Below are 56,982 nucleotides of genomic sequence, written 5' to 3'. Positions count from 1 at the left end.
GACGCAACGCCTCGTCGACGCTGCCACCGCGACCGACCTGCGCCTGCACCATGGCGGCGATGGCGCGCTCCATCTCCCGGTCGAAATCCTCAACCGGGTCCGGCTCCATTCCGATTTTCATGGCGGGCTCCTCTGAGCTCATCCTAGGCATATAAGCACGAACGCGTAAAGATCACCTTCGGCTCCGCTCGAAGGCGGCGGCCATAAGAGCGGTCATTCGAGCGATGCCGCGCACCGTATCGACCGTTTGCACTTGGCGGTTGCCCGGATCGCGACGGAACCGACCTTTCCGATCACTGGACGCAGCGACCACGCCCCAGATTTGCGGACCGGGACCTAGCCTGACGGGGATCGCAGCCATTGAGCGATAACGCCGGTCGTCATAGTCCCGCCGCCGCTCCGCGGGGATCGGGTAGTCCTCACGGACCCGAGGGTCGTCCCCGTCCTCGATGATCACGTCACGCCGACCTACCCAGGCTGCCCCGACGAAACCCTCGTTGCGCTTCCAGGATCGCGCGTCCAACCGCTCCGTCAGCCGATCCGCGCGCGCGGCTGCGATCCTGCGCAGGACCGCATCCTCGCCCTCCCCTTGCACTTGGAAAATAGAGATCGCCCATTCTTCGTCCTGGTCGAACCCGACCGATGCGACCAGGAATCGTAACGCGGCCTGCAGCATGGCATTGGCTGCCTGGTCCAGCGTCGCCTCGGGCACGAGCAGGACCTGCTCTAGGGCTTCCCGCATGGTCCGGTTCGCGTCGATCAGCGCCAGCCGTTTACGGTCGAGCGCCTCGGCATCCGTCCGAATGCCGTTTCGCTCGTGCTCAACGGCCCGACCACGAGCGATTGCCTCTTCCGCGATCGCCTCGGCCTCGGTCAGGTTGGCCCCGAGCTCGAGCTTGCGGTAGTCGATCGCCGCGACGAAGCCGCCACCCAGCGCCGCGGCGACGGCGCCCGTGATCGCCAACACGATACCCGACGTTCCCTCGAAAACGCGGCCAAGCGCCGCAACGAACGCTCCGACTACGCCTACCGCCACCAACCAGGGACGCAGACGTTCGAGCGCTGTGATGCGCTCGGAGAACTTCTTGATCACACCTCGGCGATTCGGCCGGAGCCGAACATCGAGGTCGTCGAATGCGCTCATCTCGTTCGAAACGATTTACAACCGGTCCTTGAGAGCCTTCGCCGGCGTAAACGTCAGCTTCTTCGACGCCGCTATCGTGATCGCCTCGCCGGTGGACGGGTTGCGCCCGGAGCGCTCGGGCATGTCCTTGAACTTGCCGAAGCCGGGAAGCGACACCTCCTCGCCCTTGGCGGCGGCTTCGGCGATGCCGTCGAGCAGGCTGCCCATCACCTCACGCGCTTGGCGTTCCGTCACGCCGTGCTTCTCGGCCACGCTCTTGGCGAGATCCTTCGTGTTCATCGACATGTATCCTTCCCCGGCCTGATTTGTGGCGGACCATAGCGGCCGGCCAGGACACAGCAAGCCAAGCGACGGAGAGTCGCAGCCGTGGAACTTTGCCGGGCTCCGGTGAAGTGCCACGGACGTCATAAGTACGCCGCCAACGGCCCAAGGGGGATTCACAAGAGTCGGCGTTTGTGGTCTGTCCCTGCTATGTTCCAGACCGACATGTTCTCGATGCTGGCGGACGCGGCCCCTCTCCCGCAACAGGAACACGCGGAGGCCCCGGACCCTCGCCAGCTGCTCGACGCGCCGGCCGTGATCGCGCGCATCGCCCGGGTCTCCAAACGGCCGCGCTACACGCTGCTCCTCCTCAACCTGATCGCCCGGGCGGCGGACGCCAAGGGCAGCGCCGGGCCGTATGTCTGGCAAGACGGACGGCGTATCGGCATCCGCGATTGGCTGGCCGATGCGATGCTGCCTCTCGCGCAACGCGACCACCGCCGCGTCGCGCTTGTCGAAAAGGTCCGGGCCGATCTGGCCAGGCGGGGCGCCCTCCCCTCCGACGAACGTCTGGCCGAGCAGGCGATCGACCGCGAAGTGCGGACCCGCGTGCTGCAGTCCGGGCGCTGCAGCGTCTCGCGCAGCGTGTCGGACCTGGTGCGCGCTGGCCTGGTCCGGCGCTGGTACCAGGGCTACCGGGTCGACCATCACAACCGCGGCGCGCAGCGCGAGGCCGTGTACACGATCCCGGCCGAGGTCAGGCGCGCACTCGGACATTCGGTATAGCGGACGATCCTCTCAGCTCCTCAACCTCCGACGCTGACTTATAGATCTAAAACCGTGGACGGGCGTAGCGAGTTTGAGCGCGGGTGTTCATGTGCGCGGGTGGACAGGTCTTTGGTGCCGTTAAGCTAATCCAGGTCCGTGTCGGACAGCGCTACTTGGATCGCATCACGTAGCGCCTCAATGAGAGAGCGCAGTCCGACAGCGTTCCGCCCGTTTTCGTAAGAACCGTCCCACCTCGGACCGGCAACTGCCGCAGCTAGCTACACGTAATCTCAACAACTTGGGTCCATGAACGCTCTATGCGGCCCAGATCCTTGCTCTCGCGCCTCGACGCGCTCCAGCACGAGGCGTTGGCCATCATCGACCGCGCAACTGCGTGTTTGGAGCAGTCGCCGGAAATCGCGCGAGCCGAACTTGCCCACCTCCGATGGAAACTTGCCCGAGCACTACGCGAGTACCAGGTCTTCAAGCACAGCCACATCTTCGATCCGGCGATCGCGTCCGGCTCACCTTCCCTTGCCGAGGCAGGTCGGCGCTTGAAGATCGACTGTATCGCCGGCGGTGAGACGTTTTTTCGTTACGTGCGCTTTTGGAGCAGCAAGGACGTGGTCGCGAATTGGGGCGAGTTCAGGGCCGCGACGCGCGACCTGGGCCGAAATTTACGGGATCATGTCTCGTCTGAAGGTACACAGATCAGGCTGCTGCTGGCCGAAGCGACTAAGCGCGGCTTGGTTTCGGCGCGTGAAGATCGCCTGCAGGCGTGAGTCGTCGAGGGCGCTTCGCTTCAGTCTTTACACCGGGCTGACGCTGGTTCAGCCAAGCACCACTCAGCTTACGGCTGGAACAAGGTCGGAACGATCCTCTCCGGCTCACTGAGGCAAGGGTGTCGAGCGCGCGATCGGTGCGGTCCCGAATAGGTGGCACTGTACCCTCCGACGGCACGAGCGGGAAAGCAGGCAAGCCAACGCGACCGGCAGGCCTACCAGCCATGGCGCAAGCCACACCAACGCGATAACGACGAGAATGGAAGGCACAGCATCCCCCCGGCACACGGTAGCGAACCGCCCGACGCACTCACGCTGCGCACCTGCGTGCAGCGGTGCGTACAATGCGTGGCACTCTCGGCCGTTCCCGCAGTTCTAGAAGTTTCGAGACTAAATCAAAACGATACGATTTCGTCCGCAATGGACTCGCGTGCTCGCCTGTGAGCTGTTGCTCGACATTTTCAAGCTGGCGGCAAGCGCCCCGGGCGTGGTAGCAGAAGACAACCGCGTCGACCTGCCCCCAGGCTGCGCCGCGGCCAGGGTCGGGGGTGCGAGGTGGACCCGCTTTAGCATTCCCCGGCCCGTTCTGCGCATATGGCGGATAAGGCCTACGACGGTCCGGGCTCAGGTCGATAAACGCGATGTCGCGCCCGTTGATCAACGGGTGCATGCCGGCCTGAGCCGTCTGCTGGCTGCCCATGAGGATGAAGTTGCGATAACCCCGGCCAGGTTTCTGGCACTGGTCGCGAGCACTGCTAGGCTATGCCGAACTTGGCAAACGGGCTGCGGCAACCGTCATCGCCGATGAAGGTGACTAGCTGAAGGCGCGACCAGCTCGCGCTTTGACGACAGCTGCATGGGTGCAGGGCCGGGCGACGCTTGTTCGCCCATCAACATCCATCGCGTCTTCGGCGGGAAATTGAGCTGCGCTCCGCTGCGCGGTCCTATGGACAACGGAGAACCTGCCGCGCAGCTGATGCGGTGTGCCGCTGCTCGCCGCGTTGATGACGCTGGGCGCAGCCAGCGGGGTCGAGCGGGCGATCCGCAATGTCGGCCCGCCCGGCATCCGACAACCCGCCTGGCTCGTCTAGGTGCTCGGCGACGTCGTCTCGTACACTGGCCTGGTCGAAATGTCCTTGTGGCAGCGACGAGATGCCGAAGCTCATAAGCGGCTGATGGTGCTCGACGTGGCAGTGATGATGGGACCTGCTGCCGGCCACGTGCTCGCGCCGAAGCTGGATGTGCGGCCGACGATGACCGAACCGCCGTCTCTCGCCCGCCAGTTCGCGCAGGCGTACCTGCAGGGCTGCATCATCCGGCTTGACCGAGCGGTAGCGCATACTCGTGCGATCTGCGCTCACGACGCGGCAAGCACGCCGCTCGCTGATGACGAACGCGACTTGAACATGCGCGACCGCCTCCCGCTGATGGGCCGCACCCACTACCTTTCTGACAAGAGATCCTTCAAACCCGCGTTGTCCAGTATGGCGTCGGTCGAATGCCACCTCGGCATGGCGTTCTCGCCTTCAAGCGCCCGGAGCCACTTCGCCTCCGACGCTTCAATACTGCCATACTTGGCCCTCTATGCGTGATACGTCGCCCTCGACATCCCGTAACGGCGGCACAGGTCCAGCGCTACCGCGCCCGTCTCAGCCTGCCGGTGATCTGCTCTTCGGAAAGCCGCTTCCGTGTCATTCAATCGTCTATTCTTGTGATGTCGGCCCCCACCTCACAATTAGCAAGAGAACGGGGCCACGTTGAAGCTCGCCTCATGCTCGGATGGAACGCCGGAGGATCGTCAGAAAGAACGTGCATGATCATTCTCCTTAGCCTAAGCTGAACGAGAATAAGAAAAGGGGCAGGCATGTGACTCGTACGGTGTCCGCAGTAATCCTGACATACAACCGTCGATCACTGCTCACCGAGTGCCTAGCGGCAGTTCACCGGCAAAGCCGCCCGGTCGACCACGTTCTAATTATTGATAATGGCGGAACCGACGGTACAGCGGAGTGGCTGGTGGAAAACTGGTCCGAGCGAGTAGAAGTGTACCGCTTACCATGCAACCGCGGCTCGGCGGGTGGCTTCCATGCCGCCATGCGCATCGGCTACGAGCGCGGGGATGACGCAATCTGGCTAATGGACGACGACGTGATCCCGGCCACAGACGCGCTCGAACGCTTGCTCAATGCTAGGGAGACGTTGAAGGCGCACGGCGTCGATGCTCCGTTTGTGCTGTCGACGGCACGAACGCCGGAGGGATTGCTGACCAACGTGCCCGAGGTTGACCAAACGCTGAACAGCATCTCCTACCTGCAGTGGCCAATGATGCTGAGCGAGGGAATGGTGCCAGTCCGCCGCGCCACTTTCGTCTCCATCCTGCTTAACCGGGAGGTGCTGCGCGAACATGGCTTGCCCTTGGCCGACCTATACATGTGGGTGGAAGACACGGAGTTCACGGACCGGGTTACCCGAACCGCGCCAGGCTTTATGGTTGGAAAAAGCAAAGTCGTCCACGCACGCTCCATCCCCGGCGCGCTAGACATCCGGACGGAGCGCGACCCAGTGCGGCTGCGCAACCACTATTTTCTGCGCAGGAACTGGATGTACCTCACGCGTCGCCGGAGCAAATGGCAGATAACGGGGCGTCGCCTGTTTCAGGAGGTTCGCTACGCAACAAAGCTGCTAGTCACCGGAGATCGGCACAGAGCATGGACTGTGTTGTCAGGTGCATGGGCCGGCCTGTTCTTCAAGCCTGCACTCATAGGCGTCGAGAGCCCGTGCGACCTCGACAATCTTCGCGTAGTCGGGCCGGCTGCATCCTGTGTCGCTACTCAGGCTCCCGCGGCGACAGCCTGATGCCCAGGGCTCGCGGCATATCTCAACCTTTGGTTCGATAAAAGAAGGTCGGGGCGGCCCACCCACCGATCAACGGCCAGCTCGCGTCCTTGTTGGAGACGACCGTCACAGGCAACGGCCAGTCGATTCCGAGCATCGGGTCGTCATAACGCACCCCGCCCTCCGCCTCCGGCGCGTATGCGGCCGATACCAAGTAGGTGATCTCCACGTCGTCCGTTAGCGACTGGAAGCCGTGGGCGAAGCCGGGCGGGACGTAGAGCTGCCGGCCGTTGCCAGCGGACAGCTCGAAGCCCTCGTGGCGAAGATAGGTGGGTGAGCCGCCGCGCAGGTCGACAATGACGTCCAGGATGGCGCCGCGCACGCATCGGACGAGCTTCGCCTCTGTGTGCGGCGCGCGCTGGAAGTGCAGTCCGCGCACCGTTCCCTTGCGTCTCGACGCTGACACATTTGCCTGGAGATAGTCGCCGACGAGACCCCGCTCGCCGAACTCGTCGCGCGAGAAGCTCCGGGCGAACGAGCCGCGCTCGTCGCCCCGCGGCTCCAGCTCGACGATCCAGGCGTCGGTCAGCTCGGTGGGCAGGAACTTCACGCGAGCTCCATTTAACCCGCCGGGATCGGCCGGCCGAAGCGCGCGCGCTGCTCGGCGTAGAGCCGGTCGATGATTCGCCCTTCGGGGATGCGGACGTCCGCGAAGACCAGCGCCTGGTCGCGCCTGACCGGGCGCGTCACGGTGGAGCCCAGCGCGAGGCCCAGCGGCAGCAGGTCGTCCGCGTCGATGCGGTCACTGTTTTCCGCCACGCCATAGGCTTCGAACCCGCCGAGCTGGTCGATTACCGTTCCCGGCGCCAAGTCCGTCTTGGCGACGGCGATCACGCCCACTTGCGGCCCGGCGAGCGGCGTCAGCACGGCGTCCCCGAACAGCGCGGCGCGCGCGATCGACGTGGGTACCTCCAAGTGGCAGAGATGGTAAGGGGTATAGAAGCAGTAGTAGGGGCCGTCGCCCATCTTGTAGTACCGCAGGAAGTGCTGCTGCCGGGGATCGTCGTGCGTCCCCAGCACGAAAACTCCGCCCCCGGGCCGCGCGCCCACCACGTAATCGACGAGGCCGTGCTCCGACGCGTCCAGCGTGTCGGCGAACGCCGACACCGTCTCCTCTAGCGGGACCAGCGGTGCATAGGGATCCCCGCCCGAGAAGTCGGGACCCAGCATCCCGCGCCGTGCGACCCGGAAGCCCGTCCCGTTGGCGACAATCGCCTGCTCGAAGGAAATTTTTGTCCCGTCGGCGAAGGAGGCCGCCATGGCCGGGTTCTGGTCCCACTTGGCCGCGAACGCCTGCTGCGTGGCCGGAGTGCGGTACGGGTCGTGTAAACCTTTCATGTTGCCGCACAGCACGGGCTTGACGCCGAGCCCGACGACGAAGCGGTAGAGGTTCATTTCCACGCCGGGCTGGTCACCGTCCGAGAAGCTGTAGATCACGCCGGCGGCGTCCGCCTTGGCCTTCAGGATCGGCCCGACCGTGCCGTCGAGCTCCGCGTTCATGTGGACCACGTGCTTGCCCGCCTCGATCGCCGCCAAGACGACCCGAGCGGCGTGGTCGAACGAGCCCGTCACCTCGACAACCACGTCGACGCCGTCGGCCTGTGCCAGGCCGATCGCGTCCTCCGTGGCGACAGCCAAGCCAGCACCGAGCGCCTCCTCGATCCTCGTGCGACCCGCCCGCAAGACCGGCTCGATCCCGACGTCCGCGAAAGCGCGGACGGCGCGCTCGATGTGCCGGTTCGCGATCCCCGCGATCCGCATCCCCCGGGTCGCGGTGACGACCTGCCGCACAATGGCCGCACCCTGCGTCCCGGGGCCGACTAGGCCCACGCGGATCGGGCGGCCTTCCACCTCGCGGTGCCTCAGCGCCGTGTCCACCAGAATCATCGCGAGCTCACTCCCAAACCTTCCAGGGTGCCCCTCTGGCCCATTGCTCCTCGAGCACGTGGCGGTCGCGCAAGGAGTCCATGCTCTGCCAATAGCCGTGGTGCGGGAAGCCGGCGAGCTTGCCGCGCTCGATCAGCCGCGCCATCGGCTGGTCCTCCAGAACCGTGTCGTCCCCGTCGATGAGGTCCAGCAGCTCGGGCTCGCAGACGAAGAAGCCCCCGTTGATCAGGCCCCCGTCGGCCGCCGCCTTCTCGCGGAAGCCGCGCACGTGCAGGCCGTCTTCGCTCAGGTGCAGCGCGCCGTAGCGGCCAGGCTGGACGACGGCGGTGAGAGTGCACCAGGCATTCGAGCCGCGGTGGGCGGCCAGCAGCTTGTCCAGGTCTACGTCGCTCAGGCCGTCGCCATAAGTCAGGCAGAACGTCCCCTCGTCCAGCAGGTGGCGGGCGCGGCGCAGCCGCCCCCCGGTCATCGTTTCGCCGCCCGTGTCAATCACCGTCACGCGCCAGTCCTCCGCGACCGCCTGCGCCCACTCGACGCCGCCCGACTTGAGGTCAATGGTGAAGTCGCACTCGTTGGCGCGGTAATTAAGAAAATAGTCGCGGATATACTCGACCTTGTAGCCGCCGAGCACGACGAAGTCGCGCAGCCCATAATGGGCGTAATACTTCATGATGTGCCACATAATTGGCCGGCCGCCGATCTCTACCATAGGTTTCGGCTTGACGGCCGTCTCCTCGCTTAGTCGCGTGCCGTATCCTCCGGCTAGCAGCGCTACCTTCATGCGTTCCCCCCGCTTCCGTTCCCGCGCGCCCCCCGCGCTCGCTCCCGGTCGACGCCGTAGCCCCGCGCGGGGCGGCGTATCAATGACCTATGCAAACCTCCCGCGGTTCCGATACGAGGCGATCTGCTCCAGCGTGACATCCCGCGCGTCCGCGCCGGACCCGACGCGCTTGTGCCAGTCCACGATCCAGTCCAGCGCCTCCGCCAGCCGGAGCCTCGGGCGCCACCCCAGCACCGCGCGCGCCTTGGAGCAGTCGAGCCGCAGCAGGTGCGCCTCGTGCGGCGACCCGGCGACCTGCTCGAAGATCGCCATAGGCGCATCGCCCCAGCGCTCGCGCATCCGTTCCACGATCCACGACACGGCCCGCGCGTCCTCGTCCAACGGCCCGAAGTTCCAGGCGTTCGACACCTCCGCGTCGCCTGCCATCAGCCGCTCCGCGATCAGGAGGTAGCCGCCCAACGCTTCCAAGACGTGCTGCCAGGGCCGGACTGCGCCGGGGTTGCGGATGACGGGGGCCTCCCCGCGCTCGAACGCGCGGACGAGGTCGGGGAGTAGGCGGTCCACCGCCCAGTCGCCCCCGCCCACGACGTTGCCCGCTCGGACGGACGCCAGGCCGGTGCCGCCGCCCGCCATTGCGTCTGGGGGGAAGAAGGAACGCCGATACGCGGCCACCGCAAGCTCGGCCGCGCCCTTGCTGCTGCTGTACGGGTCGAAGCCGCCCATGGAATCGCTCTCACGATAGGGCCAGACCCATTCGCGGTTCTCGTAGCACTTGTCGGTCGTCACGCACACGAACGCGCGCACGCCGCCTAGCCGCCGCGCCGCGTCTAAGAGGTGGACGGTCCCCATGACGTTGGTGGCGTAGGTTTCGACCGGCTGCAGGTAGGAGGTCCGCACGATCGGCTGGGCTGCAAGGTGAAACACGACCTCCGGCCGGGCGCGCGCCACCGCGGCGTCGACCACGGCGGGGTCTCGGATGTCGCCCTCCACATGGTCGACCAGCTCCGCCAACCGCGACCGGTCGAACAGGCTGGGCTCGGTCGGGGGCGGGAGCGACAGGCCCGTCACCTCCGCGCCGAGCCGATGCAGCCAGAGTGCTAGCCAAGCCCCCTTGAAGCCGGAGTGGCCGGTGACGAGCACCCGCCGCCCGCGCCACGCGTCCCCCTCATTCGTCTTGTTGGGCAAACGGAGTGCTCCTTTCTGAGCGCGCCGACGGCGCGGGGCGATGCATCGATCGCACAGACGGCGTTCACCGTCGAGGAGCGGGTCAGCGACGGCCGAGGTGCTGGCACGCGGGAAGAACGCGCTGATCCGCGCCGGGCACGGCGGCAAGCTTTTAGAGAGCACCGTCTTAGCCGGCTATGTCGTGTGAAGGATCCGGCGTTCCTGCATCATATGACTTGACCCCCGTTTTCTCCTCCAACTGGAGCTAGAGTCCGAGTGTTCGAGCATGGCGGCCGGGATCACCTCGCCGCGGCGGAGGTACCGGCCGGGATAGCGAAGGCAGCATAGCTGGAGCGCAAAGCCGAGCCGGGTTCCGGGCGTCCGTGCGGTCACGACGCCGGCGAGTTCGCCCGTATCGAGCGTGTGGACGCGGACCACCGTTCCCTCATCCGTCGGGAGCGCAAGCAGTGCCGCCCGCTCCCGCTCGGTCATCGGCACGCGTGCGGGCATGGTCGCGCTCCTCAGAAACCTCTTGCCATATGCTAGGCCGGTGAAAGAGGATTGTGAGAGGGTCGCTTGCTCGCGCGCGCCTGCGTCGCCTGATCGCTTCCAGAGCCGCTCGTTCGTGAAAGGGGGATCATGTCAGCCGAAGAGCTTGGACGGTTGCGGGACATGGTCGCGAGCGCCGAGCCGACTCTGGGGCCGGGCTTCCGGAACGAGGGCGACTCCGTCGGCCGGCCCTTGCCGCCGCTGGTCCGCGAAGATGCCGACCCGGAGCTCTGCAAGCTGGCGCTCGAACGGGTCGCCCGCCATGTCCAGACCGCGCTGCGCGAGCTCGTCAGCGAGGATCGCGAGAAATGGGGCGAGGTCTTCGACTTTCAGGCACTCAAGGTCGAGTGACCCCGGCGCTATACCTCGCCGGCTACGCCCGCGTGTCCAGGGGCGACGAGCAGTCGAATGCAGTGCGGACGGCGGCGCTGACCAGGGCGGGCTGCAGGCGCCTGTTCGAGGAGGCGGCTGGCGGGGGCCGCTGGGACCGGCCGGTGCTCTACAACATGCTGAGCCTCCTTCGGGAAGGCGACGTCGTGGCGGTCTGGAAGCTCGGTCGGCTCAGCCGGTCGCTAAAAGACCTGTTGCACATCATGGAGCGGATCGGGGCGGCGGGCGCGGGTTTCCGGTCGCTGACCGAGGGCATCGACACGACCACGCCGGCGGGTCGCACGATGATGCGGATGATCAGCGCCTTCGCGGAGATCGAGCGTGAGATGATCCGCGAGCGCACCAGCGCCGGACTCGCTCAGGCGAGGGCCGAGAGCCGCGTGGGTGGGCGAAAACGCAAGCTGACGGAGCGGCAGCGGGCCGAGATCGCCGACCGTGTCACCTCCGGTCGAAAAGCCGCGACGGAGATGGCGCGCATCTTCGGGGTGAGCCAACTCATCGAGTCGCGGATCGTGGCCGAAGCGAGAGCCAAGGCCGAGTAGATGGCGATCACCTGGACGGAGAGAGACGAGGCAGTGAGCGCAGGCACTCAACGAACTCCGACGCATGCACGACACCGGCGGCCATTCGATTATAAGTTCGGCCGAGCTGTTCAGCGCTTCGGGGCCGACGGTGCGTCGAACGCTCGCGCGCGGTGCGCGCGGGGAGGGCAGCGCCAAGGTCCGCCAAAGGGACTTGCCCGGCCTGGTCAGGGTCCTAGACAAGAGTCGAACAGGGCGGGGGCAAGATAAATGCGCAAGCTGTTGATGGCGTCCATGCTGGCGAGCGTGTCGGGCGCGGCGATCGCCGGGGACAAGCCGCTCATCCAGCCCGCCCCCGCCTGGGTCGAGCCGGCGCCTCCGATCGAGACCGCCAAGCTGACCGGGGACTCGCCCGTCCTCGTCACCCTCGACCACCAGGACAAGATCGAGGGCGACGCCGCCTGGTCCTACGCCGACGTCGCGACGCGCCTCGCCACTCCCGACCTCGTTACCCGGTCGGGAACGCTGAACCTCCCCTGGAACCCGGCCAAGGGCGACCTGATCGTGCACCGGGTGGAGATCCACCGCGGCGCGCAGGTGATTGACGTGCTCGGCACCGGCAAGCAGTTCGAGGTGCTGCGGCGCGAGCAGGGAATGGAGCAGCTCCAGCTTGACGGGCAGCTCACCGCCAGCATGACGATCGACGGCCTGCAGGTCGGCGACGTGCTGCGGGTCGCGGCGTCGGTGACGCGCAAGGAGCAGGCGTTCGCGGGCAAGACGCAGACCGCCGTCCTCCTGCCCCAGGCGCCGTTGCGCGCCGGCTTCGCACGCGCGCGTGTCCTCTGGCCGAGAGCCGAGGAAGTCCGCTGGAAGGCGTACCTCGACGGCGCCAAGCCGGTCGAGGCGGAGGCCGGCGGCTATCGGGAGCTGACGATCGCCGGCCTCTCACCCAAGGCGGCCGACCTTCCGGCCGACGCTCCCGCGCGGTTCCACCGGCCGCCTCTTCTCGAAGCGTCGAGCTTTCCCGATTGGGCGGCCGTTTCGAGGACCATGGCTCCGCTCTACGCCACCAAGGGCGCGATCTCGCCGGGAAGCCCGCTCGCCGCCGAGGTGGCCCGGATCGCGACCGCGACGACCGATCCGACCAGGCGCGCCGCCGCCGCCCTCGAACTCGTGCAGGAGAAGGTGCGCTACTGGCTGAACGGGCTCGGCAACGGCAACTACGTCCCGCAGTCGCCCGAGCGCACCTGGGCGTCGCGTTACGGCGACTGCAAGGCGAAGACGCTCCTCCTCCTCGCCGTGCTGCGCGAGCTCGGGATCGAAGCTGAACCGGTCCTCGCGAGCATGCAGCTGGGCGACCTGCTGCCCAACCGCTTGGCGGGGCCCGGCGCGTTCGACCACGTGCTGGTACGTGCGACGATCGGCGCCGACACCTACTGGCTGGACGGGACGGGCGCGGGCGCCCGCTACGCCGACCTCGGCGACACGCCCCCGCTACGCTGGGTGCTGCCGCTGAGAAGCTCGGGCGCGGAGCTCCTGGCGGTACCCGCACGCGCACCCGCGTACCCCAAGATCGCGGTCAAGCTCGACCTCGACCAGAGCGCCGGCATCGCGCTGCCCACCGTCGTAAGCGCCGCAATCACGCTGCGCGGCCCCGCCGCGGAGGCGATCGGGCTGGCTAAGAGCCAGGGGAGCGAGGAGCAGAAGCGGGACGCGGTCGGCTCGATCGTCGCCAGTCTGCTCGGCCGGGAGGTGGCCGTGTCGACATACGATCTCGCCCATGATCCGATCGAGGCCGTCGCGACCGTCAAGGCCACGGGCCTGGCGACCTCGCCTTGGCGGTTCAAGGACGGCCGCTACCGGACGACGCTCGACCGCACCGTGTCCGAGCTCTCGTTCGAGCCGGACCGCACGCGCCCCGCCTGGCGCTCAATCCCGGTCGCCACCGGCGCACCCGACGCGATGGAGTTCGTGACGCGCGTCCGCCTTCCCGCCGAGCTGAATGGGTTCGGGCTGGAAGGTGACGCCGAACTCGCCGACACGCTCGGCGGCACCAGGGTGGAGCGCAAGGCCGCGCTCGCCGGCGACACGATTGCGATCGAGGAGCGCGTCACGAGCACGGGCGCGGAGGTGGCGCCCGCGAACGTGCCGGCCGCCCGCGCGCGGGTGGCGCTCGCGAAAGCGCGGCTGCTTCGTGCGGTCGCGCCCGCGGAACTGCCGAAGCGCTGGACGTGGGCGGAGCAGGGCCGCCGCACGGGCCGGTTCAAGCCCATCCTCGCCGCGTATGCGCAGGCGATCGCCGGAAACCCGGACGAGGTCTCGAACTACGTCAACCGCGCCAACTTCCTGATGGGCGTGTTCGACTGGAAAGGTGCGCTGCCCGACCTGGACAAGGCGGTGGCGCTCGATCCGACCGCGGCCAACCACCTCCAGCGCGCCCGTGTCCACCGTGTTCTCGGCCGGACCGTCGAGATGGTCGCCGACGCGCGAGCGGCGCTGGCGGTGGAGCCCGCCAGCTGGGCGGCGCTCGAACTGCTCGGCAAAGAGGACATCCGGGCGGGACGCCGCGACGCGGCGCTCGCGCGCGTCCAGGAGCGCATCGACGCGGGCGGCGAGGACAAGGACGACATGGTCATGTTGAAAGCGGAGCTGCTCTCGCGCACCGGCGACGGCGCCGCCGCGGTGGCGGCCCTGGACGAGGCGATCGCCGCTGGCCCCGGCTCCCCTGCCCTCCTCAACTCGCGGTGCTGGATCAAGGCCAAGCACAGCCTGGCGCTGGACACCGCGCTCAAGGACTGCACCCGCTCCATCGAGCTGAGCGACGCGGCCCAGGCGGCGCTCGACAGCCGAGCCCTGGTCTACTTCCGGATGAACCGGATGGAGGACGCGCTGGCCGACCTCGGCGCCGCGTTGAGCATCGACCCCCACCAAGCCGCAAGCCTGTACCTGCGCGGCGTCGTCCTGAACCGTCTCGGGCGAGGTCCGCAGGCGAGCGCCGACCTTGAGGGTGCCCGCATCATGGCGCCTCTGATCGCGGCCGAGTACAAGGCATTCGGGGTTGCGCCTTAAGCGCCTTCACTTCCAAGCCCATCCAGGCCGGCTCTTATGACGTCGGAGTGTTCTCGCCCTAGCCGAGCAGATCGAAGAACCGACTCTCCGTCAGCGTAGGCACGCCTGCAGCCGACCCGACCTTACTGTAGACGAAGTAGCGGATGCCGCCCTCGTCGACGAAGCCGTCATACTCCAGCCGCTGTACGCGCCCGCCATTGTCACCCGTGATCGCGACGGTACCTTGATTGGGCAGGTTGAGGACGCGGTCGCGCCCGAAATCGACCACGCCGTCACCGTTTGCGTCGAACAGCAGCTCGGTCGTGACCAGAACGTCGCCGGTCCCGAAGTCCACGATACGGTCGCGCCCCGTGTCGCCGTCAATGTCAAACATGAAGACGTCCGCACCGGCACCGCCGCTCAAGATGTCGTCACCGCGTCCACCCTCCAGAAGATCGCGGCCTGCCCCGGCCGAGAGCCGGTCCGCCCCATCATACCCGTAAAGGAACTCGTCAGCCGCCGTGCCTACCAGCGTGTCGGCGCCGAGCGTTCCCCAGCTCTGGCCAGCGGCGGGATCGACCTCGAGACGGTTGGAGCCGAGCTCCGTCTCACGAAGCAGTGTGCCGCGCTTGCCCAGCCGCAGCACGCAATCGGCCATGCCATCGCCGTCGCCATCGATCTCGACCAGCGTCGCGCGACCCTGAACGCGCGACCGGCGGCTAGGCTCTCGCGCGCGGCGAGCAGATGGCCGGTCAGCGCGTCGAGCGTACCTGTACCGTCGTCCAGCGGGCGCATCTCGCCCGCGCGAGGGTAGAACAGCGCCGCCTCGACCTCGACATGGTCGCCCATGAGCGAGCGGACCGCGTAGCTGTACAAGCAGCGCTGGAGTTCGCTCCCGCCGTCGAGCTGGACCGGGCTCTTGGGGCACTTACCGCCCTTGTAGTCCACCACCCGCGCGCGGGCGCCGCAGTCCGAAACATCGAGCCGATCGATATAGCCGGAGATCCGGAACCCCGCGCCTGGGACCTCGACGACGCCGTCGGCAGCACTCAACCACGCGTCAGATGGCCAGAAACCCTCTAGCTTCTCCGGAGGCGTCCACAGATGAGCTTAGTCGAGGGTGCTCTCACGTAGTATGAAACATCGCCGTACGTCACAGATCCATAGGAGCACGAGAAGCTGTCGCGCCACCAACCGCCGCCGCCACCGGTTGAGCCGACTTGGCCTCCTCCTCGAGCACCTCCAGCGTTACAACTTTTGCTGGATCAGAAAACCAAGCCCGCCTCAACCCGCTGATTGGGTTTGAATCTCAACCCCTTGCAGCTATGTTTTGGACCTTCCAGCATTGGTCAATGTCAAATAGATAAGCGGAGCAAGCATCACTGCTAAAGAGAAAAGTGATAGAAACGGTGAGTCGAACATGAAGATTTTTCGGAAGAAGTAGGACCCCGCGAGAAGATATCCGCTCGCTGTGTAAAATAGGCTTATGCCGACGAGAAGCCCAAAAATCGGCTTTTGATAAGTCACACTATCTTCCTCCTAGCAAATTGACATATCGCTCGAACCGTTTTCTGTCCCGTTCTTCGCGAATGTTGTTGTTGAATGATGTTTCACCAAACCCTCTTACTAGGAAGTAAAAGGTGTATGAAACAAGATTACAAGTGAAAGAGGCGCGACACTCTGCCTGCATGTTTTTAAGAAAACGATTGTCGCAGGTTCGTTGATTAACTTCAGATGAAGCGTAACATATATCATGTGCGTCGCATGCTTTAAAGATTGGAGCTGAAATTCCCCCGGAAGGGCCGCAGCCGTTCGGCTGCGACTGGTCCAGTGGGGCCCTTTGCGGCCGGTCACCGACGGGACGAGCCAGTCGAAAGCTGGTTTGGAAAGTGGGAGGAACCCATCGAGAATTCGCTGTGACTACGACGTCCTGACCAATGGTCTCCGTCGGAATGGAGCCAGTAGGGACAAAGTAGCCTCCCGTGAGGGTCGCCGTCAGGTTAGCCGCCGCTCCAGGTCGAGGCGCATCCGTTAGGCTCATAGCAATAGACATTCGATAGCTCGCCTCGAAGTCGCGCCCGGTGCCTGCGCTTCCATCTTGCGTGACCTTTTCAACGCAGAACGTCTCGATACGCGTACCACAGGTGCCGCTTGGATCCGTCTTGTTCACCGGATCGTTGCCGACATAGGCATAGATGTTCATGCCGTCGGCGTAGCCGATCGGGTCCGCCTGCATGAACCGGCCCAGCTGCGGCGAGTAGGCCCTGGCCTTGTAGTGGTACAGGCCCACCTCGGGCAGCCACGCCTGGCCCGTGTACCCGAACCGCCCCGCATGCCCCGCGTTCGGCCGGCCCGCCGCCTGCTCGTCAGGCATTCCATACTCGTCGTAGCGGTTCACCGCCAGCGCCTGCGCCGACCCGTCCGACACCGCGACGACCGAGCCCCGCTCGTCCGCGTGGAGCCAGCGCCGGCTGTTCGCGTCCGCGCCCTCGTACCACACCAACGGCTCGTCCGGGCTCGCGCCGTGGATAAAGCGCCGGAGCACCGCCCCATCGCTCGCCGACTGCTCGGTCACTAGCCGGTCGCCCTCGTAACGCAGGAGCGTCGACGATGCGCCAAGCAGGTACAGCCGGTCCAGAGGATCGTACACGAACCCGCCGCCCGTCGACGTGCCGAGCTTGTTGTCGGCGGTGTAGCCGTACTGCACGACCTGCGTCGTCGCCTGGTTGTTGGTCGACTTGGTCAGGTTGCCGCGCACGTCATACTCAAGCATGGCCGGGCCCGCCGCGCCGTACTGGTTCAGCTTGTTGGCTGCGGGATAGGCGCGGTCCACGTTCCGGTGCCCGCGATAGGCGTAAGCGTCGGTGCCGGTCGTCGCCTCGCGGATCTCGCCCGCGGCCGAGCGCTTGAAAGTGCGCGTGAAGTCATACGTCGTGCCCGACAGGTTGTGGTGGAGCCTCGTGAGCCAGGGCTCCGTTCCAGACGTACCATATCCCCAGGTGGTCGACGCGCCGTTACCGCGCGCGAGCGACGTCCGCCTGCCCAGATTGTCGTATCCATAGGTCGCCAGCACGCCTACGCCCGTCGTCGCCCCGTTCTCGCGCACCCGCCACAGGTCGCCGGTCGCGTGCCAGTCGTAGTTGACGCCGAACCCGCTGGCGCTGGGCCCCCAGCCGATCCGCGTGCGCCGGCCCGCCGCGTCGTACTGGTAGGTGAGCGAACCCGCCGCCTGGTTGCTCGTCTCCTCCACGAGTCGTCCGAGCGCGTCGTACCTGAAACCGAGAAGCTGCCCGCGGCTGTCGTTCGCTTCCGTGAGGCGGCCCAGATTGTCGTACTTGTACGCGACGTTCGTCTCGTTAGCGACGCCGGTCGCCGCACCGGGCCGGTTCTTGCCCGTGGTGCGGCCCAAGTCGTCGCGCGGGAGGCCAATCACCTTGCCGTCGCGCTTCCTGATCTCCGTCACGCGAGACTCGGCGTCGTAGGTCACGCGCTCGAACGAGATATCCGGGTAGGTGGTCTGCCAGGGTCGCTCGAAGCCGTCGGCGACGAACTGCGTGACGTTGCCGCGCGCGTCCTTCACGCTCTCCGCCCGCCCGTTCACGCCGTAGACGGTCGTCTGCGTGTCCTGCACGAGCGGAGTGCCCACGGCCGACCGCACGATCTCGAGCTCGTCGGCGATGGTGTACTTGTACTCTGTCACCCGGTCGGGTCCGTCCGTGCCCGCCGCCCCTGGAGCGCACGTCGCTGGCGCAGCCTGGACGAGTTGGGTCTTGTTCATGCGCTGGATGACGCAGGTGAGCCGGTTCGCGGCATCGTACATCATCTGCTGCGCGGAGAAGACCGTGCCTTCCGACGAGTCGGTGCCGCCCATCGACATCCGCTCGAAGATCTTGCGGCCCAGCACGTCGTATCCGGTCGTGACCCGCTGAAGTTCGGCGAACCCGGTCCCGTCCGCGTTCGCGGTGCCGACCCGCATCTCCTCCACCTGCCCGTCGCCGTTGCGCTTGTAGAAAACGGCCCGCGGCAGCAGCGTCTTTCCGCTGGCCGTGCCGTCCGGATCGGGGCTCGTCACCTGCTCCACCTCCCGCGCGGCGTTGTAGCGAAGCCGGGTGATGTCGTTGAACGTGGTGGTGTTCGCCAGCGGACCGTCGACGTAGTTCCGGTTGCCGACCCCGTCGTATCCGAAGGTCGTCACCGCCATGGACGGGCTGGTGCCCGAGCCCGACGCCTCCGACGTCAGGAACAGGTTGTTGCCCATGTTCGGCTGACCATAGGTCATGGTGGTGCGGACCTCGTCGGCGGTGTTCGCGCACGACGCCGTGGTCGTGCAGGCCGACACCGAGGTCAGCCGCACCGCGGTCGTGGGCCCGGCGGTCACGCCGCCCGTGGCCGACTGCTTATAGTAGGGCCGCAGGTCCGAGTAGACGAACCGGGTTTCCGGACGCACCGCGCCCGCCGTCGGCGCAGGCAGCATGACCGAGGTCACGCCGCCATGCACAGGGTGGTATTGGTAGTTGGTGACCTTGCCGAGCGCGTCGGTGGTCGTGGTCGGCTTGTTGCACGACTTCGGGTTCGCGCAAGTGTCGGGATAGTCGGCGTAGGTGTTGATCTCGGCGAGCGCGGGCTGGCCCGCCTTTGCGATCGGGATGATGCGCGTGCGCTCGACGTTGCCGCGCGCGTCCGGCGTGTACTCGGTGCGTACGCCCGTGGCCGAGACGCTCGCCCTCATGCGGCCGGAGTCGTCGTACTCGAACTTCTCGAGCCGCCCGACCGCGTCGCGCTGCGCCTCCACCACGCCCTTCAGCACGTTGCTCGTCAGAACCTGAGAGTGGCTGAGCGGGTCGGTGATGGTCGTGGTCATGAGCGAGCCGGAAAGGCTCCACACGTAGCCCCATCCGTTCTGCCCATTGGACACGCTCTGCACGCGGCCGTCCGTGCCGTAGTTGTACGTCGTCGTGTCGGCGGAAGCGCTCCGCGGGCGCTTGATGCCGACAAGGCGGCCGGCTTCCCCGGTGGTGTAGCGCGTGACCCGGCCCGCGGCGTCGGTCACCGTCTCCTGGTTGCCGCTCTTGGCGTAGGTGACCGTGGGCCAGGCCTGGGTCAGGCCCGTGCAGGCGTCGGCTACCGGATCGCAATAGTCGACGGAGTTGTTGATCGCGGTGACGCCCGAGATCTCGTACCAGTTGTTCGTGTCGTATGGATCGTCGGAGGCGTAGGCGTACTTGAGCTGGAAGCCCATGCTGCTCTGCACGCTCCGCAGCCGGACCACGTGGAAGACGGTGGGCGCGATCGTCGTGCCTACGTACGTCTCCTTTTCGTAGATGTCCGACTGGTAGGATAGGGTGATGATCTCGCCGCTGGGTTTGACGATCCTGCTGGCGAGGCCGATGAGCGAGTTGTTCCGGTAGTAGCTCGCCTTGTTCGCGGCCAGGGAACGGTCGAACGTGACGACCGTGCCGTCCGCCAGGGTGTAGGTGTAGGAACCGGACGCCTCGGTCAGGCTCGTCCCGTCGGCCTGCCGCGAAGCGAAAACCGGACCCGAAGACGTGTTCGTACGCGTGAACGTGCTCGTGCTGGAGCCCACGGTGATGGTGTATATGCTGCCGTCGATAACGCCGGTCGCCTCCGCGGACGCCATGAACTCGTGCCGCCAGCCCGATTCGACCCACCTGCGCACATGCGCCAGGCCGGAGTCGCTCGTTCCGATCGACAGGTCCACATCGGTCAGCTCGACACGGCCGTTGGCGAGGTTGACGCCGTTCGCGTCGATCGATGCGCGGGGCGCGGGAAGCGGAATATACGTGGTCTGCGCCAACGCGCCGCTCGAGCAGCTCGCGAGCAGCATGACGGCCGTCGCCTGCAGCCTCCGCCCCGGCATCCCCATCTTGGTCATCCCCGTTCCCCCGTTCAGTCGATGTCGCGCCCTCGGCGCCGATCAGTTCGTGAGGCCCTCGATCGCCTTCGCCGCCGCGCAGAGGTGGTCCGGACGCGCACCGAGCACGTCCTCGAAGCGCTCCTGCACCGCCCCGTTGCCCGACGCCGCCATCTTGCAGACGCCGTCGCGGTACGCCTTGATGCGCGTCGCCACCTCCCCGCACTCGGCCTTCTTGAACCCCTTCTCCGTCAGCGGGGTCGACAGCGACGACGGCACCACGACCGAGAAGTCGTGGTCCTTGTTGCGGGCGTCCTTGAACTTTCGGACGAAACAGACCGCTGGCCCCGACGCGGTGTCGGCCGGCTTGGCTGCGGGCGAGGCCGCCTGTGCTGCGGCGAGGAGCGATGCCAGGAGCAGGGTCATGCGAAATCCCCTTCTGAGGTTTTGAGGAACCGTTCGCCGCGCTACGGCGCGGGCACGATAGAGATCGAGTCGATCGCGACCGTGAGGTCACCCGCACTCGCGGTTCCCTCGATGTACAAGGTCCCGACGCTGGTGGTGGGCGTGAACGCTGCGGTCGTCACGCTCTGGAACGAGGTGGAACTCGGCGTGAAAGTACCGAGCGCGTTGTTGATGGCGGCCACGAAGATCGTGTCGGGGTTCCAGTTGGGCCGCTGCGCCATCCTGAACTTGACCACATATCTCGCGCCCGGTGTCAGGTTGCTCACGTTGAGCGTGATCGTGGCCTTGGCCGACGTCGTCGATTGCAGGAAACCGACCTGCGATCCGTCCGTCGCCGTCGCGAAAAACCAGGCGCTCCCGTTCGCGGCCACGCCCGAGTTGCCGCCGAAATACGTGCCCGCGACGCTCGGGTTGTATTGGAACCCGCCGGGCAGGCCGGCGACCGCGGGCTGCTCGAACGACCAGTTCACCACCGCGCCCGTCGAGGCCGTGGGCGTAGGTGTCGGAGTTGGCGTAGGCGTCGGAGTTGGCGTCGGCGATGGTGTAGGCGACGGCGTGGGCGTGGGCGTGGGCGTGGGCGTGGCTGTCACGCCGATGACCTTGAAGTTGGTCCGATTGCCCGCCTGGTCGTAAGTATAGGTCGTGCTGACCCCGCCGCTCGGCCCGCCCGACACGGAAGTGCCGATTAGCCGTCCGAGCGCGTCATAGGTGTAGGTGATGGTTTCAGCGCTGAGCGCGGCCGCCGAACACGACAGCGCGAGCACGGCCAAAGACAGCGTGCGACGCATGGTCTTGAACCCCCCTGTGCCCGGCAGGGATGAGGTCCATGCCCCAGACCTCGTCACCCCTGCGGATGGTGGAGCATCGCATTAACTAAACAATAAGCAACCAACAAAATGCAGGTCAGAGAACTTTCCGCGTTCAATACTTTCCGTTTCAGTTCGGTGACGCGGAACAACAGGCCTAAAGATCAGTCGACCGCAGCCCTTCGCGTCCACGACACCTGCGACACCCGCCGCCCGCCCGCATGCCGCTCGAGCTGCACGATAATGTCGACCACCTGCCCGATATAGGCCACCACGTCCTCGCGCCCAAGCCGCGAGCCCGACTGCAGGACCAGGAGCGCCAGCTGCTCCACCGCGCGCGCGGGCGTATCGGCGTGGATGGTCGTGAGCGAGCCGGGATGCCCTGTGTTGATGGCGCGAAGGAACGTGAACGCCTCACCGCCCCTCAGCTCGCCCAGGATGATCCGGTCGGGCCGCATGCGGAGTGACGCCACCAGGAGGTCGTCGGTGGTGACCGAGGCCTCGCCGAGCGCTCCCCTGACCGCGACCAGCCCGACCGCGTTGTCGTGCCGCAGCACGAGCTCGGGCGTGTCTTCGATGAGCAGCAGCCGCTCGTCGGGTCCGATCTCGCGGAGGAGCGCGTTGAGGAACGTGGTCTTGCCCGTCGACGTGCCACCGGAGACGATGATCGTCTTGCGCGCGCGCACCGCCGTGCGCAGGAACCCCGACCAGGCGTCCGCCTCGTAGAGCCGGGCGAGCTCGGCTTCCGCCGCGTCGTGCGCGTCGTTCCCCCGGGTGGCCGCGAACGCGCCCTGCACCTCGTAGTCGGACAGCCCCATGTCGGCGGACACGTGCCGGCGTATGGCGACCGCCATGGGTCCCCGGGTCGCAGGCGGCGCCACCACCTGCACGCGCGCGCCGTCGGGCAGCCTCGCGGCCAACAGCGGGTGCTCGCGGCTGATCCCCTGGTGCGTGACGCTCGCGACCTGGCGCGCCAAGCGCCAGAGCTGCGCCTCCGTCACCTCGGGCGCGTCGTGCCGCTCGATCGCGCCGCCCAGCCGCTCCACCCAGATCTCGCCCGGGCGGTTGACGTAGAGGTCGGTGACGTCGGGGCGCCGCATGTGCGCGAGCAGCGGCCCCAAGTAGATGTCGAGGTAGGACGCGGGCGCGTCGGCCATGTGTGCGGATCCCGCTACCGCCCGACCGCGGGCGTGCCGGAGAAGTCGAGGTCGCGCGCCACGAACACGTTCAAGGCCGCACCCTGGCGGACCGTGATCTTGGGGCGGAGGTCGTTGGGGATGAGCCCCTGGCCGACCGCGTTGTTGATCTGGCCGGTGGGCAGGCCCACGATCACCGAGCCGTCGCCGGGACGCGAGGCGAGGTTGACGCCGACGGTGAGCGCCGACTGCAGCACCGCGCCCGCGAACCGCTGGAGGAAGAAGGTGTTGACGCGCCCGGGCACGCCCGCCCCGCCCAGCCGGTCGGCCGCGGGCGAGCCGAGCGCGATCGCGACCCCGTCGGGGCGGATCAGCCTGGCCCAGGTGACCAGCACGCGGTTCTGCCCTGAGCGCACGTCCGACTGGTACTCGCCGATGAGCCTGGAGCCCCTGGGGATGAGCACGCGCCGCCCGTCGAACCCGCGCGCGTCCTGCGACACGACCGCGCGCACCAGCCCGGGCCGCGCGGTGTCGATCGGCGTCTCGAGCACGGCCGGAATAAGCGTGCCGACCGGCATGACGGTGGTGCGGTTGCGGATCGTGCTCGCGCGCGCGGCCGTGTCGCCGAGCGCAGAGGCCGGGGCGCCGCCCGTACGCGGTCGGCCGGCGGCCGTGGCGGGGCCGTCGGCGGCCACAGCCTCGCCCGGCCCCACGTCGATCACGAGCGCGGGCGCGCCGAGCCTCGCCGGCGGCGGCTCGGCCGGGGCCGCCGGCGCCTCCGGCGCTGGCGGGGGCACGGGCAGGATCACCGGCGCCGGGGCCGGAGCGGGCGGCGGCGGGGCGGGAGCGACAGGGGAAGGTGACGGGGGCACGGGCACAACCGGAGCCGGCGTCGTTACCACGGTGACCGTGGGCGGGGTCGGCACCGGCGCCGGCTCGGCTGGCACGACGAGCGGCGGCGGGGCTACGAACGCGTTCGTGCTCGCGCGCCCGGCCGCCGCGGTCGCGGTGCTCGCCCGCTGCCGTTGCGCGTTCAGGACTGCGAACAGCACTAGCGCGAGCAGCACCGCGACCGCGGCGATGACGGCCCCCGGCAACCCCGACCGGGGCAGCGCCACGACGGGCCGCGGGTCGCGCTCGGCCGATGCTTCCGGCGTGAGGTTCGGGTCGGCGACGCCGGCGCTCACCGGGCCGCTCTCGGCACCCGGCGCGTCGCCACCGCGCGCGCCTTGCCCAACCGGAACACGTACGCCCGGGCGGTGCCCTCGATGACGTAGTCGCCGCCCACCATGCGCCCGTTGACCAAGCCCTCGCGCCCGCCCGCGTCGACGGCGAAGATGGCGGGCAGCGCCACGTCGCGGGCCCAGCTGATGGTGGTGCGCTGCCCGTCGTCGCGCATGGCGGTCGGGAACAGCGCCTTCGTCCCCCGGAACCGGTACTCGCCGGCGGGCGCGGCGACCGTCGCCGTCGCCGCCGCCGGCTGCTCGCCCGGCGACGGCGCGATCGGCGGGTAGGTGAACCGCACCACGAACGGCGCAGGTTCGCCGGTCCCGCCGGCTTGCAGCAGGAACACGTAGCGGCGCTGGTCGGTGACGACGACCATGTTGGTGACCCCGGCGCGCCCGAGCGGTTTGACGACCAGGCGGTCGCCGCGCTTGTTCGCGGTCACCTGCCAACCCGCGCTGTCGCCCACGACCACGTTCTCGACCTGCTCGTCCGGCGACAGCTCCACCACGGTCGCGAACCCGGGCTCGGCGGCCAGCGTGACCACCTGGTCGGGGAAGAAGGTGACGGTCCGCACACGAGCGTCGGCGAGCGGGGGCGGGAGCGGCACCTGGCCGGCGACCGGCGCCGCGGTCGCCAGCGCCGCCGCGAGCCACGCGATCCTCACCGGGGGTCCGCCTGGACCGGTACCGCGGGCGGGGTCAGCGGCGAGCCCAAGGGCAGGTTGCTGAGCGGCACCTCGCGCGCGCGGAGCAGCGCCACGTCGGCGCGCTGCTCGCGATAGGCGGGGCGCGGCGTCGGCGACGCCACGCGCGCGGGTCGTCGCGTGTCGCGCACGGGATCGGGCCGCGCGACCACCGTCGCGGTCGCGGGCGAGGCCTGGACGACCTGCACCACGGCGGCGGGCGCGGGTGCGGGAACCGGCGCCGCGGCCGCGAGCGGCCGCACCTCGGCCGACGGCGGTGGCGGCGCCTCCGCGTCGCGGCGGTAGCCCGTCACCTGGAACCCGAGCGGGTTCACGAGCCGATCCTCGAGCCGCATGGGCGCGTCGACGTAACGGTAGCGCACTACCGAGATCCAGGGCTGGGCGACGCCCACCCGCCCGTTCCGGTCCTGCACCTGCGTGTCGAACCGCACCAGCGCCACGCCCTGGTCGAGCCTGGACACGCTCTTCACGCGCACAGCGACGACCGTGCCCGCGGGGTAGAGCTGGAACGGGCTCTCCGGGTTGGTGGCGGGCATGCGTGCGAGGTACTCGGTGCGCGCGCGGCCCGCCGACCACAGCGCCACGCGGCGATAGTCCAGGGCTACGGTCGCGCGGTCGAACCCCTCGCGCGCGGCCACGTACTGGGCGAGGTACGATTGGGTGAGCGCCGCGTCCGCGCCCACGCGCCTGGGCTCGAGCGGGTTCAACGCCTGGACATAGCCCGTTTGCCGGTCGACCAGCAGCGTCACCGGCTGCACGGTCTTCAACGGCAGGAGCATGGCGAGCGCCAGCGCCTCGAACACTGCGACCGCCGCGGCGACCCCGGCCACCGTCCACGCGGTCCGCCGCGAGCGCGCGGTCTGCTCGCGCATGTCCGCGGCCCAGCTCTCGGCGCGCTCGTAATAGTCCCGCCGGTCGCTCACCGGATCCGGTCCCGAGCTTGCGCGCTCAGCGTCCGCCGTCCGACCGAGCGCCGCCCGGCGACGCCCAGCGGCGCCGCTACCCCGCCCGGTTCGGTGCGAGACGCGGCCTCCACGATCGACACGCGCCGCGATGGCGCCTGGGGCGCGGCCTCGCCCCCGCCCGACGCCAGCTGCTCGCGCCGGACCGTCATCGCGAGCGCGTCCGCCACGGCCGCGGCGCGCGGCTGCGCGAGGAGGCCCGCACGGCTCCCCTCCCCGCCCGCGGCCTGGGCCGCCTGGATCGCCGGGACGGCTTGCGGCAGCGGCGCCGCCTCGCGGTACGGCTCGGCCGGACGGGTCACGACCGGCGACACGAGCCGGAACGCGCCGGCCACCTTCACGGCCGCGGCCGCGGCGACGAGCATCACGACCGCGAACAGGAGCACGATCGTGGTGAGCGCCTGGGGATCGACCGCGAGCGCGATCCCGCCGACGCTATAGGCCTGGAGGTTGGCGAGCTCGCTTTCCACGGCGAGCAGGTCGAGCGCGGTCACCACCGACGCCGCGAGCAGGCCCAGCGCACTCCCGCCCAGCGTGCGCACCCAGCCGCTGAACAGGCCGAACGTCGCGTCGAACAGCAGCCCCAGGATGGCGAGCGGGCCGATCGCGAGCAGGAACCCGACCGCCACGCGGAACGCGGCCGCCACGCCCGTCGTCGAGACCACGAACAGCGACGCCGTCTGCGGCAGCGGCGCATAGCCCGCTCCCCTCGCCTGCGGTGAAGTTTGGGGTGCTTGGCCCGGCTGCGCCTGGCCGGACGGGTCGGAGCCTGGCGGCGGCTGCTGGGCTTCTACGGGCGCGTCCAGCCCGGCCGAGCCGAGCCGCATCGTGTCGTACGCCGTCTGCACGCGCGCGTCCAAGTCCTCCGCCGGCAGCCCGCTCACCGGCAGCAGCACGGAGGCCAACTCGCCCGGGCCGTCCACCGCAACCCGGTAGACGAGCGCCTGGAACGCGGGCCAGCTCGTCACCAGCGCCAGCACCACGCCCAGCCGCACCGCCCAGCCGACCCCGTCGCGTAGAGTGGGGGTCTGGCCCAAGACCAGCCGATAGCCGATCAGCGCCACGAAGATGGTCAGGAGCCCCGACAGGAGCCCGGTCATCACCGGTCCGCCGATGAGCGCCTGGAACCCGTTCTCGCCAAGCGCACGCGCCTGGCAGTCGAGATAGGCGGCGAGCCGGACCGCGACGCCGAGGCTCGCGTCGGGGGCGCCGCACGCGACCGCCATCACGCCTGCTCCAGCAGGCGCGGCATCCAGGCGTCAGGGTCGTCGCCCACCTCCGCCCGGATCGCGTCCAACGCACGCACCGTGCGCTCGCGGCCCGACAGGATCGTGAGCAGCTCGCGCTCGCCCGTGAGGTCGAGGCGCGCGACCACGCTCTCGTTGCCGTGCTTGACCAGGAACGCGTGCGCGCTGTCCGGGAGCGTGCGCACCAGCTCGTACTCGTGCTCCGTCAGCCCGAACCCGCCCACATAGTCGCGCGCTTGCGCCTTGGGGTTGGCCATGAAGATCTGGGTCGCCGCCTGCTCCACGATCGCGGATGCGATGCGGCTTTCGAGCGCATCCTCCGCGCTCTGCGTCGCGAACCCCACCACGCCGTTCCGCTTGCGGATGGTCTTCTCCCAGTCGCGGATGCGACCGGTGAACACCTCGTCGTCCAAGGCCTTCCAGCCCTCGTCGACGACGATGATCGCAGGGCTACCGTCGAGCCTCTCCTCCACGCGGTGGAAAAGGTACATCATGGCGGGCGTCCGCACGACGGAATCGTCGAGGATGCGCGTCATGTCGAACCCGACCACCCTCTGGTTAAGGTCGGTCCGGTCCTCCGCGTTGTCGAACAGCCAGGCGCGCTCGCCCGTGCCCCACCAGGGTGCGAGGCGCGAGGAGAGGTCGCCGGCGCTGGGCCGGTGCCCGCCCCGGAGCAGCTGCGCGAAGTGGCCGAGCCGGCGATAGGCGCGTGGCGCCTCCATGTTGGCGTCGACCGCGTCCTTCAGCCGCGCGAGCTCGTCCGGCCCGAGCGGGGACCCGCCGGGCTCGGCGACGAGCCGCGCGAGCCAGTCGAGGAGGAAGCGGCGGTTCTCGGGCGTGTCGTCGAGGAGCAGCGGATTGAGGCCCGACGGCTCGCCCGTGCGCAGCACGTCGTAGCGCCCGCCCAGGCTCCGCAGGAACAGCTCGGCGCCGCGGTCCTTGTCGAAGAAGATGATGCGGGGATCGAACTTGCGCGCTTGAGCGAGCAGGAAGTTCACCACCACCGTCTTGCCCGAGCCCGACGGGCCGATCACCGTGAAGTTGCCGAGATCCCCATGGTGGAAGTTGAAGTGGTAGGGACCGGCCGCCGTGGTCTCGAGCACGGTAACCGCCTGGCCCCAGTGGTTGCCCTCCGCCCGGCCTGCGGGGAAGTTGTGCATGCTCGCGAAGCTCGCGAAGTTGCGGCTCGCGACCAGCCCGCGCCTCGGCACGTAGGAGAAGTTGCCGGGGAACTGCGCCCAGAAGGCGGGCTCCAGCGCCATCTCCTCGCGCACCGCGATGAGCCCCAAGTCGGTCAGCGCCGCCTGCACCTCGGCGACGCCGTCGTCGACGTCGCGCACGCTTTGTCCATGCACCGCGACCGTCAGGTGATGTTCGCCGAACGCGGCGCGTCCGGCGGCGAGATCGTCGCGCGCCTGCGCGAGCTCGCCGCGCAAGGACAGCGCCTCGTCGTCGGCCGCGCGCATGCGCCGGAGCGCCAGATTGACGCGGCCGAGCGCCGCCTGCCGGTCCACGAACCCGAAGCTCTGCGTCACCGTGAGCTCGACCGGCAGCCGCATCAGCTCGTCGAGCATGCCGGGGCCGGTCTGGCCCGGATACTCCTTGATCGCGACCAGGCCTACGAAGCTCCGGTCCAGGTCACCCGCCGGCCCGAGCTCCACGGTCTGCGCCCCGAAGCTCACCCGCCGGTAGGGCAGGTAGCGCCCAACATCGCCTTCAGGGAGCCGCACCGGGCGCAGCTCGCCGTTGTAGAGCTGCGACAGGTACTCGAGCACCTCCGAGCGGGGCCCGGCCTTGGTGTCGTAGCTGCCGAGCAGCCGCGCGCCGTACTGGCTCAAGGCGGCCAGCAGCGCGTCGCGCGCGGCGTCGAGCTCGCGGCGCTCGGTCGCGAGCTCCGCCGCTCGCGCCCGGCCCGCGGCACGCCCGAAGAAGCGGGCCACGCGGTCGGCCACTCCTCCCCGGCCCTGGAGCGGGCGGCGGATGAGGGTAAGGTAGAGGTCGTTCGTGAACAATCGCTTGGCGCTCAAGCGCCTGCGCCACGCCTCGTCCACCTTGGCGCTGAACGGGTCGGGGAAGCGCGCCTCCAGCTCCGGCTCGACCCGCCTGCGCACGAGGTGGTGGTAGAGCGCGAACCGCGACGAGCCGATCGCCTGCAGCATCGCGTCGCGTAAGCCCTTTCGGTAGTTGATCTCGGTCGTGTCGGCGGTCTCGAACAGGAGCCCGTCGAGGGCCAGCACCTGGAGGAGCCGGCCGTCGCGTAAGCTGAGGGTGTGGTCGTCGATCTGGGCCAGGTACGGCAAATGGTCGCCGGCCGGCTTCTCTTTGCCCCAGTCATCGGGGCGGGAGGTCAGGCGCGGTAGGAGTTGCAGCGCCATAGCCGATGGTTGCGCACCCGGGGGCAGCGCTGGACCTTGACCAGCCAGAGGTCGAAGATGCGCGGATCGCGCAGGCAAGCGACGACGCCCGCCACGTGCACCGCCAACGCCGCGACGAGCACCCAGACCGACTTAAACACGAGGAACAGCTCGGTGGTCAGAACCGCGTTCACCACCGCGAACGGGTAGGTGACGCCCAGCAGCATCTGCGGGCGGGTAAGGCCTGTGAACAGGATGTCGCGGTCGAGCCCGTCCACGTCAGTAGCCGGGCCCGCCCCCGCCCGCCGACGCCTGGATGCCGCCCACGATGCTCGCCGCCCCGAACAGGATGAAGCACCCTAAGATCACGGTCGCGCCGTAGCGCCAGTTCATGCGGCCGGTCAGCATCAGGAATCCGACGCTCGCCACCGCGATCACCGCCACCACGGTCGCGACCGTGCCCAGAAGCGTGCCCTGTAGCCAGTTCAACGCCCCCACGATCGGGCCGGAGCCGGCCGGGTCGGCGAAGCTGTCCTGCGCCAGCACCGGCGCCGACCAGAGCGCCGCGCCCAAGGCGCCGATCCGTAAGATGATCTTCATGCACGCCCCCTCTGCGTGGCTCATGGGGCGGTTGTCCGATACGGCCCGCGCCCGGTCAAGCCGGATATGCTCGCCCGTCCGCGCTAATGTTCGCGGCCTCGGCTACTGGATGATCGGGCGCGGCTCCGCGCGCAGCACGGACGCGCCCGCATACGGGTCGTACGGTGCCGGCTTCGGTACGGCGGGCGTGTAGGCCGGTTGCGGGGCCGCCGGCGGGAACGCCGCGGCGTCACCGCCGCCGCGCGCCGCCGACAAGAGGCCGTCGGCGATCATGGCGGCCGAGAACAGCACGAAGCAGCCGATCACCACGGTAGCGCCGCGGCGGACCGGCACGCGGCCGCTCAGCATAAGGAGCCCGACCACCGCCACCGCGAGCACCGCGACCGAGGTGGCGACCGAGCCGAGAAGAACGTCACGGAGCCAGTCCACGGCTCCCACGAGCGAGGAGGCATCCCCGGACGTCACGGTCAACCGACGACGCCCTCACGACCGATCCCGGGTGTTTCGAGGAGCCGCGGATCCGCAGTTCCCGGAGCGCAAAATCGCGTGTTCATGGGCGGAACTCCCGATCGCCGCGATGAAGAGCATAGCCTTGCACGTGCTTCAAGCAATCCCGATTTAGAGCCCGAGCTCGAAGTCTCGGTCACCGCGGCCGAGCCCGCCCCTGCCCGGCTCCTCGATCTGACGCTGGCGCTCGGGGATGCGCTTGTCGAGCGCATGCTCCAGCGCCGGTTCGCGCTGCATGCGCTCCTCCAGCCGTTCCAGCCTGCGCTCGGCCCGGTCCGCTCCGATGCGCGTCTCCGCCGCCCCACGCTCGCCCGATGCCGCCCGCCAGTCAGCCACGAACCGGTCGGCGTACGCAGTGGGGTCAGCCCGCACCCTGCCCTCCTCCACCCAGGCCTGCCGCAACTCGGCCACGCGGCCCTGGGCGACATCGCGCGCGAGGTCGGGGTGGCGGTCAAGCGCGACCTGTAGGTCCTCGGCTCCCTTGGGCCGCACGGCGTCGAGCGCCGCCGCCGCCTGGGCGAGCTCGCGCTCCTGGTTCGGCGACGGCGTCGTCCGGTCGTCGCGCGCCTTCTCCACGGATACGAAGCTCCGGGCGCACCGCTCGATCGCGCGGTCGATCGGCGAGAGCGCGTACCGCAACCGGATCGCGTCGGGAGCCCCGCCCTGGGCGACGACGTCCAGCGCCGACGTTTTGTCGCCGGGGTTGCGCATGACGCCGCGCTCCACCTTGCGCCCGTCGTCGAGCACCAGCCTCGTGTTGTCCGCGATGCGCGTGAGCGAGACCAGGAACGTCTTCTCCGACAGGAGCCGCCGCTCGGCCGAGTTCATGGCGAGGATGCCGTGCTCGACCGTGACGCCCTGCGACACGTGCACGTTGACCGCATAGGCCAGGTCCAGCCGCTCCAGCATCGGATCGCCGCGGCCGAGCTCATGGACGGCGCCGTCGTGCAGCGATGATACGACGAGCTTATCCCGGCCGACCTCCTCCACGCGCGCGAGGTCGCTGTTCGCGATCCCGCGTTCCAGGTCGTTGCCGGTCCAGCGGATGCGGTCGCCCCTGTGCAGCTCCACCTGCTTGACCGCGTAGATCGACACCGCGTCGTTCTTCAGGTTCTTGGGCAACCGACCCGGCCGGAACACCCGTTCCTCGCCCGAGCCGAGCTTGAGCAGCACCCGGTCGCCGTCCACGCCCACGACCGTGCCCCGGTCGCCGCGCCCGAGCTTCTGGCTCGGCAGGTCCGTCCTTATCTCGACCACGCGGCCGGGTTGATAGTAGGGCATGTGGCGTGCCCCCTCGCGGGTCGCGTTCACCGGATCGAGCACGTCCATGCGCACGCCCGGCGCGGCGATCTCGCCAGCCGCCTTCAGCTCGGCCTGCGCCGCCTGGTTGGCGGCCGTGCGCATCGCGCGGCCGGAGGCGAGCAGCAGCGTGCTCTCGCGCTCTTGCCGGGGCAGCGCCGCCCACAGCCCCGCGGCCGTGGACGCGACCTCGGATGCCGGGACCTCGATGGTGGCCGGACGCAGGATCTCGAACGCGCCCGGTATGTCGTTCCTGTCGAGCGCGGCCACTACCGCCTTCATCTGCTCGGATTTCGAGCGCAGGTTCTCCGTCAGGAGCGCGGTCGCGTGGCCTGCGCGCTGGCTCTCCTCGAACGGCCTGCCCGCGGCGACCGCGTTGAGCTGCCGGGTGTCGCCCGTCTGCACCAGCCGCGCGACCCCCATCGTGTTGGCGAGCCGGACCAGCCGCTCCATGTCGCGGGTCCCGACCAGGCTCGCCTCCTCCATGATCACCACCGCGCCCGCCAGCTCGGCCCGCACGCGCGCGAGCTGCTTGGACGAGGCCGTGCCGTCGATCACGCGCTCATGGCGCAACAGGAAGCGCGACAGCGACGACACGGCGGCGCCCGTCTCGCGCCCTAGGTCACGCGCCTTCTTGCTCGCGACCGCCAGGCCGATCACGTGCCGCCCTTCCGCCTTGGCGATGGCGGTGACGGGCGCCAGCGCCGCCGATTTGCCACGCCCGGCCGCCCCTTGCACGTTCACCACCCGGTCCGTCGAGGACAGCATCAGCACCGCCGCGCCCTCCTGGCCGGGGTTGAGGCGACGAAGGCCGAGCTCGCGGGCGACCTCCTGCGCGCGCGCCGCGGCTCCCGCCCCGGACACGATGGGGGCCGACTTGCCCTGCCCCGCCTCGACCTGGGCCAGGTAGCCCCGCTCCAGCCTGACCGCGCCTTCGGTGGTCACCATGCGGCCGCTGTCCCCGATCAGCAGGCCCTTACCTTCCAGGGCCGCGATCCTGGCCTCGACATCGGCCACCGTAACCGGACCGCCGCGGCTCAGCGCCACCCGGATCAGGTCCAGCCGGTCGAACGCGGCTTCGCGCTCGCCGAGCTCGCGCGCCGCCGACGCCACCGCCTGCGCCGCCGCATAGGCGCGCGGCTCCAGCCGGCCGAGGCGCTCAGGCACCAGCGGATCGCCGTCGCGTGGGGTCAGCCCCATGCGCGCCGCCACCGCCAGCCCGCGATCACCAACGCCGCGCAGACCCCTCGTCACCTGACTCCACACCGTCTCCGCCCGGCCCGCCCGCCCCAGCGCCACCGACACCAGCTTGCCCGCATCGACGCCGTGCTCCGCCGCCAGCGCGCGCCACCCCTCCCCGCGCAACTCAGGCGACAGCGTCGGCGCCTTGGGATCGCGGGTGGCGAGCGCCGCCAACTCGCGCTCGCGAGGGGTTCCCTGAAGGCCCCGCGCATCGAGATAGGCCTGGATCTGCGCGGACCGGACCGAGAACGCCTCCACCGCCTCGCGCGGCACGCCCTTGATCTCGAACGAGCCGTTTATCGGGTTCCGGGCCGGCAGCGTCTCATAGCCGATTCCCTCCACCCGGGCCCGGAAGTCCGCGTTCAGCACCGCGTCGATCACGTGCTGGCGATCATACAGCTCGTCGGACCTGAGCGCGTGCCACTTGCCGTCCGACGTCCTGGTCGCATTGGCGAGCACCGCGTGGTTATGGAGCTGCGGCTCGTCCGCGCGGTTGGCGTCGTGGAGGAACGTCGCCGCGACCAGGTTGCCGGTGCGCTCGGGCACCTGCCGCCCGCTCTTCATCACCCGTCCCTCGGCCAGGTTCTTCTCGACCCAAGCCAGCGTCGCCGCGACCGACTGCCGAAACGCGTCCACCAGCCGCTGGTCGCCGCCGACCAGCGCGAGGATGGACACCGACTTCGACGCCGACATGGTCAGGTCCCAGCCCGGCCGGTGGTCACCACGCTTGGCGTCCAGCACGCTGCCGTTCGGCAGTTCGCCGCTGAGCACCCGCTCGAACGCGGCGGCGTCGACCGGACCCGACAAGCCGAGCTCCGCCGCCCCCCGCCCCGCCCAAGCGCTGGCGCCCTCGGCCTGCTCGGCGGTGTAGTAGTTGTCCCGGGCGTAGTAGCCGGCCGCGTCGCCCGCCGACTCGACCAGCGCCACCGTGATCATCGCCCGCCTCCCCGCACCGCGCGCGGCACATAGGCGGTGACGGTGACCTCGCGGCCCGCGACCTTCACGCCGCAGGCGGTTGTGCCGTACTGGTAGTCGACCAGGCGGCAGATGCCCGTGTCGCCGCCGCCGAGCAGGCGGTTGCCCGTCGGCGTCGCCAAGAAACGGCTGGGCAAGATCGCGGCCAGCGCGAAGTAGAACCCCATCGCCCCTATGACCAGGATGCCCCACGCGGACGCCAGCATGCCGCCCCGCCAGTCGCCTAAGCCGATGTTGTACATCGTCTGCGTGCGCGGCTCCTTGGCCCACCGCTCGATCGCGGCCGTGTTGGCCTTCAGCGCCTCCGTGTGCTCCCTTTGCCGCGCGTCGATCGCGTCGAGGCGGGGCTGGTTCTCGATGCGCTCCACCATGGCGTCCATCTCGGCCCTGATCGGGTTCAGGCTGGCGGTGATGCGCTCGGGCACGCCGGCGAACAACTCGCCTCGCACCCGGGCCATCGCCGCCGCGTCGTCCCGCTCAAGCTTGCTGAGCTCGGCCTTCTGCTTGGCGACGTCGGTGGCGATGCGCTCGAACTCCATGATGGCGTTGACCATCATGGTGCGCATGGCGGTGAGGTCCTCAGGACGCAGGGCCGGCTTCTCGGCGACGAACATGGCTCGCCCCTCCCGCCGCGCCAGAAGGCCCTCCGCAAGGATCTCGCGCACGATCGCGCTCCGCTCCAGGTCACGCTCCGCCGCCCAGCGGTCGTACTCCGCCGCGTCCTCGTCCGACATTCGGATGTTGATCTGCACCGTCACGAACCGTTCCTCCCGCCGCCGATTGCGCCCGCCGATCCCGTTGGGTTAGGATCAGGAAAACGACATAATGTACAACATGCTGGCATGGTGCTTAGATCTTGGCAACGAAGCGGAGCGTCGGTGAACGTCTCAAAGCAGTACGCAAGCGCGCAGGGCTCGCTCAGGGCGCGTTCGCGCAAGCGCTCGGCTGCTCGCGCCAGTCGATCGTGAACTGGGAAGGCGGCTCGGCCGCGCCGCCGATCGCCATCCTGGCCGAGCTCCGCCGCAAATTCGACGTCGACCCCGAATGGGTCGTCATGGGCGAGGACGACACGCCCAGGAGCCGCTACGGTCCGGCGGATTGGGACGCCTTCGACGGCCTGGTGGCCGATGTGGAGGCGGTGTGCCGCGACGTGGGCCTCAAGCACCAGCCCGAGCGCCACGTGGCGCTCGCGCGCGACCTGTACGATGCGGGGCTGGATCCCGGAGCGACGAACCGCAAGCACCTGCGCGCGACGTTGCTCAAGATGTCGATGAGGAAGTGACATGAAGCCCGACTATGACCGGATCGTCGCCCCTTGGACCCGCGAGTCCGACCGGCAGGGGTACAAGCGGCGGAACTGGCCCGCCGTCCGGCGGTGGGCCGCATTATGCGTGACGCTCATGGCGGGCGCGGTCGCCGCCAGGGAGGCGCTCGACGCGCGCACCCTCTTCCACGCCTTCTTCGCCGGGGCGATCGCCGCCGGCGCGGTCATGCTCCGCCACTATCTTGATCCGCGCCTCTTCGTGGAGCGGCCGCCGACGCAATAGGCGAACCGTCAGGGCATAGCGTTCACGGCGAGGCCTCACCCGCTCGCTCCGCCACCGTCACAGCTCGCCCGTTCAGGACGCCGGTCGGCGTCAGCACCGCGCGTATTGGGAAGCCGACCGTGCGGTTGGCGGTGAGCACGGTTCGGCCATTCCGATCCCGCCAATCGATCAGGCCGACGGCCGCGGTTCAGGCGATGCCCGCAGGGCCGGACCTCCCCAGGCCCGACCGAGGCCTACACCCCGGTCAAAGATGCCCCGTGTAGCGGCGTAGCGGCGACGTAGCAGGGCCGACAACGTCACGGCCCAGCTTTTCGAGACAGCTAGCATCGCCGCTACGACGCTACGCCCTTGTTCCCGCTCGCGATTTTCCGCAGCACGCACCCGCTATCCATAGCGTGGTGTGTGCCCCTTCAACTGCAATCATTCGAATCTGGCGAGGTGAGGTGATCGGGTTGACCGGTCCGTTTCGGCGTCTCCTGCGGGGGTCCGAAAGCCCGTGGGCGACTGAACACGTGCTCCGACCATCTTGGCCGACCGAACCTGGTAGTTCTATATACGTTCCATGGCGCTGTGCCGCGCCGATCGGTTGGGGAGGCCGTTCATGGCAAGGGTGAAGATCGAGGATGTCGTTGATCATCTCAGGGGCGAGATGCGCCGCGCGCTGGCCCAAACGCTCAAGACGGTAGCGCCCGAGGTCCAGGTGGACGACGGCCAGTTGTTCCGCGAGTTCCGGCGCAACGTGAGCCGTCGCTGCAGCACCTGGGAAACCGTGCCCGACCACTGTGTCGACAAGGACTAGCTCGCCCCTTCCCCGACCTGACCCTGGAACGGTCCGGATCGACAGCCATACCGGTCACGAGGTCCTGCCCATGCGGTCGCTCATGGCATCTTGGACCAGCGAGGTCTCGCGCGAGCGTGCCGCATTGCCGATCGACATCGTGCTCATCCTGGAAGCGCTAGGTTGCCGACGCATGTCCGAGCCCGGACCGCCCCGCTTTGATCTCAGTCAGGCCCACTGGGCGGGACCGACGGGTCCGTGACGGCGCTCGACCGCCTGCGACGTTTCGCCAGCGCATCCTCCAGCCTTAGCGCGATCTCCAGGCCCAAGGGCTCGAACAGGGCGCGCCGCTCCGCCGTGAGCGCGTCGTCGGGGTCGACCGCCACCTCGCAGGAGACGTGCGTGCGCGCGTCGTCCGGCAACTCGGTCAGCACGACGCGTCCGATCGGACCGAGCTCCGAATGGCCGAAATCGTAGGTCCATACGCGCTCGGCGAGCTCGCGCTTGATGAACGTCACGCCCGGCGGCAGCTCGATCACCCTCGCCGGCCCCGCTTCGGGCCGGTCGCCGCGGCGGTCTCCAGCAACCACTCGATCGCGCCCGGCGTACGCCGCCACACGTCGCCGGCCTCGTCGACGTACCAGCTCGCCTCGTCCGAGCCGCCCATGGTGACATAGCCGTCCAGCGATGGATCGGGCCGCGCCGCGCCCGACAGCATGGCGGGCAGATAGCCGTTCGCCGCAACCGCTTCAGCCCCCAGTTCGGCCGCGTTCCCCGCGGCGTCGCGGAACGCCACGAGCGCGCGCGTGTAGGACATCGCCGTACCGCCGTCGTCGCGGTAGCGGCGCAGCAGCGCGCGGAGCTCGTCAGAGCGTCCCGACCGGAGAAGCCCGAACGCGAGCAGGTGACGCACGCCCTGGTTGTCGTCGGGGTTGAGCTCCAGCATCTCGCGCCAGTGGTCGAGCGCCTGGGCCACCTCGCCGACCCTGTACAGCGTCCCAGCGAGCCCGGCCCTGGCCCGCATGTACGGCCTGGTCTCAAGCCACCCCCAGAACTCGCCCCGGCGCTCCTCGAACCCGGAGCCGATCGCCAGCTCGCCGGCCTCGACGCCGCGCTGGTACAGCGCAACCGCCTCCTCGTCCGTGTCGGCCGCCTCGTCGGCGAGCAGCACATAGGCGTCCGCGCACAAGGGCGAGATCGCGAGCGCTTGGCGCGCAAGCGCCACCCGCTCGGGCCCGTCCGCGTCCCAGGCGTCGTACATCAGGTCCTGCGCGCGCGAGAGCGCTGGGTCGCCCTGCCCGGCCATGCGTCCTGCCTCCGTCGCCAGCTCGGGGATTATGCTAGCAGGCGGTGCGCCGGCAGTCATGCCGGCTCAAGGTTTGCGCCACGGACAGCGCTACCTGGAACACCAAGAGAACGCGTCGCCAGTGCCCGCGCGCCATCGCGGGCGTTCACCATGCGGCCTGCTGCCGCTAGGGTCGCCCGCGATGCGCACCGACCTTGACCATCTGCCTGCCGCGAAGCGACGCGAGCTGGACCGCGTCATGGCCGTGCTGTTCGAGGAGTTCACGGCCGCCACCGCGATCGCGACCGCCGACTGGAAGCGGCAAGCGCGCATCCTCCACGTCATCCTTTACGGCTCCTACGCGCGCGGGGGCTGGGTGGACGAGCCACACACCGCCAAGGGGTACCGATCGGACTACGACCTCCTCGTCATCGTCAACCACGACAAGCTCACCGACCGCGTCGAGTTCTGGGCGGGCGCGGAGGATCGGTTCAACCGCGAGCTGACGATCACTGGGGGGCTGAAGACGCCGGTCAGCTTCATCGTGCACTCCCTCGACCAGGTGAACGACGGACTCGCGCAAGGTCGATACTTCTTCACCGACATAGCCCGGGACGGCATCGCGCTCTACCAAGCCGACCCGAACAGCCTAGCCGAGCCCCGGCCCAAGGCACCGGCCGAAGCGCTGACGCTCGCGCGGGAGTACTTCGAGGAGTGGTGGCCGAGCGCCCAGAGCTTTCATCGCGGCTACCAGTATGCGATTCGGGACGGCGATCTGAAGAAGGCTGCCTTCGACCTCCACCAGGCGGCCGAGCGGTTCTACCACTGCGTGCTGCTCGTCCGGACCTTCTACACGCCCCACGTGCACAACCTGGGCGTGCTCCGCGCCCAAGCCGAGCGGGTCGACCCGCGACTGGCCGGCGTCTGGCCGCGCGCGACCAGGCGCGAGCGGGCCATGTTCGAGAAGCTGAAGGAGGCCTACGTGAAGGCGCGATACTCGCGCCACTACGCTATCGGTGCCGACGAGCTCGCCTGGCTGGGCGAACGGGTGGCGGAGCTCGGCCGCATGGCGGCGCAGGTCTGCCGCGAGCGGATCGAGCTCCTCACGGCCGAGATCGAGGCCTGATCGGCTCCCGGCAAACAAAAGAGCGGCCCGGAGACCGAGGTCGCCGGGCCGCAGGAGAATAGGGCCACGTAGGAGAGGCCCTTCGGGTCGCGTGGCCGCCCTACACCGGATCGGCCCCGGTGTCTTCCGTCTAGGTGATGCCGTCGTTCGAGGGACGATCCGGCCGTGTCGCCCGCCGCCTATGATGGTCGCGTTCCGGCCAGCCGATCGCGCAGCAGCGACCAGCGCCGGGGCTGCCGCCGCCGGACCGCCAGCCCCAGCGCCTTGCGCGAGCCCACGATGACGAGCAACCGCTTGGCCCGGGTCACGGCCGTGTAGATCAGCTCGCGCCCGAGCATGGTGTAGGCCTGCATGGTGAGCGGGAGCACGACCGCCGGGTACTCGGAGCCTTGCGACTTGTGGATGGTCGTCGCGTAGGCCAGCTGCAGCGCGTCCAGCTCGCCGAAGTCGAACGCGGCCTCGTTCTCGCCGAACCGGGCGCGCAGCTCGCCGTCGACCTGATCGACCGCGGTCACCACGCCGAGATCGCCGTTGTAGAGGTCGCGCTCGCGGTCGTTGACCACGTGCATGACCTTGTCGCCCGGCCCGAACCGCTGCCCGAACCGCTCGACGGCGTAGTGGCCGGGCGGGTTCAGCCGCTCCTGGAGCAGCAGGTTGAGCGAGCGAGCGCCGGCGCCGCCGCGCTGCATGGGGCTGAGCACCTGGATGTCGCGGGCGGGATCGAGCCCGAACCGCTCGGGGATGCGCTTCGCGACCAGCTCGACCACGCGCTCCGCCACGTCCGCCGGCTCGTCGGCGGGCACGAAGAAGAAGTCGCCCTCGCCCCTCGCCTCCAGGTCGGGCATGCGCCCCCGGTTGATCGCGTGCGCGCTCCGGATGATGCGGCTCGTCGCCGCCTGCCGGAACACCTCCGTCAAGCGCACCACCGGCGCCGCTTCGCTCGCGATCACGTCGGTGAGCACCTGGCCCGGCCCTACCGACGGCAGCTGGTCGACGTCGCCGACCAGCAGCAGCGCCGCGGCGGGCGGCAGCGCCTTCATCACCGCGTGCATGAGCGGCACGTCGACCATGCTCACCTCGTCGATGACGAGGAGGTCGCAGTCGAGCGGGTTGTCGCGGTCGCGCTTGAACGAGCCCTCCGGCCCGTCGGTCTCCAGCAGTCGGTGAAGCGTCATCGCCTCCATGCCGCTGGCCTCCGCCAGCCGCTTGGCCGCCCGGCCCGTGGGCGCCGCGAGCGCGATGCGCACCCGCTTGGCGGCGAGCACCTTCAGGACCGAGTTCACTAGCGTGGTCTTGCCCACCCCCGGCCCGCCGGTGATCACGCACAGCTTGGACACGAGCGCCAGCCCGAGCGCGTCGCGTTGGCCGGCCGAGAGCGCGAGCCCGACCTTGCGCTCGACCCAGGGCACCGCGGACGTGAGGTCGATCGCCGGCCAGGGCAGCAGGCCGTCGCGCAATCCGAGGAGCCGGTCGGCGATCGCCTGCTCGGCCCGATACAGCCCGGCCAGGAACACCACCTCGCGGCCGTCGGTTACGCCGGCGACCACCTCGCCGCACGCGAGCTCCCGGTCGAGCGCTCCCGCTACCAGCGGCGCCTCAACGCCGAGCAGCTCCGCGCCGGAGCGCACGAGGTCGTCGCGCGGCAGGCCGCAATGGCCGTCGTCCATGGCGGTGGTGAGCGCGTGCGCCACGCCCGCGCGCACGCGCCTGGGATCGTCGGGCGTGTAGCCGAGCGCCCTGGCGATCGCGTCCGCGGTCTTGAAGCCGATGCCCGATATGTCGCGCGCCAGGCGGTACGGGTCCGTGCGGATGAGCTCGATCGCCTGCTCGCCATAGGTCCTGAAGATGCGCACCGCGCGCGCCGAGCTGACGCCGTGGCTGTACAGCCAGACGATGATCTCACGGATGACGCGCTGGTCGGCCCAGCCCCGGATGATCTTGGCTTCCCGCACGGGGCCGATGCCGGTCACCTCGCGCAGGCGTTCGGGCTCGCGCTCGATCACGTCGAACACGTCGCTCCCGAACGCGGCCACCAACTTCTTGGCGTAGACGGGGCCGATGCCCTTGATCATGCCGGAGGCGAGGTACTTCTCCAGCCCCTCGAGCGTGGTGGGCACGGTTGCCTCGATCCGCTCGGCCCGGAACTGGAGACCGTGGGTGCGGTCGTTCAGCCATACGCCCAGCGCCTCGACATACTCGCCCGCCCCGATGGTGGGCAGGTGGCCGGTCACCGTGGCGAGGTCGCGGCGGCCGCGCACCTTGACGCGCAGCACGCAGAAGCCGTTCTCCGCGTTGTGGAACGTGACCCGCTCCACCGTGCCGGCGAGCGGCTCGGCGCGCGGCGCCCCGGCCGATGACGAGTGGCGGATGGCTGCGGTCGCGTCCACCTCGCCTATGTAGAGCGGCGGCGGCGCCCCGCACAGAAGCACGGCATATCCGCAGCGCGATCGAGGCGGTCCTGCCCTGGCGGCGACAACCCACGCCGTAGGCAGGGTTTACAGCTTCAGGATTTCGACCCCCCGCCAGACCTTCTGCGTCCGATTGTCGCGGAGCTCCACCTCGCCATCGTCCGCGAGCGCGGCCGAGGCCAGCTCCTTGGCCTCCTCTAAGTCATCCAAGTAGGAGCCGGCGCGGAACCCGCCATACCCGCACACGAGATAGTACCTCGCCTGCTCCGACGACCTCTCGTGATAGGTGTTGACGAGCGAGGGACGGGCCTGCTCCGACCAGGGGGCGAACGGGGCGACTTCGACGCCGGAGGGCACGTACCAGCGGCGGCGCGCCACGTCCCATCGCGCCCCCAGGAGGCGGACCCGGTCCTTGTCGCCGAACGGCACGTCCAGGTAGGTCCGTTCATACTCGGGCGAGCTCGGGATCCAGCGCGCGAACAGGTCCAGCTCGTAGCGGTCGTCTATGTACCAGGTGCGCGCCTCGGCGTCCCACCGGGCCCCCAGGCGCTTGGCCTCGTCCTTGGACGCGAAGGGAACGTCGAGGTCGATCCGGGCTGGCGGCGGGGCCGCAGGGCCGTTGAGACGTTCCCAGAGGCTCCGGAACACGCCCAGTGCGTCGCGCAAGAACCCGGGCGACGCCGCGGGTCCCGGTCGCTCCTCCTCGCTGGCCGCCCAGCCGGCCGGATCGGCGTCCCTGGCCGCCTGTGGGCCGTTGTCCGAGTCCGCCCCTACCCGTTCCGCCTCCTCGCGGTACCATCGAAGGCCGGCTTCCGGCGACAGCTCGACGGGTTCGGCCTCGTCGCTTCCGACCAGCTTCACCTTGACCTTCAGCTCGCCGCCGGCGATGCGCTCCTCGATCGGCGCCCATGCGGGTTCCGCCGCCTGGTCGGCGCGGAGCAGGACCGCAAGATCGCTCGGCACCTCCCCGCTGCGCCGGCGCGCATACCTGACCAGCCGCTCCGGCTCGAGGTGCTGGCCGTAGGAGCTCCCTTCCAGGATGGTCGGCTCCTCCCGGTCGGCGTCGATCTGCAAAAAGAACGTGTTCAGCGGTGGGTCCCAACCGATGCTGAGGCATCCGCCGTCGCGTTGGTCGAAGCTGTAGCGGCTCATCACGCGCGCGCCTTGCTGTCGGCCGCGGCGCTCGCCGCTCGGCCCCGCCCACGACCGCCGGCCGGCCGTCGACATCGTCGAACCGCCACGACCGCGAGCGGGAGCGGGATCACCGCTCGTCGTCCGAGTACGTGCCGTCACAGACGCCGGGTACGTGCGACAGGTCGCCGATGCCGAAGGCGACCAGCGCCTCGCGGACGATCTGATCCTCCGGTACGCCCTGCGCCGCTGCGAGCGCCTCCAGCTCGAGCTGCATGGCCTCGGGCAGGTCGAGAGTGGTGCGCCACATCCACTCGCCGCTCTTGGTCCGGGTGGGCGCGCCGCCGTGGGGCCGGTCTCCTCGCCTGCCGGCGAGCCTGCGCCGCATGGCGAGGTCCTGCTCCGGGGTTACCCGTCGCGGCGCACCGCGCATCCCGAAAACGTCCAAGGAATTCGTCATCACCGCCTCCACTTCCGTTCAGAGGCGACCCCGGCTCCAAGCCGGGTGTTAGCGGCCCTGCATACCACAAGGCGCCGCCATCTTTAGGCGATGCCCTGGACATGCATGACGGCCACCCGGCCGACAATCATGTCGACCGGCTGGTATGTCAGGAGCCCGCTAAGCCTCACCCCCCGTTACAGCCCGGAAGGCGGGAAGGTTTTACCGCGCCTGGGGTCGCCCGCAACGGAAAAAGCGCGAGGGTCGTGATGTCCTGTATGTGGCGGTCCGCCGACGATCACGTCCAAGCGGACGATTGCGCCGGAACGGTACCCCTCGTGTCGGTTTCCCTGTTCCGCCACCGCCCGGAGGGCGGTTCCGGCCTCGCCACCTGAACGGATCCAGGCTGAACATGCGGGGACCGCCGGCCGCCACACCATCGGACGCTCGGTCCGGAGCGTCGGTACCGGCGTCTCGGCTCGCAACGAACACGCCCGCCCGAGCCTGTATCAGCTTCGCCAGCCAGTGGAGGTCGTCCGCCGCGGCCTTCGACCCGCCGCGTACCCTCGCGTTTTAGAGTGCGCGCGCCGACAGGTCAGCGCCGGGGCGGCAGGTCGGCCCACGTCGGCCCCTATCCGTTCTGCCGAACAGCCACAGGGCGGCGATGTGCCCTCGTGCGTGAACTAGACCTATCGGGAGCGGTTGCGCGGGTCGGCGATCAGCCCCGCGGGCGTGGAGGCGGCCAGTCGCGGGGCACTTCCGCCCACCCTCACCCGGTCAGGACGGCTCGGGCAGCTTGAGCTTGCGCCGCTTGGCGGGCTGCGTCGCGGCCTCTTGCGGGTCGCTGGCGGCCGGAGCACCGTTCCCTTCCGCCGCGCCGCCCTTAGGCTTGCGGCCGAGCCCGGTCCTGTGCGCCAGGTCGCGCCGGCTGGCGGAGTAGCTGGGCGCCACCATCGGGTAGTCGGGCTTCAGGCCATAGCGCGCCCGGTACTCGGCGGGCGTGAGGCCGTGGGTGGCGAGATGACGTCGCAGCGTCCGGTACGGCTTGCCGTCGATCATGGAGATGATGTGGTCGGGGGAGCTGAGCGACTTCCTCGCCGACACCGCGGGCCTGTGCTCTACGGGTGCCGCCTCGGCCTGCTCGGGTACCCCCTGCCCTGTCCTGCCTCCGGCGAGCTCGGCCACGCTCACGTGCATCCGGCGCAGGAACGCGGGCACCTCGTCGGCGCTAGCGCGCGTGTTGGGGTTGGCGAGCCAAGCCACCGTCAGCTCGGCCGCGAGCTCGAGCGGGCTCGACGCCAGGGGCGGCACGGCGTCGTCCATATGATCCTCTCCCGATCCGTGGCCGCGCCGGCGACCATTCCATTTGGCCACTCTAAGCGCCGGTGCCGACGTCGTCCAACCGCCTGTCAGCTCAGCCGCGCTCCCGCAGCCCAGCGATCCGCTCGGCCGTAGTCCCGAGCACGTCCTGCAGTACTCCCAGTGCGTCTACAAGCCGGCCATGTGGCCCAGCATGCGCTCAGCGAGCGCCGGCCCCAGCACGCCTTGAGTCTCCAGCCGGCGGACCTGCATGTCGATCGTCGCGGCGGCGTTCGCCATGTCTGGCGCGGGGCTAGACGGGTCCATCGGCGTCCCCGCATAGCGCAGCCTGGGCGGCGCGCAACGCGGTTACGCGGTCCGGGTGGGCGGACGGCAGCCGGCCCCAGGCGAACGCGGAGCGCTCGGCCGCGCCCTCCACCCACACCCGTTCCGCCACCGAGAACAGCTCCGGGACCGTGGGCTCGCGTGCCTCTCCGATGCAGGCCACGAGTTCCGCCGCGAATACCCGGTCACCGTCATCCTGGCCCACGCATCCCACCCTTTCCGGCCGGCATGTAGGCGGTCGCCGGCCGACCGCTACGGTATGCCGGTGACGCTCGCGGTGATCGGGTGCCGGGATGCGACGGTTACACGCTCGTGCGTCCGGGAATGGGGAGAGCGCTGCCGCGCCCTCCCCGCCCCTGTTGGCCGGATGCGCCCGGGGGGCTTGGGCCCAAGCGCGCGTGCGTGTCGTCTTGGGGCATGCAGCCGCATCCGGCGCGGCGGAGCTTCTAGCCGCTCCTGAGCGCGCTGGCGAGCCCTGCCGGTCAGCGGCTTCTTGGCGACCTCGCGTACTCGATCGGCTCCCGACCGAACTCCTGGCGCAGCCGGGGCCGTGCTCGCGTGCCGCCCGTTCGGCCTTGCTCCGCCGCTGCGCTAGTCGGGCCCGAGCTGGGCGCTGTCGATGTCGTGCATACCGCGCGGCAGCAAAGGCATGTACGCGCCGCTGGCCTGGATCGCACGGAACATGCCCCCACGGGCGCGCGTCAGCTCGGCCAACCACTCAAGGTGCCTGGCCGCGACATCTGGCGAGCACCGCGACACCGCGTACCAGAGCGCGCGCTGATAATCGTCGCCTCCGTGCGCCAGGATGCGCCGCACCGCGCGGGCACCCTCCCCTACCCCGTCCGGCGCACCCGCGGCGCGGTCGTCCGCGAGTCGGCGCGCGGCTTGGCCAAGCTCGGCTGCGGCGAGGTGGCCATCGTCGAGCCCCGTGCCGATCGCCAGCACGGCGAGCGCGCGCCTGGTCGGATCCATCTCGGGATCGTCCAACGCGTCCTTGATCGGCAGCTCGAAATCGTAGCGGGAGAGCAGCGCCCCGATACTTACCGCAGCGCGCCCGCTCACGACGCGGCACCCGTGCCACGCAAACTTACGCCGCGGGCGCGCGCCGCCGCCTCGCGCGCCCGCCGGCGCTGGACGGCGACGGAGTCGATCACCTCGCGGCGAGTGAGCACATGATCGGGCTCGCGTGCGTGCTGAAGGTCTAGGTCGACCAGCAGTCCGGTCATTGCCTCGTCGCCGACCACGCCGCGCACCGCGTGGAGCCAGCGGGCGGACGCGTACGGATGCGACCAGCCGTGCATCGCGCGGGCGCACCACAGGGCGAGCCAGACGATCGGCAGGAGTGAGATGGCAAGCGCCACGCCCGCGAACCACTTCTCACCCACGACTAAGACTAGCGGCGGCAGGAGAAATGCGACGGGGATGGCAAGCGTAGTGGGCCATACGGGCAAGCCGCTGGTCATCAGGTCGGCCTTGGCGATCAGCCGATCCAGGAGCGACGCGCGGCCGCCCTCCCCTGCCCCGTCCACGATCACCACCCGCGCGATGGATCGTAGCCGTCGCTGGGCGACGAAGACGAGCTCGACGAGTAGTCCGGCCAGGAGTTGGACACGCCCGACCAGGACGAGCTGCTCCAGTCGTTGTTGATCGAGCTACCCGAGTGATGGTGGTGGTCGAGCCCGGCCGAGCCAGTACCCGCACCGTACGGGTCGTCGTGCCGCTGCCGGCTCGTGCCGAACGGGTTGCCGGCGACGTCGACCGCTCCGTCCATCATCGGCAGCCCTGTAGCCGGGTTGACGCCGGGGCTGGGGTCGACATCGACGCTACCGTGCGCACCCCAGCGGTCGAACAGATCAGCGAGGAAGCTGCAGATGCTCATGGGGCACCTCCGGACGAGGGGCGGCCGCCATACGGGACTCGCATGCGCCGTGACCGACACGACGCGTAGCCGCCATGCCCGGTTCCGCCGACCGCGCCCGCCAGGTCCGGGTGTGGGTGGAGTCGGGCCGAAGGCCGAAGTCCGGACCGTCGACGTGGTGAGGTGCCTTATGCCGCCGGGTCACGGAGCAACTCGGTCAGGAGCATGGCTCCACCTTCGCCAGTCCAACTCCTACCTTCCATATCGGCTGGTCGGAACGTCACCAGAACATGTCTGAGGCTAATTTATTCTCTACTCAAAATTAGATTGAGTATGTCTCTGGTTAGATAGTTTAGCTGAATCTTAGAAGGTTAGACATACGTCCCGGGTTGGATTCTTATGTGATTTCAGTGTGATCAGCGCCGGACGGCGGTCCCGATGTGTCGAGGGATCGTTCCTGAAGTGTCGGGTGTGTCGTTCCCGATGTGTCGAGCTCGCGTTCCCGACGTGTCGTTGCCCGTTCCCGATGTGTCGAAAACCGGGGAAAGTCGCGCAACCGGCCGGGCCGATTGAATCACTTCCGAGATGCGCTGGACATTTTGCGTTCAAAAGCGCAGCGGGACGACGTTCGCGCACGGGCGAGGCGCGCTCGCCCATGGCGGGAGCCGACACTTCGGGAACGGAGGACCCGCTCTTCGTCGGCCGGAGCGGAGGATGGAAAGCGCGAGTTTCAGCGCAGAAGGTGCTTGTTGCGCTCGTGATGGCGCCGCACGAACCCGACAAACGCGTTCTGGTAGTTTGCCGGCGTGCGCTCCGGATCGGCTTCGACCCAGGTGCGGAACTCGGCGTGTAAGGTCTGGTAGTCCCATCCGGGGCACTCCTGGCGAAGCTGCGCCAGGGTCGTGTCGGTGATCTCGCCGGCGCTCGCCTTGGTCGCGAGCCGAGTGACGCTCTTCCGGATCAGGGCGGCGACGTTGACAGCCGGTTCAGCCGATTGCGCTTCAACGGGAGCGACGGGCGGCTGATGGCGCGCGCCCTCCCCCTTCCCTTTTACATTGGGCTTGGTCAGCAAATCGCCCGGCCGCCGCCGCATTCTCAGCAGCGGCTCGCGCTTGTCGGGTGGGCTCTCGATAGTCAGCGCATAGCCTGGGAGCTCGTCGCGCTCCGCAATTTTGACAATCTCAAATTTAAAGCGCCGATACTGGCCCTCGGCCCCGGACTTCTCGAATAGGGTGGGCATCGAGATCGCGAACCCCGCCTCGCCCGCGCCGCCCGCATGCTTGCGTGCGACCTTGTAGAGCCAGCGCTCGCGCCCGCCGCTTATGTCGAAATAGGCACGGTCGATCGAGAGCACGCCGCCCGTCATCATGACGCCCTCGTAGAACCAGTTCGACAGCTCCAGCGTCATGCCGCGGGACCGTTCGCTGCGCTCGTCTACGAGCTGCGTCCATCCGTCCAGCCAGCTGAACGTCGCCTCGCGGCGGCTGTCGGCGCGGATGTTGGTTTTGACGGTGGTGGCGACCAGTCGGTCGAGCGCCTGAGCGAGCAGCTCGTAAGCGCGGCCGGTGGTCGGTCGACCGATGGCGCGTAACAGATCGTAGGGCATCAGGTGGAGCTTGCGCGGCACGTCGTTGACGCCGCGCCGGGCCATGTCGGCCAGCATGGACGCGCAGTAGATGAGGATGTCTGCGTCCCAGATCGTGGCCATGCCGAATTGAGGGTTGCCCGACACGTTGACCCACAGCTTGCCGTCGGGCGAACGGTAGTCGATCGGCTTGATGCGTTTCGATTTGGCGAGGCTGAAGAACGGACGCTCCATCATCTCCCGCTGATCGCGGAGCGGAAGATCGGCGAGGTAGGGGAGGAACAGCTCGAACTGTTCCGGGCGGAACGCCTCCTCGCGCCTCAAAGCATGTTTCCTTCAGGAAACATCTGACCCTGGCTGTCCATGTTTCCTCGAGGAAACAGAGGGCGGGTCGGATCGGTATTGCACCCCCCTTGCGAGTGGCGCTCAATCGCGATGTTTCCTCCAGGAAACATCCTCATTGCAGGCGACGGCCCTTGGCCTCGAGATGCGCCAGCACCTGACGAAGCCCTTCCACGAACTCGGCCTCGCCGCCGCCCGCACCGGCGTGAAGCCGTACGGTGACGCCCTGCCGGTTGCTAGACTGAAGCGTGACCAGCGGGCGACCGTCGCCAGAGGCGTAGACGAAGGGCTGATCGTCAGACGGTCTCGCGCCGGCCTTCGGCGCGTCGAGAAGGCGCCTGAGCACGATCGGGGCAGGGGAGGGGAGTAGCCCCGCGGCCCGGCGCTCGGCCTGCTCCTTGACGATCACCTTAGCCTCAGCCTCAACGGCCTTGGCGGCGCGCCGATCGTCAAGGAGCTGCGCCAGCCCATAAGCGGGCGCGAGCTGCACGTCGCCGGGCGACGCAAACGCCGCTACGATGCTGTCAGGAATCGACGCGACCTTGATCATCTTGGACAGCCAGCCCTTAGAAAATTTCAGCCGCTCAGCCATGCGCGTCTGGTGGCCCTGGTAGTGGTCGCGCAGTGCCGTCGCGTAGTTGCGAGCGCGCTCGAGGTCTGAAACGTCCTTGCGCGCGCGGTTCTCGATATCCGCCAGGCGAAACGCGGCCTCGTCGTCGAGTTGCGCCACTTGGGCGAGGAACTGCATGTCGGGATAGCTGTGGCTCCGGAGCCAGCTGATCGCCCAGTGCCTGCGCGTGCCGGCGATAACCTCATATTCGTGGTCGGGGTCGCCGGAGACGCGGCGCACGACGGCCGGCACCTTCTGTCCACCCTCAGCGATCAGCGCGTCGATCAGCTCGCGGCAGTTCGCCTCGGAAAGATGTTCGTAGGTTCGGGCGTTGCCGGGCCAGATTCGCGCCCGAGCCGGGTCGATGAGGAGCTGGGTGACTTGCCTAACCTCACCCGAAGCGACGCGCGCAAGCGCCGATTCGCGGCTGAGCAGGGTGGTGCCGCGCGGCCGGTCGGGGGCGGGCTCGAGCTTAGTCGGTGCCGCTTCTAAAGCCCCTGGTTCATCGGCGAGAAGCGCCGCCAGGTAATCGGATTGCTTGCGCGCCACTTCAGGCCTCCCCAACCCGGGTGAGGAAATCACGCCGCTGCATGGACGAGCTCCTCCTCGCTGGCCGGAGTCACCCGGCCCCAGCTCTGCGTGACGAGCTGCTCGACCTGCCCGAGCGCCTCATCGAGGTTCTGGCGGGAGCGCTTGTGGGTCCTGGCCGTCCCGATGGGCTTCTCAAGCTCATAGACGGTCATCATCCTGAGCGCCGCGTGGCTAATCTCGGCAGACTCGAGAATCGGCACCGGCAGCAGGGCGGGCCCGAAGCTCTGCTCCATGATCGCGCGCACCATAGCATGCGAAGGATCGTTGCTGTCGAACTTGGAGCAGATCAGGCGGATAAAGCTGTAGTTGACGTCGATGCCCGCTCCTTTGAGCTGTTGTAGGACCTGATCCATCATCGACAAAAACTGGACCGTCGAGCAGAAGTCCGGCGTCGTCGCCGCGAGCGGGACGAGCAGAGCGTTGGCCGCCTGCATGACGGCGAGGCTGATCGTGCCGAGCGCCGGTGGCGGATCTAGGATGACGATGTCGTAAGACCTAGCGAGATCCATAAGCCCCTGTTTCAACTTGCGAAATCGAGCGGCCAACACTGATTGTCCGTCCGACCCGCTGGCCGCGAGCTCATACTCGACGTCGAATAGCTCCAGATTGGAGGGGATCAGGTCCACATTGGGCCACGGCGTCTGCTTCACCGCGTATAGGAGGTCGGCCTGGGTGGGATCGATGGAGAGGTACGGGTAGAGCGTCTCCTCGCGGGAGATGTTGAAGTGTGGGTTGAACCCGAACAGCGTGGTCGTGGTGGCCTGGCTGTCGCAGTCGACAACCAGCACCCGGTAGCCCTGGACCGCGAAATAGTGGGCGAGGTGGGTTGTTACCGTCGACTTGCCGACGCCACCCTTGAAGTTCTGCACGGCGATGACAGCGGGCACGTCCAGAGGGCTGCGCTCCGGGGACGCGCCGAGAACCTTGCGCATGTTGAGAAGCTCGCCGACTGTGTAACCAAGCCGGCGTCCCGTATCGGTCGCGGGAGGCTGCGGAAGGCGTCCGTCGTCCTCGGCCATTCGGATGCGGTTTGTCGAGCAACTCAGGAGCTGTGCGGCTTCGGCGATGCCGAACCGGACGTTGAGGCCTTTGCGGCTCTCGGGCAGAAAGGCTTTCTGCCGAAGTCGGTCGATCATGCGATTACCCGACGCCGCAAGACCGCCAATCTGGTTCACGACAAGGCTCAATCCAGGCTCCCCACGCACATCTGAATGAATATGCACTTGTATGTTGCAGAACTCATTCAGCTTGACAAGCTGAGCTGGTTCTAAGCTTCACCAAGTCGCGGTCTTGGGCTGGCGCGCGGAACGGCTGCTCGATTATATCTGCTGCCGGAGAGTAGAAGCAGCCCGGATGCGGAAAGCATGGCCGGTCGAGGCGGCGGATCGGCCTCGTTAACAGCGTCACCGGAACGCAATCAGGTCGGCCTGCCGGCTGAGTGTTGCTCGTATATCTGCTGCTCACTGTTGCGCCAGCGCCCGTCGCGACGTTCCAGATGATCAACACCCATTTGCCGAAGGTGCACAGCCCAATCGCAGCACGCGCCGACGGACGGCCGCGAGGCGCACGGCGCGCAAGTCGCCCGGTGGGGGTGGGAGCGTGTATCACGCCAACTGCTCGGCCGCGCGTGTGGCGGGCGCAGCGCCAGTCACACGCGGCGAGTCGGGCTACAGCCGCAAGCTCGACCACGACAACGACGGCGTCGGCTGCGAGTAGGGCGGGGGAGAGGGCCGATGGCGGGATCTCGCGTCACGCTACTCAGCGCCCTTAAGTTCGAAGCGGCGCTGGTAAGTGCGCTGATAGTGGTCGTTTACCTGGACTGGAGCGTGGCGGTCGCGGGGTGTGTTGCGTCCTGGTTCTAGCGCACCCGCGTCTCGGGTCAGGCAAACGGATTGTCGATCTCGTCGGTGGTGGCCGGCTGCGCGCTCGTGAGCCGCTGGGCCGTGCCGCCCGCCTCCAGCTCGGCCACGAGCTTGTCCGCCAACTCCTTCAGCGCCCGCGCGCGCTCAAGTCCCGCCTGGTCGCGCGTGATCTCGACGGAGCCGGAGATCACGACGACCGCGGTCCCGTTCTCGATAGAGAGGCCGCCGATCGAGGATGCGCCCTCGTCGTCAGCGAACGGCTTGATCATGTGCTCGGCTCCTTGCTCGTCAGGGGGGTTAATTCTTGAACGTGGGAAAGGCGGGCACCTTGGCCTTGGTTGCCGCGTCCAGCGTCGGGAACGGGTCGACGCCGATGCGGGACGCGAGCTCCGCGATCGAGACCACTTCCCAATCCGCTCGCGCGTCGTTGCTGGCGATCCAGGCGCCGGCACCCTGGCCCGGCACATAAATTGCTTTCCACACGCGCGTCGGCACCAGCACGCGGCCGTTCAGCCGCCGCAAACGCCCGCCCTGGTAGGCGGGCCCGGTCACCACATAGGCTTGGCCGAGCTTGGACGTGAGGTCGCGGACATAATTCTCCAGGTCCGCCCAGCCATTGCGGTTCAACGGCCCGTCCTGGGGTACGATGTTGGCGAGGCTGAAGCTCTCGTAGTCGTGCGTTGGATCGCCCATGTCGCCGGACGGGGCCATGTGGCCGCGGTCGTAACCGGAGCCGCGATAGTCGACCAGCTCCGCGCGCTCCGCCGGCGGCAGCCGCTCCTCAGGGTGGAACCGGTTATCACGGGTGTCGAGCGCGCGCGCGGCCTCAACGGAGGTACGGGTGAGGCGCTCGGCCACATAGAGTGGGCTGCGCGTCGTAGCTGAATGCAGCACCGCGAACGAGCCGAAGCAGAGCGGGCGCGTGCCGCTGGCAAGCTTGGGATTGGTGAGCGTTGGAGGCGTGCCGCTCGCATAGTGATCGGCGCAGGTGAGGGCAGGGGGCTCGGCCACTTCGATCGAGCAGGCCGACAAGCTCGCCAGGAGCGCCGTCGAGACGCCCACCGCCCAGGCTCCGATCAGCACCTTGCCAGGAGTTCGCATGGCCGCACGTCGCGGCACCTGCGCACGCCTGTCAAGCGCCACGCCGTCACCGCACGGTCACGCTCGAACTGGTTCGCTGAATCAGGGCTGTCCTACAGGAACATAATGTGAACAGTGGGGCGTGGTCTCAGATTCGGAGTCGACCATGATCATGCTAGACGGAGCGACGCTGACCGGCATCGCCGCGATCACCACCAGCATCACGGGCCTGATCGCCACGTTGCGCGCAAGCCGAAACGCGTCAGCGAGTACGACTGCGTCCGCCCAGGACCGGCCGCTGCAGCGGCGCACCCACCGTCAGGACAGGGCGTGCAGCGCTGGTCGACAGGACCGCACCCTATGAGCTCAGGCGATACTACCCTGTGCTGCTGTGGTGCGCGCTCACCTGGCCGAGTGCTGGCTTGCACGGTACGGTTACAACACGATCGCATCGGCGCCGGCACTCGGGAGCATGCCGAACCGGCAGGGGAGGGGGCGAGGATGAGGAGGAAGATCTGGGCCGCGCTAATGGCCATCGTGGTGCTGTTCGCGGTCGCGTATGTCGCCTCGCCGTTCTGGGCGGCGCGGCAGTTTAGAGAGGCAGCGCTCAGCGCGGACGTGGACCGGCTTAAAGCGGCAGTGGACTTCCCGGCCGTGCGCGAAAGCCTGAAGTCCCAGCTGTCGGTTGCGATGACGGCCAAGTTCGAGAATGACCCCGCGATGAGGAAGAACCCGTTTGCCGGCTTCGGCATGACGCTGATGCCCACCGTAGTCGGCAAGCTAGTTGACGGCTTAACTCCAACGCGTCCTGGCACGCCTTCTCGAATTGGCTCGCATCGGCGTTGCCTGCCTCAAGCCCACGCAGGCGAGCAGCTATTGCGCTGCCGATGTCTGAGGCCTCGGCCTCCGCCGGAGCGTCGCTCTCGGACAGCAGTTCGGCGATTGCTACCTCTGCGGCATGGCCAGCAGCGGGCGTCGCTATCTCCGCGCCGACCTGTAGCGCTTTGAGCAACTCGACCAGGTCAGCAGACAGTGCGATGTGCCCCCTCGTTTGGCGGATCAGCTCGGTCAAATCCCAGACGTTTACTCCAGCCGGCAGTTCGGCATCATTCCTGCCGGAAAGAGGCCGGGTCAGAATGAGTATCCCCCGTGCGGCACCGGTTTGGTCCATGCCTCGGCGCAGCTGCGACAATGCGTTACGAAGTGAGGTCTCGGCGATCCGCTGCGACCGGTGAACCTTCAGCTCCACGATGGTCAGGTCACCATCGCGCTCCACCGAAAGATCGACGTAGCCATCGCCGCCGCCTGTCACTACTGTGTAGCCTTTGGCCCGGAACAGCGCCGCAAGAAACTCGAGGAAGTGATCCTCGACGCTCATCGCGTTCAGGCGGTCGATGTCGAGGTCTTTCATGCGTCCCATGCTGCGGACCTAGCATTGCGGGCGAAGTGTGGGGAGCGGTCGCAACGTGCCCCATACGGAACGACCTAATTTCGGCCATCCACGTCCGCTTCGCGGCCGCCCGGAAGCGGACGTTTATTTAGGCAGGGTGTTGGGTCCGGATTTCGGCCGATGGCGGACCGGCCGCTTTCAACGTCCACAATGTAGGAAGCTGCCGTGCTGCGCTGACGCAAGCGAATTTTGATTGAGACGTCCCGAGTTCGAGCCCCGGCGGACCCACCAATCTCTCAACCCACCACGTTCCGAGCCGTACCAGCCCTTTTCTAAGCGGCTGATTTTCCTGTGACGATTTGTCCCACGGCGTACCGCCCTCATCCGATAAAGCCCGGGGCACCTGGGGACATCGAAGGGGGCACCTGATCCAGAAGTGGGGGCATCCGTGCCGCTGGCCGACGCCCAGTGCCGAAAGGCGCAGCCGGGCGACAAGGATTACAAGCTCGCCGACTCGGGCGGGCTGTACCTGTCCGTAACCGAGAAGAGCGCGAAGATCTGGATCGCTCTATCTAGCGGGCGTCTGGATCTGGATCAGATATTAGCCTCAACGCATTCCTCAAACGGGCCACCATCGGCGCCGACGACCACCGCCGCTTTCCCATCTCGCACGAACGCTACGCTCTTGGATCCGTAGCGCTCGAGCGAACCGCCCCTGCGCTCTAGACGGTATGTCCGGGCTCCGGCCCGAAGGGTCACCGCGCCGGAGTGGAACGAGGCCGAGAAGCTGGCGCCGCCAGCGCAGGCGTAGGTAACCCAGGATGAGTTCTGGTGGGCATGGGGCGCGCAGCCGGCGGTGCCGACCAGCAGCAGACCGATCCGGCAGTAAGGTCTCGCTATCTGCCGGTACATAGCTCCGACAGCACCCATTAGAGCCTCCGCCTTCGTCGTCCCTTGATGCTGAAATGAAAAGCGCCCCGCCGGGGGTAGGGCGGGGCGCTGGGGAACTGACGCGGGGGGGGGGGGGGGTTAAGTGCGCCAGTCAAGCGCGGAACGGCCCTAACGCTTGTTAGTTCCCGGCCCGCGGAGAAAACAAAGACGCCCTGCTGATCTTCAGACCAACAGAGCGTCGCGAGCCTCCACCGCCCTCTCCCCCGATAAGGGCAGGACGCTGCAAGCAGCCCAATAACTCAGATCAGCAAGCGCTGTTCCAGGGACCTTGCGCCAGTGCCGCCAGCGAGTGCCGTTGTTCGGCACCCGGCCCCAGAACTCTATGACCGGTACCGGCGCGAACGTCCGGTGAAGGTCGAAATCAGACGTTCGCCTGCTTGTCTGATCCACTGCGTGCCTATCCAGCTCCAGGTCTAAAATGCCACCAGGCCGCGTTCGGTTGATCCGAGCCGAGTAGCCAGCCCTAAATGAGTGCCCGGCTTTGAGAAGCGATCAAGCTGCCCCGGATGGCCGAATATGGATCGAGGCGGCGGTGAGCCGACCGGTCCCGTTTCATCTCCGTCGATCACACGGTTGAGGTCCGCTTGACCCTTAGCGGACATACAATTTCGGTTCGGACCACCGTCAACCGCCGCCCGTCCCGCTCATCTTTCAGGCGAAAATTGCTTTCAACGTCGGTCCTGTCGGCCGCCGCCCGAAGCGGGCCAGCAGCGCGCAATAGGTGCCGCTCGCGACTAGACCCGACAGCGCGAACATAAGGAGCTGCCCGGGAGAGGCTCCGCGCCATCCTTCGCTTCCGAGCGGCGCCAGCAGCATGCCGGTTGTGATCCCGGCGGCAAGACACACCCAGCGCCCGCCCGACGTCCCGCGCCGAGTAACAGGCCAGAGCAGCGACAGAACCGTCATAGCCGCGGGGACCGACACGGTCGCCATGACCAGCCAGGACAGCATCGCCAGAGCAAGCGTTTCCGACCAGCCGGAGGACGTGCCGAAACCGCTCGCGATCATCAGACCCAAGATCAACAGCGTGGACGGCAGCGGGCAGACGATCCCGTCCACAAGGGCGCTCGCCATGTGGTGACGCGGCGTGAGCATCCTGGGTGCAGGCACGCCGTCGTGCAGCTCCATCAAAACAGAAGCAGCATGGAGAGCACGGCCGCGGCGACGCCGATCCAGCCGAGCGGCCCCGCGGCCGAAACACGGTCGGGCCGGCGCGGCGAGTACCATATCAGCGACGAAGGCCCGCGCGCTTCCGCGAGCCGACGCACCCTCGCGCGGACCTCTTGCCCGTCGGCACCCGCGAAGACGACCTCGTCCTCGACGGTGAGCGGCATCGGCGCGCGCTCGCCGAGAAACACGGCGGCATCGCGGACGCGTCGCGCCTCGCGGTAACCGTTGCCGACGTACCGGGCCCTCACCGGGCTGTAGAACAGGGCGATCCAGGCCGCGCGCATCGCGCAGCAGCACGCCGCAAAGACAACTCACGGGCGACGGCGTTCAACATGCTGCCATACATGCGCGTCGGCGCGTTGCGCGTCGGTAAACGACCGCTTTCGGCCCTTAGCGAACTTCGTCGGGATTGGTCGGCCATTGACCGGCTCGGACGATCTCGGCGAGCCCGCCGACCGTGACTGGCCGCAGTGGCTTGCCGAATAGCCGCCCGAACGACCATCCCACTGCTAGAAAGAGTGCGAGCGCTGCGATGATGGCGAGGAATTCCGGCCAGTGAAGCGCAGCGACGAGGACGCCTGCCAGCCCACCGCAAATGAGGATCACCGGGATGCCGATCAGGATTCGTATTGGGCTCGCGCCCTCGGTGTTGAAGAACTCGCGCCATTGGTCGTCTAATGCCGCGAAGTCGGTTCCGAACTGCTGATGTAGTGCTTGAAAGACCTCCGCTGCATCATCCCCATCGACGCCAAGGTCATGGAGCAAGCGAGCGCCAAGCGTCACGTCCGTATCGGGCACGCCATGCTCCCGGATCAGCAGGTCACGTATCGCAGCGACGTAATCACCCATACCGAGCGCAATCTACCGGCACATGGAATGTCCGCAAACCACCCGTTGCGGACATCGGGTTCACCGGTAGTCTGCCGGCGTGCCTAGTCGATATGAGAACCTGAGGAACGCTGTCGCCCGTTTAGCCGCGCCCGCCGAGCAGCAGGTCGCCTACCTGGACCGCATCCACGCGCCCCTTGCCGATGGCGCAAGCGCGATCGGCTACGGCAACGACGAGCTCGCCCTCGAACTGGATGACTATTTCTCCCCAGCATGCGACATGATCTTCTATGGCGAGCTAAGCGAGGCGGAGAGGACCGCGATCCTTCCGCTATCTAAGCTGCTTGGGAAACTTGGCGGTCAGGAGCATGCCGACTTCTGGCGGCGCGAGGCGCTGTTCAACGATCCAAGATGGGCGGAAGTGCGCTCGCACGCTGCACAGGCGCTGGAGCACCTGCCGGATGAACCGCGCGCATTCGGCCGCTTTGCGTAGGATTACGTCGGTCCGCTTTCGACCGTATTGCGGACGTCTAACCTTTGCGGCAGACGACTGCCATGATGCTTACGTCGGTGCTGCGCCTGTTGTTGCCTTATCGGCGCACCACCGAGGCCGAAGCTCGGGATGCCATAATACGATGCGGTATCTGAGGTGGCCCCCTAAATGACCTGACAGGGTCTCGCTCTTAGCTAAGAGTGAGGCATATGACTGAGCATACGACCAGGCGTTACAACGGCGGCGAGGTCCTCTCCGGGGTCCAGCGCCGGAGGCGCT

General features: G+C 68.3%; 54 protein-coding genes and 3 pseudogenes (1 of these 57 only partly in view). 14 read left to right on the top strand and 43 right to left on the bottom strand.

All coding sequences use genetic code 11. The annotated features are described in order from the left end of the window. The 3 genes in view from CKY28_RS17620 to CKY28_RS17610 are tightly spaced (at most 30 nt apart) and all read right to left on the bottom strand, a layout consistent with a single transcriptional unit that may run on beyond the window. Positions 1–142, bottom strand: partial view of a hypothetical protein gene (locus tag CKY28_RS17620; protein WP_176473177.1) — the 5' portion only. Its footprint begins 65 nt before the window's first position; only the first 142 of its 207 coding nucleotides appear in the window; the start codon lies at positions 140–142; its stop codon lies off the left edge, out of view. Positions 143–172: 30 nt separating this feature from the next. Beyond that, complete coding sequence (locus tag CKY28_RS17615; protein ID WP_095999704.1) at positions 173–1,144, bottom strand: hypothetical protein; 972 nt, start codon at positions 1,142–1,144, stop codon at positions 173–175. A 15-nt stretch (positions 1,145–1,159) separates the two neighbouring features. Then, positions 1,160–1,423 (bottom strand): HU family DNA-binding protein, encoded by a 264-nt coding sequence (locus CKY28_RS17610; protein ID WP_095999722.1) that lies wholly within the window; start codon positions 1,421–1,423, stop codon positions 1,160–1,162. 192 nt (positions 1,424–1,615) lie between these two features. On the opposite strand from CKY28_RS17610, the gene CKY28_RS17605 reads away from it, so the two are divergent. From CKY28_RS17605 to CKY28_RS17590, 4 genes are all read left to right on the top strand, one after another. Next, entirely contained in the window at positions 1,616–2,191 is a 576-nt protein-coding gene (locus CKY28_RS17605; protein WP_176473176.1) for a hypothetical protein, read from the top strand. A gap of 350 nt (positions 2,192–2,541) precedes the next feature. After that, complete coding sequence (locus CKY28_RS17600) at positions 2,542–2,955, top strand: hypothetical protein (protein ID WP_141243992.1); 414 nt, start codon at positions 2,542–2,544, stop codon at positions 2,953–2,955. 1,091 nt (positions 2,956–4,046) lie between these two features. Next, on the top strand, positions 4,047–4,547 hold the full coding sequence (locus CKY28_RS17595) for a hypothetical protein (RefSeq protein WP_095999702.1): 501 nt from the start codon (positions 4,047–4,049) through the stop codon (positions 4,545–4,547). A gap of 274 nt (positions 4,548–4,821) precedes the next feature. Further along, on the top strand, positions 4,822–5,811 hold the full coding sequence (locus CKY28_RS17590) for a glycosyltransferase (protein ID WP_176473175.1): 990 nt from the start codon (positions 4,822–4,824) through the stop codon (positions 5,809–5,811). Between the two features lie 22 nt (positions 5,812–5,833). Here CKY28_RS17590 and rfbC read toward each other — a convergent pair whose 3' ends face one another. From rfbC to CKY28_RS17565, 5 genes and pseudogenes are all read right to left on the bottom strand, one after another. Then, positions 5,834–6,400 carry a dTDP-4-dehydrorhamnose 3,5-epimerase gene (gene rfbC / locus CKY28_RS17585; RefSeq protein ID WP_095999700.1) on the bottom strand — a complete coding sequence of 189 codons (567 nt, stop codon included), beginning with the start codon at positions 6,398–6,400 and terminating at the stop codon, positions 5,834–5,836. An 11-nt stretch (positions 6,401–6,411) separates the two neighbouring features. Beyond that, positions 6,412–7,737: an NAD(P)H-dependent oxidoreductase gene (locus tag CKY28_RS17580; protein ID WP_095999699.1), complete on the bottom strand. Its 1,326-nt coding sequence runs from the start codon at positions 7,735–7,737 to the stop codon at positions 6,412–6,414. 7 nt (positions 7,738–7,744) lie between these two features. Further along, positions 7,745–8,518 carry a glucose-1-phosphate cytidylyltransferase gene (gene rfbF / locus CKY28_RS17575; RefSeq protein ID WP_095999698.1) on the bottom strand — a complete coding sequence of 258 codons (774 nt, stop codon included), beginning with the start codon at positions 8,516–8,518 and terminating at the stop codon, positions 7,745–7,747. An 87-nt stretch (positions 8,519–8,605) separates the two neighbouring features. After that, on the bottom strand, positions 8,606–9,703 hold the full coding sequence (rfbG, locus tag CKY28_RS17570; RefSeq protein WP_245841918.1) for a CDP-glucose 4,6-dehydratase: 1,098 nt from the start codon (positions 9,701–9,703) through the stop codon (positions 8,606–8,608). A 264-nt stretch (positions 9,704–9,967) separates the two neighbouring features. Further along, a pseudogene (locus CKY28_RS17565) lies at positions 9,968–10,192 on the bottom strand (DUF4158 domain-containing protein); the annotation flags it as partial. A 129-nt stretch (positions 10,193–10,321) separates the two neighbouring features. Between CKY28_RS17565 and CKY28_RS17560 the strand changes: the two are divergent. The 3 genes from CKY28_RS17560 (at position 10,322) to CKY28_RS17550 (ending at position 14,211) form a co-directional block, all read left to right on the top strand. Then, positions 10,322–10,582: a hypothetical protein gene (locus CKY28_RS17560; protein ID WP_141243991.1), complete on the top strand. Its 261-nt coding sequence runs from the start codon at positions 10,322–10,324 to the stop codon at positions 10,580–10,582. Further along, positions 10,579–11,163 (top strand): recombinase family protein, encoded by a 585-nt coding sequence (locus tag CKY28_RS17555; protein ID WP_217989613.1) that lies wholly within the window; start codon positions 10,579–10,581, stop codon positions 11,161–11,163. The genes CKY28_RS17560 and CKY28_RS17555 overlap by 4 nt, the downstream gene beginning before the upstream one ends. A 249-nt stretch (positions 11,164–11,412) precedes the next feature. Then, a complete protein-coding gene (locus CKY28_RS17550; protein ID WP_095999695.1) occupies positions 11,413–14,211 on the top strand; it encodes a DUF3857 domain-containing protein in 2,799 nt (932 codons plus the stop codon). 58 nt (positions 14,212–14,269) lie between these two features. Here the strand turns inward: CKY28_RS17550 and CKY28_RS18420 are convergent, their stop codons facing one another. From CKY28_RS18420 to CKY28_RS17470, 16 genes and pseudogenes are all read right to left on the bottom strand, one after another. Then, positions 14,270–14,848 carry a calcium-binding protein gene (locus CKY28_RS18420; protein ID WP_141243990.1) on the bottom strand — a complete coding sequence of 193 codons (579 nt, stop codon included), beginning with the start codon at positions 14,846–14,848 and terminating at the stop codon, positions 14,270–14,272. Between the two features lie 53 nt (positions 14,849–14,901). Continuing rightward, positions 14,902–15,243 (bottom strand): annotated as a pseudogene (locus CKY28_RS19395) (PD-(D/E)XK nuclease family protein); the annotation flags it as partial. 475 nt (positions 15,244–15,718) lie between these two features. Further along, positions 15,719–20,083, bottom strand: a complete 4,365-nt coding sequence (locus tag CKY28_RS17535) for an RHS repeat-associated core domain-containing protein (RefSeq protein WP_095999692.1) — start codon at positions 20,081–20,083, stop codon at positions 15,719–15,721. Positions 20,084–20,125: 42 nt separating this feature from the next. After that, positions 20,126–20,488, bottom strand: a complete 363-nt coding sequence (locus CKY28_RS17530) for a hypothetical protein (protein WP_095999691.1) — start codon at positions 20,486–20,488, stop codon at positions 20,126–20,128. 41 nt (positions 20,489–20,529) lie between these two features. Beyond that, a complete protein-coding gene (locus tag CKY28_RS18860; protein ID WP_176473174.1) occupies positions 20,530–21,315 on the bottom strand; it encodes an RHS repeat domain-containing protein in 786 nt (261 codons plus the stop codon). Positions 21,316–21,497: 182 nt separating this feature from the next. After that, positions 21,498–22,490, bottom strand: a complete 993-nt coding sequence (gene virB11 / locus CKY28_RS17520) for a P-type DNA transfer ATPase VirB11 (RefSeq protein ID WP_095999689.1) — start codon at positions 22,488–22,490, stop codon at positions 21,498–21,500. Positions 22,491–22,504: 14 nt separating this feature from the next. Continuing rightward, positions 22,505–23,656 carry a TraB/TrbI/VirB10 family type IV secretion system protein gene (locus CKY28_RS19180; RefSeq protein ID WP_245841916.1) on the bottom strand — a complete coding sequence of 384 codons (1,152 nt, stop codon included), beginning with the start codon at positions 23,654–23,656 and terminating at the stop codon, positions 22,505–22,507. Next, the gene (locus tag CKY28_RS17510) at positions 23,653–24,360 is read right to left on the bottom strand and encodes a TrbG/VirB9 family P-type conjugative transfer protein (RefSeq protein ID WP_245841915.1); all 708 of its coding nucleotides are present in this window, start codon (positions 24,358–24,360) and stop codon (positions 23,653–23,655) included. Before CKY28_RS17510 ends, CKY28_RS19180 begins: the two co-directional genes overlap by 4 nt. After that, entirely contained in the window at positions 24,357–25,322 is a 966-nt protein-coding gene (locus CKY28_RS17505) for a VirB8 family type IV secretion system protein (RefSeq protein WP_245841914.1), read from the bottom strand. Before CKY28_RS17505 ends, CKY28_RS17510 begins: the two co-directional genes overlap by 4 nt. After that, entirely contained in the window at positions 25,319–26,587 is a 1,269-nt protein-coding gene (locus CKY28_RS17500) for a TrbL/VirB6 family protein (protein WP_095999688.1), read from the bottom strand. The genes CKY28_RS17505 and CKY28_RS17500 overlap by 4 nt, the downstream gene beginning before the upstream one ends. Then, entirely contained in the window at positions 26,587–28,983 is a 2,397-nt protein-coding gene (locus CKY28_RS17495; RefSeq protein ID WP_176473172.1) for a VirB4 family type IV secretion/conjugal transfer ATPase, read from the bottom strand. The genes CKY28_RS17500 and CKY28_RS17495 overlap by 1 nt, the downstream gene beginning before the upstream one ends. Next, a complete protein-coding gene (locus CKY28_RS17490) occupies positions 28,956–29,240 on the bottom strand; it encodes a VirB3 family type IV secretion system protein (RefSeq protein WP_141243988.1) in 285 nt (94 codons plus the stop codon). Before CKY28_RS17490 ends, CKY28_RS17495 begins: the two co-directional genes overlap by 28 nt. Position 29,241: 1 nt before the next feature. Further along, positions 29,242–29,562 carry a TrbC/VirB2 family protein gene (locus tag CKY28_RS17485; RefSeq protein WP_095999687.1) on the bottom strand — a complete coding sequence of 107 codons (321 nt, stop codon included), beginning with the start codon at positions 29,560–29,562 and terminating at the stop codon, positions 29,242–29,244. Positions 29,563–29,664: 102 nt separating this feature from the next. Next, positions 29,665–30,000: a TrbC/VirB2 family protein gene (locus CKY28_RS17480; RefSeq protein ID WP_281253266.1), complete on the bottom strand. Its 336-nt coding sequence runs from the start codon at positions 29,998–30,000 to the stop codon at positions 29,665–29,667. 180 nt (positions 30,001–30,180) lie between these two features. Next, positions 30,181–33,546: a MobF family relaxase gene (mobF, locus tag CKY28_RS17475; protein WP_095999685.1), complete on the bottom strand. Its 3,366-nt coding sequence runs from the start codon at positions 33,544–33,546 to the stop codon at positions 30,181–30,183. Next, positions 33,543–34,343 (bottom strand): hypothetical protein, encoded by an 801-nt coding sequence (locus tag CKY28_RS17470; RefSeq protein WP_095999684.1) that lies wholly within the window; start codon positions 34,341–34,343, stop codon positions 33,543–33,545. Before CKY28_RS17470 ends, mobF begins: the two co-directional genes overlap by 4 nt. 98 nt (positions 34,344–34,441) lie before the next feature. On the opposite strand from CKY28_RS17470, the gene CKY28_RS17465 reads away from it, so the two are divergent. The 3 genes from CKY28_RS17465 (at position 34,442) to CKY28_RS17455 (ending at position 35,931) form a co-directional block, all read left to right on the top strand. After that, entirely contained in the window at positions 34,442–34,867 is a 426-nt protein-coding gene (locus tag CKY28_RS17465) for a helix-turn-helix domain-containing protein (protein WP_176473171.1), read from the top strand. 1 nt (position 34,868) lies between these two features. Beyond that, positions 34,869–35,132, top strand: coding sequence for a hypothetical protein (locus CKY28_RS17460; protein ID WP_095999682.1), 264 nt, complete (start codon positions 34,869–34,871; stop codon positions 35,130–35,132). A 562-nt stretch (positions 35,133–35,694) separates the two neighbouring features. Then, on the top strand, positions 35,695–35,931 hold the full coding sequence (locus CKY28_RS17455) for a hypothetical protein (protein WP_176473170.1): 237 nt from the start codon (positions 35,695–35,697) through the stop codon (positions 35,929–35,931). 203 nt (positions 35,932–36,134) lie between these two features. Here the strand turns inward: CKY28_RS17455 and CKY28_RS17450 are convergent, their stop codons facing one another. Continuing rightward, complete coding sequence (locus tag CKY28_RS17450) at positions 36,135–36,449, bottom strand: hypothetical protein (RefSeq protein ID WP_095999680.1); 315 nt, start codon at positions 36,447–36,449, stop codon at positions 36,135–36,137. After that, the gene (locus CKY28_RS17445; RefSeq protein WP_095999679.1) at positions 36,446–37,216 is read right to left on the bottom strand and encodes a hypothetical protein; all 771 of its coding nucleotides are present in this window, start codon (positions 37,214–37,216) and stop codon (positions 36,446–36,448) included. Before CKY28_RS17445 ends, CKY28_RS17450 begins: the two co-directional genes overlap by 4 nt. A gap of 181 nt (positions 37,217–37,397) precedes the next feature. On the opposite strand from CKY28_RS17445, the gene CKY28_RS17440 reads away from it, so the two are divergent. Continuing rightward, entirely contained in the window at positions 37,398–38,321 is a 924-nt protein-coding gene (locus CKY28_RS17440) for a HEPN domain-containing protein (RefSeq protein ID WP_095999678.1), read from the top strand. Between the two features lie 179 nt (positions 38,322–38,500). On the opposite strand, the gene recD2 is transcribed toward CKY28_RS17440, so the two are convergent. The 11 genes from recD2 to CKY28_RS17385 form a co-directional block, all read right to left on the bottom strand. Further along, positions 38,501–40,708 (bottom strand): SF1B family DNA helicase RecD2, encoded by a 2,208-nt coding sequence (gene recD2 / locus CKY28_RS17435; RefSeq protein ID WP_217989612.1) that lies wholly within the window; start codon positions 40,706–40,708, stop codon positions 38,501–38,503. Between the two features lie 108 nt (positions 40,709–40,816). Then, a complete protein-coding gene (locus tag CKY28_RS17430) occupies positions 40,817–41,881 on the bottom strand; it encodes a DUF5710 domain-containing protein (protein ID WP_141243985.1) in 1,065 nt (354 codons plus the stop codon). A gap of 109 nt (positions 41,882–41,990) precedes the next feature. After that, positions 41,991–42,320, bottom strand: a complete 330-nt coding sequence (locus CKY28_RS17425; protein ID WP_141243984.1) for a hypothetical protein — start codon at positions 42,318–42,320, stop codon at positions 41,991–41,993. A 756-nt stretch (positions 42,321–43,076) separates the two neighbouring features. Then, positions 43,077–43,622, bottom strand: coding sequence for a Ros/MucR family transcriptional regulator (locus tag CKY28_RS17420; RefSeq protein ID WP_095999675.1), 546 nt, complete (start codon positions 43,620–43,622; stop codon positions 43,077–43,079). 289 nt (positions 43,623–43,911) lie between these two features. Beyond that, positions 43,912–44,055: a hypothetical protein gene (locus tag CKY28_RS19175; RefSeq protein WP_245841912.1), complete on the bottom strand. Its 144-nt coding sequence runs from the start codon at positions 44,053–44,055 to the stop codon at positions 43,912–43,914. 479 nt (positions 44,056–44,534) lie between these two features. Beyond that, a complete protein-coding gene (locus tag CKY28_RS17410; RefSeq protein ID WP_095999673.1) occupies positions 44,535–45,005 on the bottom strand; it encodes a hypothetical protein in 471 nt (156 codons plus the stop codon). Continuing rightward, on the bottom strand, positions 45,002–45,481 hold the full coding sequence (locus CKY28_RS17405; RefSeq protein WP_095999672.1) for a hypothetical protein: 480 nt from the start codon (positions 45,479–45,481) through the stop codon (positions 45,002–45,004). The genes CKY28_RS17410 and CKY28_RS17405 overlap by 4 nt, the downstream gene beginning before the upstream one ends. Beyond that, on the bottom strand, positions 45,475–45,822 hold the full coding sequence (locus CKY28_RS17400; protein WP_095999671.1) for a hypothetical protein: 348 nt from the start codon (positions 45,820–45,822) through the stop codon (positions 45,475–45,477). Before CKY28_RS17400 ends, CKY28_RS17405 begins: the two co-directional genes overlap by 7 nt. 709 nt (positions 45,823–46,531) lie before the next feature. Next, positions 46,532–47,710 (bottom strand): replication initiator protein A, encoded by a 1,179-nt coding sequence (locus CKY28_RS17395; protein WP_245841911.1) that lies wholly within the window; start codon positions 47,708–47,710, stop codon positions 46,532–46,534. Between the two features lie 133 nt (positions 47,711–47,843). After that, the gene (locus tag CKY28_RS17390) at positions 47,844–48,887 is read right to left on the bottom strand and encodes a ParB/RepB/Spo0J family partition protein (protein ID WP_095999670.1); all 1,044 of its coding nucleotides are present in this window, start codon (positions 48,885–48,887) and stop codon (positions 47,844–47,846) included. Between the two features lie 29 nt (positions 48,888–48,916). Then, positions 48,917–50,116, bottom strand: a complete 1,200-nt coding sequence (locus CKY28_RS17385; RefSeq protein ID WP_217989611.1) for an AAA family ATPase — start codon at positions 50,114–50,116, stop codon at positions 48,917–48,919. Positions 50,117–50,528: 412 nt separating this feature from the next. Here CKY28_RS17385 and CKY28_RS19170 point away from each other — a divergent pair, with 412 nt between their 5' ends. After that, complete coding sequence (locus CKY28_RS19170) at positions 50,529–50,645, top strand: excalibur calcium-binding domain-containing protein (protein WP_245841910.1); 117 nt, start codon at positions 50,529–50,531, stop codon at positions 50,643–50,645. A 163-nt stretch (positions 50,646–50,808) separates the two neighbouring features. On the opposite strand, the gene CKY28_RS17375 is transcribed toward CKY28_RS19170, so the two are convergent. Together CKY28_RS17375 and CKY28_RS17370 are read right to left on the bottom strand one after the other, a co-directional pair. Next, positions 50,809–51,060 (bottom strand): hypothetical protein, encoded by a 252-nt coding sequence (locus CKY28_RS17375; RefSeq protein WP_095999667.1) that lies wholly within the window; start codon positions 51,058–51,060, stop codon positions 50,809–50,811. A gap of 28 nt (positions 51,061–51,088) precedes the next feature. Continuing rightward, entirely contained in the window at positions 51,089–51,874 is a 786-nt protein-coding gene (locus CKY28_RS17370) for a DNA/RNA non-specific endonuclease (protein ID WP_176473169.1), read from the bottom strand. A 357-nt stretch (positions 51,875–52,231) separates the two neighbouring features. Between CKY28_RS17370 and CKY28_RS19390 the strand changes: the two are divergent. Continuing rightward, a pseudogene (locus tag CKY28_RS19390) lies at positions 52,232–52,603 on the top strand (DUF2939 domain-containing protein); the annotation flags it as partial. Here the strand turns inward: CKY28_RS19390 and CKY28_RS18985 are convergent. The 4 genes from CKY28_RS18985 to CKY28_RS17340 form a co-directional block, all read right to left on the bottom strand. Beyond that, the gene (locus CKY28_RS18985; RefSeq protein WP_425442549.1) at positions 52,500–53,249 is read right to left on the bottom strand and encodes a restriction endonuclease; all 750 of its coding nucleotides are present in this window, start codon (positions 53,247–53,249) and stop codon (positions 52,500–52,502) included. The pseudogene CKY28_RS19390 and the gene CKY28_RS18985 overlap by 104 nt on opposite strands. 1,614 nt (positions 53,250–54,863) lie before the next feature. Beyond that, positions 54,864–55,340 (bottom strand): hypothetical protein, encoded by a 477-nt coding sequence (locus CKY28_RS17350; protein ID WP_095999663.1) that lies wholly within the window; start codon positions 55,338–55,340, stop codon positions 54,864–54,866. Further along, on the bottom strand, positions 55,340–55,666 hold the full coding sequence (locus CKY28_RS17345) for a hypothetical protein (RefSeq protein ID WP_095999662.1): 327 nt from the start codon (positions 55,664–55,666) through the stop codon (positions 55,340–55,342). Before CKY28_RS17345 ends, CKY28_RS17350 begins: the two co-directional genes overlap by 1 nt. Positions 55,667–55,772: 106 nt before the next feature. Continuing rightward, the gene (locus CKY28_RS17340; protein ID WP_095999661.1) at positions 55,773–56,231 is read right to left on the bottom strand and encodes an acyl carrier protein; all 459 of its coding nucleotides are present in this window, start codon (positions 56,229–56,231) and stop codon (positions 55,773–55,775) included. Positions 56,232–56,310: 79 nt separating this feature from the next. On the opposite strand from CKY28_RS17340, the gene CKY28_RS17335 reads away from it, so the two are divergent. Then, positions 56,311–56,703 (top strand): hypothetical protein, encoded by a 393-nt coding sequence (locus CKY28_RS17335; RefSeq protein WP_095999660.1) that lies wholly within the window; start codon positions 56,311–56,313, stop codon positions 56,701–56,703. Positions 56,704–56,982 lie beyond the last annotated feature (279 nt).

It is taken from the genome of Sphingomonas lenta, assembly GCF_002288825.1.
GTDB classification, from domain to species: Bacteria; Pseudomonadota; Alphaproteobacteria; order Sphingomonadales; family Sphingomonadaceae; genus Sphingomonas; species Sphingomonas lenta.
The sequence above is the reverse complement of the archived record's forward strand: the minus strand, read 5'-3'. Positions and strand labels throughout refer to the sequence as shown.

Bases quoted from the DNA above. Each gene is read 5' to 3' on its own strand.
- CKY28_RS17615 (WP_095999704.1), bottom strand. From the start codon at position 1,144: ATGAGCGCATTCGACGACCTCGATGTTCGGCTCCGGCCGAATCGCCGA.
- CKY28_RS17610 (WP_095999722.1), bottom strand. From the start codon at position 1,423: ATGAACACGAAGGATCTCGCCAAGAGCGTGGCCGAGAAGCACGGCGTG.
- CKY28_RS17605 (WP_176473176.1), top strand. From the start codon at position 1,616: ATGTTCCAGACCGACATGTTCTCGATGCTGGCGGACGCGGCCCCTCTC.
- CKY28_RS17580 (WP_095999699.1), bottom strand. From the start codon at position 7,737: ATGATTCTGGTGGACACGGCGCTGAGGCACCGCGAGGTGGAAGGCCGC.
- rfbF (WP_095999698.1), bottom strand. From the start codon at position 8,518: ATGAAGGTAGCGCTGCTAGCCGGAGGATACGGCACGCGACTAAGCGAG.
- CKY28_RS17560 (WP_141243991.1), top strand. From the start codon at position 10,322: ATGTCAGCCGAAGAGCTTGGACGGTTGCGGGACATGGTCGCGAGCGCC.
- CKY28_RS17550 (WP_095999695.1), top strand. From the start codon at position 11,413: ATGCGCAAGCTGTTGATGGCGTCCATGCTGGCGAGCGTGTCGGGCGCG.
- CKY28_RS18420 (WP_141243990.1), bottom strand. From the start codon at position 14,848: ATGGCCGATTGCGTGCTGCGGCTGGGCAAGCGCGGCACACTGCTTCGT.
- CKY28_RS17535 (WP_095999692.1), bottom strand. From the start codon at position 20,083: ATGACCAAGATGGGGATGCCGGGGCGGAGGCTGCAGGCGACGGCCGTC.
- CKY28_RS17530 (WP_095999691.1), bottom strand. From the start codon at position 20,488: ATGACCCTGCTCCTGGCATCGCTCCTCGCCGCAGCACAGGCGGCCTCG.
- CKY28_RS18860 (WP_176473174.1), bottom strand. From the start codon at position 21,315: ATGCGTCGCACGCTGTCTTTGGCCGTGCTCGCGCTGTCGTGTTCGGCG.
- virB11 (WP_095999689.1), bottom strand. From the start codon at position 22,490: ATGGCCGACGCGCCCGCGTCCTACCTCGACATCTACTTGGGGCCGCTG.
- CKY28_RS17500 (WP_095999688.1), bottom strand. From the start codon at position 26,587: ATGGCGGTCGCGTGCGGCGCCCCCGACGCGAGCCTCGGCGTCGCGGTC.
- CKY28_RS17495 (WP_176473172.1), bottom strand. From the start codon at position 28,983: ATGGCGCTGCAACTCCTACCGCGCCTGACCTCCCGCCCCGATGACTGG.
- CKY28_RS17485 (WP_095999687.1), bottom strand. From the start codon at position 29,562: ATGAAGATCATCTTACGGATCGGCGCCTTGGGCGCGGCGCTCTGGTCG.
- mobF (WP_095999685.1), bottom strand. From the start codon at position 33,546: ATGATCACGGTGGCGCTGGTCGAGTCGGCGGGCGACGCGGCCGGCTAC.
- CKY28_RS17460 (WP_095999682.1), top strand. From the start codon at position 34,869: ATGAAGCCCGACTATGACCGGATCGTCGCCCCTTGGACCCGCGAGTCC.
- CKY28_RS17455 (WP_176473170.1), top strand. From the start codon at position 35,695: ATGGCGCTGTGCCGCGCCGATCGGTTGGGGAGGCCGTTCATGGCAAGG.
- CKY28_RS17445 (WP_095999679.1), bottom strand. From the start codon at position 37,216: ATGGCCGGGCAGGGCGACCCAGCGCTCTCGCGCGCGCAGGACCTGATG.
- CKY28_RS17440 (WP_095999678.1), top strand. From the start codon at position 37,398: ATGCGCACCGACCTTGACCATCTGCCTGCCGCGAAGCGACGCGAGCTG.
- CKY28_RS17430 (WP_141243985.1), bottom strand. From the start codon at position 41,881: ATGAGCCGCTACAGCTTCGACCAACGCGACGGCGGATGCCTCAGCATC.
- CKY28_RS17425 (WP_141243984.1), bottom strand. From the start codon at position 42,320: ATGACGAATTCCTTGGACGTTTTCGGGATGCGCGGTGCGCCGCGACGG.
- CKY28_RS17420 (WP_095999675.1), bottom strand. From the start codon at position 43,622: ATGGACGACGCCGTGCCGCCCCTGGCGTCGAGCCCGCTCGAGCTCGCG.
- CKY28_RS17400 (WP_095999671.1), bottom strand. From the start codon at position 45,822: ATGAGCATCTGCAGCTTCCTCGCTGATCTGTTCGACCGCTGGGGTGCG.
- CKY28_RS17375 (WP_095999667.1), bottom strand. From the start codon at position 51,060: ATGATCAAGCCGTTCGCTGACGACGAGGGCGCATCCTCGATCGGCGGC.
- CKY28_RS18985 (WP_425442549.1), bottom strand. From the start codon at position 53,249: ATGAGCGTCGAGGATCACTTCCTCGAGTTTCTTGCGGCGCTGTTCCGG.
- CKY28_RS17350 (WP_095999663.1), bottom strand. From the start codon at position 55,340: ATGGAGCTGCACGACGGCGTGCCTGCACCCAGGATGCTCACGCCGCGT.
- CKY28_RS17345 (WP_095999662.1), bottom strand. From the start codon at position 55,666: ATGCGCGCGGCCTGGATCGCCCTGTTCTACAGCCCGGTGAGGGCCCGG.
- CKY28_RS17340 (WP_095999661.1), bottom strand. From the start codon at position 56,231: ATGGGTGATTACGTCGCTGCGATACGTGACCTGCTGATCCGGGAGCAT.